Genomic DNA, 57,262 nt, shown 5'->3' with positions numbered 1-57,262 from the left:
TCCGTCCTGGGTGAGGCCGTCGGGTGCGACGGGGAGCGTGAGCCACACCTTGACCCCCGTCTCGTCCTGCAGGCGCGCGATGGCCGCGCCACGACGCTCGTTGGCGGCCGTGTCGGACAGCGCCTCGCCCTCGATGTCGAGATCGATGACCTGCAGGTCATATCGCCGGACCACCGCGTGGTAGGCGTCGTACAGGTCGCCCACCTCGGAGCACGACGTCGCCAGCTCAGCGTTGGCCTGTCCGCCGAAGGACACCATCGGGGTCCCACCGAGCTGGTGCAGTCGCGCGATCCGCCGGTCCAGGTCGAGCTGCTCGTCGGCCTCCGCCAGTGAGTAGTAGGTGCCCCACGAGGGGGTGCAGGCGTCGCTGGCTGCCGCGACGACGAAGGACAGCACCGCGTTGACGCCCGCACCGTCCTGCGGCTCCTCGAACGTCAGGGACGGCGTCGCGGTCACGTCGACGTAGCCGGCGAACCACGAGTCCTGGGTCACTTCCACGCGAGCATCCTGGAACCAGCCCCAACCCCGCAGGGAGCCGAACGCCAACGCGGCAGCAACCACCAGCACGATGGTCACACGGCTCCACGACAAACGTCGTCCCTCGACCAGCTGCAACTCTCTACTCCCCCGCGCGCGCTGTGGATCCGGCCTTTTCAGCGCGCCCTCGCTCGCCTGTGATTACCCTACGAGGCGCGCCGGGGGGCCGGCACGACAATCCACTTTCTTGTGCGGGGAGCGTTTTCGAGATGTCAGCCACCACCACCCCGGCGCGCGATGCCACCGACACCCACGACGTGCCTCGACGCCGGCGGCAGTGGGGCTCGGAGCGCCGCTCCGAGCCGCTGCCGATCGTCCACCCCCGGCCGAGCACTGCGAAGCTGACCTGGGGTCGGATCGCGATCACCGCGACGTGCCTGTTCTGGCTGGCGTACGTCGTCTCGTCGGTCGTGCGGCACTTCCTCAACGACGTCGGTGGATTCCGCTTCACCATGGAGGCGCTCTCCTACGTCACCGTGGTGACCGCCCTGACGTTCTCGGCCCTGATGTATCTCGTCGCTCGTCAAGGGGCGCTCACGAGGTTCCGGACCCATGAGCGCGTGCCGCGCGGTCTCCTGGACGGCCACTTCGACGACAGCCACGACTCCCTCACTGTCCTCATCCCGTCCTACGCCGAGGAACCGGACATCGTGCGACTCACCCTGTGGAGCGCGGCGCTGCAGGAGTATCCCGACCTCCGCGTGGTGCTCCTGATCGACGACCCGCCCTCTCCCAGTGACCCCGTCGACCGTGAGCGGCTGAACGCCACACGGGGGCTGATCGGCGACATCGAGGAGGCGATGGCCGTGCCCCACGCCCGGGCGGCTGCCGCGTACGGGGCGGCGCACCGGGAGCTGGGGGACGCGCCGTTCGCCAGCTCGAGCCAGCTGGCCGCGCTCGCGGCGGAGTACCGCGCCGCTGCCGAGTGGCTGGACCACATGGCCGACGAGGAAGTGGTGGCCGACCACGTCGCGGAGTTCTTCGTCGACCAGGTCCTCGTGGGACTGGCCAGCGAGCTCCGCCTGTCGCTGCTGGCCATCGAGGCGGCCATCGACCAGGGAGGGCAGATGTCGGCGACTCGGCTCCGTGAGCTGCACCGTCGGCTGACCTGGATCTTCGGAGCGAAGCTGGACAGCTTCGAGCGCAAGAGCTATGCGTCGCTGTCCCAAGAGGCCAACAAGGCGATGAACATCAATGCCTACCTCGGGCTGATGGGCCGTTCCTGGCGGCCCACCCCGTCGGCGGAGGGGACGATCCTCGTCGAGGTGTCCGCGAGCGATGCGCAGGCCGGCGACATCACCGTTCCGGGCAGTGAGTACGTGCTGACCCTCGACGCCGACTCCCAGCTCCTGCGCGACTACTGCCTGCGGCTGGTCTACTTCCTGGAGCAGCCCGAGAACCATGACGTCGCGATCGCCCAGACCCCCTACTCCTCCTACCGGGGAGCGCCCACCCGTATCGAACGCATCGCCGGAGCCACGACCGACATCCAGCACATCCTGCACCAGGGCATGACCCACCACAACGCCACCTTCTGGGTCGGCGCCAACGCCGTGATCCGCCGGCGCGCGCTCGACGACATCGTCCAGGTCGAGACGGTGGCCGGCTTCGAGATCCGCACCTACATCCAGGACCGCACCGTCATCGAGGACACCGAGTCGAGCATCGACCTCGCCGCCGCTGGCTGGCGCTTGATGAACTACCCCGAACGGCTGAGCTACAGCGCGACCCCGCCGGACTACGGCTCCCTCGTGGTGCAGCGTCGGCGCTGGGCCAACGGAGGCCTGCTGATCTTTCCCAAGTTCTGGGCGCAACGCAGGTCGCGCGCCGCCGCGGGCATTCCCATCGGTTGGGGCGAGTTCACCCTTCGGTTCAACTACATGGCCTCGATCGCATGGGCATCGTTCGCGCTCCTCCTGCTGCTGTTCTACCCCTACGACGGCCGACTGCTCTCACCCCTCGTGGTCGGCGCTGCCCTGCCCTACTTCCTCTGCATGGCCAGCGACCTGCACCTGAGCGGGCACCGTCGGCTCGACGTGCTGCGGATCTACGGCTTCAACCTCGTCCTCCTCCCGGTCAACCTGGCCGGTGTGCTCAAGTCCATGCAGCAGGCATTCACAGGCGAGAAGATCCCGTTTGCACGCACTCCCAAGGTCCGCAACAGGACCGCGGCCCCCGGGCTGCACGTCCTCGTGCCCTACCTGGTGGTGATCTACGCGTTGATCACGGCCTGGCGGGGCTACACCCACGAGAACTGGGGGAACGTGGCGTTCGCGCTGTTCAACGCGGTCCTGGCTGCCGGTGCGATCCGCGCCTACATCGGCGTGCGCAACTCCCTCGCGGACATGACGATGGGGGTCGTCAACTGGCTCTTCGTGCCCGTGGCGTCACCGAGTCCGGTGACCCACAAGCCAGACACGCCTGGCCCCGTCGACTGGGAAGGCATCCTCTACCACGGCGACCGAAGGCTGAACCGGGACCTGCGCCGCAAGAAGGACCGACGCAGACGAGCCGCCAGCACCACCATGACGCCGCCTGCGCGTCGTTCCTCCCACGCGCGTCGGGAGGGCGGCGTGGGACTCACCAGCGGCCGTGGACCCGCTCCCTGAGGCGCCGGTCGTAGAGGTCGCGCACGCCGTCGACGAAGCGGCGTCGCTTGCCCCAGAACACCGCCTGCCAGTCGAACAGCTCGTAGATCACGCCCGACAGCGGTCGTGCCCAGCAGCCTCGGGAAGTCGGGGAGCAGCGGCACGACCAGGGTCTGCATCAACGACACGGAGGTGCCGCACAGGGCGAGCACGAGCACGATGAGGCCCGAGCGGCTCGACCTCGGACCCCACCTGCGCGGTCGTCGCGGTCGCGGTCATCGGCATCCCCGCACGTCGACTCCCATGGGGCCGCCCCTAGCGTCGCCGAGCGGCCCCGGATCAGTCGGTGACCGGAAGGTGGAGCACCACCCGCCGCAGGAGCTCGGCGAGCTCGTTCTGCTCGTCCTCGTCGAGCGGGCGGAGGATGTCGCGCTCGCGGCGCTCCTCCCCCTCCAGCAGCGCATCGACCAGCGTGTGACCTGCGCTGGTCAGCTCGACGGTGACGCGGCGGCGGTCGTGCGTTTCGTGGGCGCGCCGGACAAGGCCCTTGTCCTCGAGGACCCCGAGGCGGGTGGAGGCGACGGCGCGAGAGACACCGAGCACCCGGGCGAGGGCCGATGGGCTCAGCTGGTAGGGCTCGCCCTGCTTGCGCAGCATCAGGAGCGTCTTGTACTCCCCGGGCGCCGCCCCGCCGGCGGCGACGCCGCGGGCACGGCCCTCGCTGACCTCGCGCACGATGCGGGCCATGCGCGCCAGGATCTCCTCCTTGATCGGGTCCAGCCCCGGGAGCTCGCGCGCCCACGTCTCGACGTGCTCGTCGACGACATCCCTCATGAGCCGAGAATGGCACAGCACGGACCCGTCGCGCAGCGATGGTTCACCCGGGTGAACCATTAGCTGGCGGTCACTTCCGGTGGCTCACTACCGTCCCCGAGATGACGACGCCCACCTCGTGTCCTGCCCTCGTGCGCGGCGTCCGCGCCCTCCTGCGGGCCGGGAGGCTCGACGACGCGCGTGCGCTCGCTGCCGTCTCCGACGAGACGGACCCGAGCCTGTGCCTCGTCCTCGTCGAGCTCGACATCGCCGAGGCCTACCTCACCGGCGAGTCGCCCGATCCCGGCTCCGTCGAGCGCCGGCGACCGGTCATCGAGGCCCACGGGACCCAGGCCGATCGCTGGGACCTCGAGCTGCTGTCCGCCCGTCTCGAGTTCATCGCCCAGATCTTCCTGCCCGGCACCTCCCTCGCCTCCATGGAGGGTCGGGACCGACGTCGGGTCGACGACCTGCGGGCCCGCGTCGAGTCACTCCAGCGCACCAGCCCCGACCGGCGCCGCGAGGGCTGGGCGGACTTCTACCTGGGCGTCGTCCTCGACAACCTCTACGGCGAACGGCATCGGGCGCCTGTCCACTACGACCGGTGCCTGGCCGCCGCCGAGGACACGGCCGACGACGTGCTCCGCTACGAGGCGCTGCGGCACCTGGGCGACCACCGCAACGAGGACGGCCACGCCTCGGCCGCCCGGGAGATGTGGGAGGACTCCGCGGCCAGCGCGGCCCGGGCGGGCGCCGTGTCCAGCACGTTGTCCCAGCTGATCCTGCTGGCCGAGCTGGCCCGGGACCGCGGCGAGGTCGACGGCGCCAGGCTGCTGGCGGCCGAGGTCGCGCGGTGGAGCGGCAGCATCGGCGCCACCCGCCTGCGCGACCAGGCACTGGCCCTGGCCGGCCCTGCGCACGGCTGAGGCCGGCGAGGGCCCTCCGACCGCGGCGGTTCACGCGCACGATCCGGTGTCGGAGTGTCGACCCCGACAACGCGGGGCGGGACTCACCAGCGGCCGTGGACCTGCTCCCTGAGGCGCCGGTCGTAGAGGTCGCGCACGCCGTCGACGAACGCGGCAGGAAGCTCCCCGACCTGCCCGGCGGCGGCGTTGGCCCGCGCCTGGTCCACGTTGCGCGCACCCGGGATGACCGACGAGACGCCCGGCTGCTGCCAGACCCACGCGATCGCGGCCTGGACCGGCGTGACGTCGAGCCCCGAGGAGGACACGAGAGCGGAGAACTCCTGCGCCGCCTCGACACCCGTGGCGTAGTCGACGCCGGAGAAGGTCTCGCCGACGTCGAACGCGCTGCCGTCGCGGTTGTAGGTGCGGTGGTCGTCCTCGGCGAACGTGGTGTCGAGGTCGTACTTCCCGGTCAGCAGCCCCGAGGCGAGCGGCACCCGGGCGACGATCCCGACGCCGGCGGCCCGGGCCGCGGGGAGCACCTCGTCGAGCGGCTTCATCCGGAAGGCGTTGAGGATGATCTGCACGCTGGCGACGCCGGGCCGGGCGATCGCGCTGAGCGCCTGCGCGCACGTCTCGACGCTGACCCCGTAGGCCGTGATGACGCCCTCGTCGACGAGGCGGTCCAGGACGTCGTACGTCGCGTCGTCGTCGATGACCTCGCTCGGCGGGCAGTGCAGCTGCACGAGGTCGATCGTGTCCACGCCGAGGTTGGTGCGGGACCGGTCGAGCCAGGAGCGGAGGTGGGGCTCGACGTAGTTGGCCGGCACCTGGTCCATCCGCCGGCCGATCTTGGTCGCGACCGTGAAGCCGGCGTCGGGGTGCGCGTGGACGAAGCGGCCGACCAGCTGCTCGCTGCGGCCGTCGCCGTAGACGTCGGCGGTGTCGTAGAACGTGACGCCGGCCTCGGCCGAGGCCTCCAGCACGGCCATCGCGTCTGGCTCGCTGACCTCACCCCAGTCGGCGCCGAGCTGCCAGGTGCCGAGGCCGACGACCGAGGCGGAGAAGGGCGTGCGCGGGAGGGGACGTGAGTCCATCGTTGCTCCAGTCATCAGGAAGGGCTCGAGAGGGTGCGGTCGGGATTGCCGTAGTAGGCGTCCGGACCGTGCTTGCGGGTGAAGTGTCGCGCGAAGAGGTGGTCGGGTGACGAGGCCGCCGGGTTGAGCGTCAAGGTGCGCATCGCCATCTCGGCCACGGCCTCGAGGATCACCGAGTGCTCCACCGCCTCGGCGGCCGTCGCACCCCAGGTGAACGGGCCGTGGCCAGCGACGAGCGCGCCCGGCACGCCGAGCGCATCCGCCCCCATCGCCTCGACCAGGACGCGGCCGGTGTTGAGCTCGTAGTCGCGCCCACACTCCTCGGCCGTGAGGGTCCGGGTGATCGGCACGGGCCCGTTGAAGGTGTCGGCGTGGGTGGTGCCGAGCATCGGGACCGGCAGGCCCGCCTGGGCGAAGGACACGGCGTACATCGAGTGCGTGTGCGCGACGCCGCCGAGACCGGCGTGCTCGAGGTAGAGCAGCCGGTGCGTCTCGCTGTCGGTCGACGGCTTGAGGTCGCCGGCGAGCACGCGCCCCGTCTCGACCTCGACGGGCACCAGGTGCTCCAGGGCGAGCTCGTCGTAGGGCACCCCCGACGGCTTGATGACGTAGACGCCGCGGTCGCGGTCGACGCCGCTGACGTTGCCCCAGGTCAGGGTGGCCAGGCCCTCTCGCGGGATCACCAGGTTGGCCGCCAGCACCTCGTGCAGGAGGTCGTCCGAGACCGGGCCCGACATCAGAGTCCCTCAGCGAGCCGGTGGTAGGCCGCGTTCCACCGCAGCTCGCGCTTGAAGCTGCGCGGGGTCGTCTCGTCGTCGATGACCACCAGCTCGACGCCGGTCATCTCGGCGAGGTCCTCGAACGCCTCGACCCCGACCGCCTTCGACAGCACCGTGTGGTGCGGGGCGCCCGCCATCAGCCACGCCTCGGCGGACGTCGACAGGGACGGCCGGGGCTCCCACACCGCGCACGCCACCGGGAGCAGCGGCAGGTCGGCGTCGGGCTCGACCACGTCGATGTCGTTGACCGTCAGGCGGAACCGGTCGCCCAGGTCGGACAGGCCGGCGACGACGCCGCGGCCCGGGTCGGCGGTGAAGCGCAGGCGGACCGGGTCCTCGCGGCCACCGATGGAGAGGGGGTGCACCTCGAGCGACGGCTTCCCGGTGGTGATGGTGGGACAGACCTCGAGCATGTGCGCGCCGAGGATCTTCTCCTGCCCCGGCACCAGGTGGTAGGTGTAGTCCTCCATGAACGACGTGCCGCCGGGCAGCCCCGCGGCCATGGTCTTGGTGGCGCGCAGCAGCACCGAGGTCTTCCAGTCGCCCTCGCCGCCGAAGCCGTAGCCGTCGGCCATCAGCCGCTGGACCGCGAGGCCCGGGAGCTGGCGCAGCCCGCCGAGGTCCTCGAAGTTGGTGGTGAACGCGCCGAAGCCTCCGGCGGTGAGGAACTGGCGCAGGCCGAGCTCGATCCGGGCGCCGTAGCGCAGCGAGTCGGCGCGCTCGGCGCCCGGCCGCAGCTCGGTCGCGACGGCGTAGGTGTCGACGTACTCGTCCACCAGCTTGTCGATGTCGGAGTCCGCGACCTCGTCGACGACGGCCACCAGGTCGTTGACGCCGTAGGTGTTGACCGAGACGCCGAAGCGCCGCTGCGCCTCGACCTTGTCGCCCTCGGTGACCGCGACGTCGCGCATGTTGTCGCCGAAGCGGGCCAGCTTGAGGTGCGACAGCTCGTGGCGACCCAGCGCCGCGCGCGCCCAGACCGCGACCCGCCGCGCGACGCCCGGCGAGTCGACGTGCCCGGCGACGGTCTTGCGGGCGACGCCGAGGCGGGACTGGATGTAGCCGAACTCCCGGTCGCCGTGGGCGGCCTGGTTGAGGTTCATGAAGTCCATGTCGATGGTGGGCCACGGGAGCTCCATGCCGGCCTGGGTGTGCAGGTGGAGCAACGGCTTGCGCAGGGCGTCGAGACCGGCGATCCACATCTTCGCCGGCGAGAACGTGTGCATCCACGCGATGACACCGACGCACCCGGGGTCGGAGCTGGCGTCGAGCATCTGCCGGTGGATCGACGCCGCGTCGAGCAGCACCGGCTTCCACACCACCGTGACCGGCAGGTCGTCGCTCGCGCCGAGGCGATCGGCGATGGCCCGCGACTGGGACGCCACCTGGTCCAGGGTCTCCGGGCCGTAGAGGCCCTGGCTCCCGGTCAGGAACCAGACCTCGGGGGTGGGAACGGACGTCATGCTCATGCGGGGTTTCCTCCGTGGGTGGTCGCAGCGGCGCGTCGGGCGACGGCGTCGCGCCGGATCGCCTTGAGCCGCCGCATCGTGGTGGTCGCGCGGCCGAAGTGGTCGTGCAGCGCGACGTACTGCTCGAACAGCGGGTCGTACGCCGCCGCGCGCGCCTCGTCGGGCACGTAGACGTGGCGCCGCACCTTGCCCATCTGCTTGGCGGCGCTCGGCACGTCGTCGTACGCCCCCGCAGCGACCGCGGCGTGGATCGCCGAGCCGAGCGCCGGGCCCTGCGCGGAGTCGATGATCGACAGCGGCAGCCGGGTGACGTCCGCGTAGACCTGCATGAGCAGGGCGTTCTGGGCGAGTCCGCCCGCGACGATGAACTCCTCGACCGGGACGCCGCTGTCGCGGAAGGTCTCGACGATCATGCGCGTGCCGAAGGCGGTCGCCTCGAGCAGCGCCCGGTAGACGTCCTCGGCCCGGGTGGCGAGCGTCTGCCCGACGACCAGCCCGGACAGCTCGTGGTCGACGAGCACCGACCGGTTGCCGGAGTGCCAGTCGAGCGCGACGAGCCCGTGCTCACCGATCTCCTGCCCGGCGGCGAGCCGGGTCAGGTGCTCGTGCACCGACTCACCGGCCGCCGCGGCGGCCGCGGTGTAGGAGGCGGGCACGCCGTGCTCGGCGAACCAGCCGAAGATGTCGCCCACCCCGCTCTGGCCGGCCTCGTAGCCCCAGAGCCCGTCGACGATGCCGCCGTCGACGACGCCGCACATGCCGGGCACCTCGCGCAGCACCTCGGCGTTCATCACGTGGCAGGTCGAGGTGCCCATGATCGCGACCATCTGGCCGGCGCCGACGGCCTGGGCGGCGGGCGCGGTGACGTGGGCGTCGACGTTGCCGACGGCCACGGCGATGCCCTCGGGCAGGCCGGTCCACGCCGCGGCCTCCGCGGTCAGCGCGCCGGCGCGCTCGCCCAGCGCGCCGATGCGGTGCTCGAGCTTGTCGGTGACGAAGTCGCCGAAGCCGGGCGCGAGCGCGGTGAGGAAGTCGGGCGAGGGGTAGGCGCCGTCGTGGCCCTCGAACGTCTGGAGCTGTCCCTTGTAGCCGGCGGTGCAGGCGTTGCGGACGTAGGCGCCGCACAGCTGCCACACGATCCAGTCCGCGGCCTCGACCCAGTGCTCCATCCGGTCGTAGAGGTCGGCGTCCTCCTCGAACAGCTGCAGCCCCTTGGCGAACTCCCACTCCGAGGAGATCAGCCCGCCGTAGCGCGGCAGCCAGCGCTCGTCCCGCTCGCGGGCGAGGTCGTTGATCCGGTCGGCCTGGCCCTGCGCGGCGTGGTGCTTCCACAGCTTGACGTAGGCGTGCGGCCGGTCGGCCAGGCCGTCGACCTCGTTGAGCGGGGTGCCGTCGGCGAGGGTCGGCACCATCGTGCAGGCGGTGAAGTCGGTGGCGATCCCGATCACCCGGGCGGGGTCGATGCCGGCGGCCCCGACGGCGGCCGGGACGGCGACGCGCAGCACCTCGCGGTAGTCCTCGGGCACCTGCAGGGCCCACTCCGGTGCCAGGGGGCGCTCCGTGCCGGCGAGGTGGGCGGGCAGCGACCGCTCGAGCACCGCGTGCGGGTAGGGGTGGACGCTGGTGCCGAGCTCCGCGCCGTCGGAGACGCGGACGACGACGGCGCGCCCCGAGAGGGTGCCGTAGTCGACGCCGACGACGTACTGCTCGGTGCGGTCGGTCATGGGGAGGGTGTCCTCTCGACGGGTGCGGCGCTGCTGGCTCGCACCACGAGCTCGGGCCTGATGAGTCGGTCGGGGGCGGGCTCGTCGGCGATGGCGGCGCGCAGGATCTCGATGGCCCGACGACCGACGGCCTCGAAGTCCTGTCGGACGGTCGTCAGCGGCGGGATGAGGTAGGGCGCCTCGGGGATGTCGTCGAAGCCGACGACGCTCACGCCGCGCTCCCCGTCGGGCACGGTGCGGCCTGCCTCGCTCAGCGCCCGCAGGAGACCCAGGGCCATCTGGTCGTTGGCGCAGAAGACGGCGGTGACCTCCTCGTCGGTCGCGATCTCGCGCCCCACCTCGAAGCCGCTGGCGGCCGACCAGTCGCCGGTGACGTGCTGGGACGGACGGAGCCCGGCGGCGTACATCGCGCTCTGCCACCCCTGGAGGCGGGCGCGGGCCTCGGTCCAGTCCTGCGGGCCGGCGAGGTGGACGATGTCGGTGTGCCCCAGCTCGACGAGGTGGCGCGTGCCGAGCTCGGCGCCGGCCACCTGGTCGACGCCGACGGTCCACCGGGCCTTCTGCGGGTCGCCCTCGACGACGACCACCGGCACGCCCCACTGCTCCTGCGCCCGGGCGACGCCGACCGCGTCGTCGGTGGCCGAGATCAGCACGATGCCCTCGACGCCCTGGTTGCGCAGGTGGTCGATCGCGTCGACGAGCTCCTCCCGGGTCAGGCTCTGGAGGTTGGCCGAGCTGACGAAGTAGCCCGCGGCGCGGCCGGCGGCCTGGATGGTGCGGTGCACGGTCGAGGGACCCCAGTAGCCGCTCTTGGAGCCGATGACGCCGATGGTCGCGGACCTGCGGGTGACCAACGCGCGAGCGGCCGTGTTGGGGCGGTAGCCGAGCTGGCGGATCGCGTCCTCGACCTTCTCCCGCGTCGCCGGGCGCAGGTTGCTCTGCCCGTTGATGACCCGCGAGACCGTCTGGTGGGAGACCCCGGCCAGCCTGGCCACGTCGGCCATGACCGGCGTACGTCGCTGGTGCGCCGGCACTGCGTCCGGCGTGGGTGAGGACTCGGTCATGCCCGACGCCTGGTGGCGAAGCGCTGCACGACCACGAACGCCAGGAGCAGCACGCCGGTGATGATGCGGATCCAGTAGGAGCTCAGGGTCCCGTCGAAGGCGATGAGGGTCTTGATGATGCCGAGCACCAGCACGCCGAGGAGCGAGCCGAGGACGTAGCCACGGCCGCCGGTCAGCAGCGTGCCGCCGATGACGACCGCGGCGATCGCGTCGAGCTCCATGCCGATGGCGTGCAGGCTGTTGCCCGACAGGATGTAGAGGGAGAAGAGCAGGCCGGCCAGCGCGGCGCAGAAGCCGCTGATCACGTAGACGCCGACCTTGGTGGCCGCGACCCGCAGGCCCATCAGCATCGCCGAGCTCTCGTTGCCGCCGATCGCGTAGACGGTGCGGCCGAAGCGGGTGCGCGCCAGGACGTAGGCAGCGACGGCGACCACGACGAGCGCGATGATGGCGGTCCACCGGATGTAGTAGTCGCCGATCCACACGGTCCTGAACGCCAGCTCGGTGAAGGTGGGGTCCTTGATGGAGATCGACTCGACGCTGATCAGGTAGGTGAGCCCGCGGGCCAGGAACAGCCCCGCGAGCGTGGCGATGAACGGCTGGATGTCGAAGTAGTGGATGAGCAGGCCCATCAGCAGCCCGAGGAGGGTGCCCGTCGCGAGCACGGTGACCATCGACAGGTAGGGCGACCAGCCCAGGTCCAGCGTCTTGGCGGCGATCATCGTCGACAGCGCCACGACGGAGCCGACCGAGAGGTCGATGCCGCCGGTGAGGATCACGAAGGTCATCCCGACGGCGAGGACGATCAGGAAGGCGTTGTCGATCAGCAGGCTGATGAGCACCTGGGGGTCGGTGAGTCCGTCGTAGCGCAGCCCACCGAGGCCGTAGAGGCCGAGGAACAGCGCCGCGGTGGCGATGATCGGCAGGTAGCGCTGGGGCGGGCGGTAGGTCCGGACCCGGTCCCAGACCGATGCGGGCGGAACGGTGACGGCGCTCATCGGGCGGAACCTGTCTTCGCGAGGACGGGGGTGGGCGCTCCCGGCCGACGCACGCGCAGGAGGGCGCGCGCCTTCGGCGACTGGAGGAGGCACACCGCGATGACGACGATCGCCTTGAAGAGGTAGTTGACCTCCGAGGGGATGCCGATGTTGGGGATCGTGCGGGTCAGGGTCGCGATGAAGAGCGCGCCGATGAGGGTGCCCGCCAGCGAGAAGCGCCCGCCCATCAGCGACGTACCGCCGATGACGACCGCGAGGATCGCGTCGAGCTCGATCCACAGGCCGAGGCTGTTGGCGTTGACGGAGTTGGTGTTGGCCGCGATCACGAGGCCGGCGAGGCCTGCGCACAGGCCGGAGAACGCGTAGACGGTCCAGATGATGGTGCGGGCGCGCACGCCGGCGAGCCGGCTGGCCTCCGGGTTGATGCCGACCGCCTCGATCAGCATGCCGAGCGCCGTGCGCCGGGTGAGGACCGCGGCGAGGAGCACCATGCCGACCGCGACCAGGAAGGCCAGCGGCAGCGTCAGCACGAAGCCCGAGGCCAGGTCGCTGAACCAGGGGTTGTTGACGGTGGTGATCTGGCCGTCGGTGATCGCCATCGAGATGCCGCGCCCGGCGACCATGAGGATCAGCGTCGCGATGATCGGCTGGATCCCGAGGACGGAGACGAGGAAGCCGTTCCAGGCGCCCAGCGCGATGCACACGACGATGGCGTAGGTCATCGCCGCGACGGCCGTGCCGAGCGCGGCCTCGTCGCCGGCGCCGATGATCCGCGTGCAGGCGACCGCTCCCGCGATGGCCGCGATGGCGCCGACCGACAGGTCGATCCCCCGGGTCGCGATGACCAGCGTCATGCCGAGGGCCACGAGCATCACCGGCGCGCTGTTGCGCGCGATGTCGACGAGGTTGCCGTAGAGGTGGCCGTCCTGCATCCGCACGTCGAGGAACGCCGGCTTGGCGATCACGTTGACCAGCAGCAGCACCAGCAGCGCGAGCACCGGCCACACGAGCGGGTGGCGCAGCACCCGTTGCGCGCGGGTCGGGGACTCAGGCACGGATCGGCCCCTCCTCGCGGGCCTCGCCCGCGATGATCTCGAGGACGTCGCGGACGCTGACGTCGTCGTTGGTCTGCTCGTGGATCTTGCGACGGTCGCGCATCACGACCAGCCGGTCGCTGAGGCGCAGCACCTCCTCGAGCTCGGCGGAGATGAAGACGACCGCGAGCCCCTGCGCGGCGAGCTCGGCGACCTTGGCCTGGATCTGTGCCTTGGCGCCGATGTCGATGCCGCGGGTCGGCTCGTCGAGGATGAGGATCTCCGGCTGGGTGATCAGCCACCGGGCCAGCAGCACCTTCTGCTGGTTGCCGCCCGACAGGTTGCGCATCAGGGCGGTGGGGTCGGCCGGTCGGATGTCGAGGGCCTCGATGTAGTCCCTGACCAGACGGGCCCGCGTGGCCTGCGGGATCGGGCGGAGCCAGCCGCGGGAGGCCTGCAGGGCGAGCAGCATGTTGTCGGCGACGGTCAGGTCGCCGACCACGCCCTCGGCCTTGCGGTCCTCGCTGGAGAACGCGATGTTGCGGTCGATGGCGTGGCGCGGGCTGCGGAGCCTGCGCCGGGTGGAGCGCACCGACAGCTCGCCGCTGTCGGCGGTGTCGGCGCCGAAGAGCAGCCGCGCCAGCTCGGTGCGGCCGGAGCCCAGGAGGCCGGCGATGCCGACGACCTCGCCCTCGAAGAGCTCGAGGTCGGTGGCCTCGAGCGTGTTCTTGCGTCCGATGCCCACCGCCTTCAGCAGGGAGGTGCCGGACTCGGCGTCCGTGTGCGGGGCGGCGCGGTCGAGCCGGTCGAGCACCTCGAGCTCGCGACCGATCATCAGGCGTACGAGCTCGAGCTGGCTGGTCTCGGCGAGCATCCGCTCCTCGACCAGCGTGCCGTTGCGCAGGATGGTCATCCGGTCGGCGATCTCGTAGACCTGGTCGAGGAAGTGGGAGACGAAGACGATGGCCACGCCCTCGTCGCGCAGCCGGCGCATCACGGTGAAGAGCTTCTCCACCTCGTCGGCGTCCAGGCTGGAGGTGGGCTCGTCGAGGATGAGCACCTTGGCCTCGACGTCCACGGCGCGGGCGATCGCCACGAGCTGCTGCACCGCGATCGGGTGCTCGTCGAGGGCCGTGCGCGGGTCGATGTCGATGCCGAGGTGGAGGAGCGTACGGCGGGCGCGGCGGTTCATCTCGCGCACGTGGACCGCGCCGAGGCGGCGCGGCTCCCGTCCGAGCAGCATGTTCTCCGCGACCGTCAGGTTGGGCACCAGGTTGACCTCCTGGTAGACGGTGCTGATCCCCGCGGCCTGCGAGGCGGCCGGCGAGGAGAACTCGTGCTCCTCCCCGTCGACGAGCACCGTGCCGGAGTCGATCGTGTAGACGCCGGTGAGCGCCTTGATGAGGGTCGACTTGCCCGCGCCGTTCTCGCCCATCAGCGCGTGCACCTCGCCGGGGAACAGCCGCACCGAGACCCCGTCGAGGGCGCGGACGGCGCCGAAGGTGATGGAGATGTCGCGCATCTCGATCACGGGCTGCCGGTCCGTCCCGGGCCGAGCGCCGCGCTCCGGCTGCGTCCTCATCTGGGTCATCTCGTTCCTCTCGGGCCTCCCGGGCCTCTCCGGCCTCTGGGGCTGATGCCGTGCTGCTCCCCGGGGGCGGGGGGCGGGGGGCGGCGCGGCCCGCGGGTGGCGCGGGCCGCGCTGCGGATCAGTACTGCCGGTCGGGCAGTGCCTCCTTGGCCTGCTCCTGGGTGAAGGTGGTCTCCTCGGTCACGACGCGCTCGGGGACCTCCTCGCCGTCGAGGACCTTGGCGGCCAGGTCCATCAGCTGGGGCCCGAGCAGCGGGTTGCACTCGACGATGAAGTTGATCTTGCCGTCGGCGAGGGCCTGCATGCCGTCCTTGACCGCGTCGATCGTGATGATCTGGATGTCCTTGCCGGGCTCGAGGCCGGCGGCCTCGATCGCCTCGATCGCCCCGAGGCCCATGTCGTCGTTGTGCGAGAAGACGACGTCGATCGAGTCGTCGGACTGCAGGAAAGACTCCATGACCTGCTTGCCGCCGTCACGGGTGAAGTCGCCGGTCTGCGAGGCGGTGACCTCGATCGTGTCGTCGGCGCCGATCTTGGACGCGAAGCCCTCGGCCCGGTCGATCGCCGGAGCGGCGCCGGTGGTGCCCTCGAGCTGGACGACGTTGATGGTGCCGTCACCGTCCACGTCGGCGTCCTTGGCGTTCTCGACCAGCCACTCGCCGGCCTTCTCGCCCTCCAGCACGAAGTCGGAGCCCAGGAAGGTCTCGTAGAGCGAGGTGTCCTCCACGTCGACCGCGCGGTCGGTCAGGATGACCGGGATGTTGGCGGCCTTCGCCTCCTGGAGGACGGCGTCGAAGCCGGTCTCCACCACCGGGCTGAAGGCGATGACGTCGACCTTCTGCTGGATGTAGGACCGGATCGCCTGGATCTGGTTTTCCTGCTTGCCCTGGGCGTCGGTGAACTTGAGGTCGACGCCCTCGGCCTCGGCCGACTCCTGGATGGACTTCGTGTTGGCCGTGCGCCAGCCACTCTCGGCGCCCACCTGGGCGAATCCCATCGTGATCTTGCCGTCGTCGCTGCCGCTGTCGGACCCCGAGGCCGCGTCGGTGTCGCTTCCGCAACTGCTCAGAGCGAAGGTGCTCAAAGAGATCGCCGCCGCGGCGACCAAGGTCTTCTTCACCACTGTCGTTCCTCCACATCAAAGGGGCTGCTCGCCCGTGTGACTGGTGTCACATGCTGCGAGTGTGAGCGCTAACATTCGGGAGGTCAAGGGGTCCGGATGCCGCGGTTACGCGGAATGTGAACGTTCACTCAAGGGGTGAGCCGGCGGGTCGCCCGGCGAGTGGGGCTGGCCGCGCGGTATCGAGTGCGCACGCGTGAACGCCTCGACCGGCGCTGCGTGGTGGCGCCCGACGCGTTGCCCGCGGCCTACCGCGCCGCGACGGGCGCTGCGCATGGGCGTGGGCGTGGATCGCCGCCGCGTCAAGCTGTGCGCGTTCGGCCGGAGTGCTGGCTCCGTCCCCACCCCAGACCGCGTCGGCTTAGAAGGACTCACTCTCACAGTCACGCTATAGCCGTCGCGGCGCCAGGCCGCGATCCTCAGGACGGGTCCGACGTACACATGCCCCTGGACTCAACTCTGGACATACGGCCCATTCGCGGCGGAGTGACGCCACTGTCGCGGCCGATCCAGGCGAGGTGGTCCACGCGTGTGAGGAGCGGAGCCGTTGCTCGCGCAATGCCGACCTAGTCTGAGTGAAGTTGTCCGTGCCAAGGAGGATTCCCATGAAGTGCCCCAACGATTCAACGACTCTGGTCATGAGCGAGCGCGCCAGCGTGGAGATCGACTACTGCCCGGAATGCCGGGGCGTATGGCTCGACCGTGGTGAGCTCGACAAGATCCTCGAACGTGCGGAGGCGGAGGCGTCGCGTTCCGCCGTACCCCCCGCCGCACCGGCCCGCGATGTGCAGAACCCCACGCGAGCCACCTCCGACGATCGTGACCGTCGCTCGGAGGGGTCCAGCGGGTACCGCGGCAAGAAGAAGGAGCACTGGCTGGGCGAGCTGTTTGGCTGAGCTCCCCAGCGAGTGGATTCGGTGCCGGGACCCTTCGACAGGTAGTGGTCCGCCCATCAGATCCGGATGTTCTCCCGGCGCCGACACGCGGCGGTAAGACGCACAGGCGTGACGCGGCACGATTGTTAGTACTAAACGACATCGCCGTCCTCGGACACTCGGTACCTGAAGCGGACTGCAGTCAGGTCGTCCGGAGCGGGAAGCCAGTCTGAGTGCCGCGTTGCGATCCCGCCCGAGGACAGTACCTGTGTCCGGTCGACCCGCCAGTTGATCTGCGCAACAACGAAGAGGTCCGTCGGCTGGTAGGTGACGGCGTGGTCCACCTCGCCAGATGTGAGTTCGACGGCTTCGCCTCGGCCTGACGAACCCTTCACCTCAACATGTCGGACTTCACCGGTGATCCTGTGCACGGCGTGGATGTCGTAGGACCTAAACGCGCCGACGAAGTCGACGGCATAGCCCTCGTCTTCGTAGTACTCGGCGCAGATTCGCTCAGCGTGCTTCTCGATTGCGGTCCGTACAGCTGCGTCGGCGATGTAGCCAGCTTCTCGGGCCTGCCTTCTATCCGTCGGGTCAGCGAGAGGTGGATTTGGCGCCAGACCCGACCAGAGGCGGAGGAGGGTCTGCGCGACGGTAGCGTCGAGTTGAACGCCACCCGCTTGCGGAGCCCAATCGAACTTCGGTATCTCACTGCGCAGGACGTTCTCAGGAAGGAGCTCGCTGTCGTCGACTGCTCGATCCCATGCCAGACCGACGTAGTTGGCCAATTTGTCCTTCTCGCCGTTCCAGTGCGCCGCGCGGCGGACGGTCGGGTCGATGATTGACCCGCTCGCCACGATCCCCCGCGGACCATCTCCTAGGCGCATCAAGTAGACGACATCGCCGACTGAGAAGCCGAACGTCCGACGGCCCACAGACCAATCTGCTGGGACAGCATGCCCCGCGTTTGTCTGTCGCAAGACTTCTGAGCGCTCGGGCCAGAGGAAGCCTCGGCTTGGGTTCCACATCAGCAGAAACGTGCGACCGTCCAGTTCTCTGTGCAAGATGTACTTTGCCGAGCCTCGGGGCTCGTTTGTGGCCCATCCGAGAGACTCAAGATGCTCTTTGGCGGCTGTGCGAACGCGGTTCCCGGTGTAGTGGTAGTTGTCTGTCGCCGGTACCTCGAACAGGTCGTGCAGAAGACGCTTCATCGCGCGCATGGGTTTGCCGCGCACCTGATCTCGGCTGCCGTTGAACACAACTTGGTCACCCTCGACTACCCGAAGGTCGTACATGGCCTCGTAAAGCCGTTCGAGATCGATCACGTACCCGTGTGCCTCGAAGGTCGTAGAGCTCATGATTTCACGATGACATGGATCCGACTGCCGTCAGGGTCATCGCTCGAATCTGACCAGGCAACAACAGGGATCACTTGACACGCCGCAGCCGCGGGAGCCGGTCCGCATGGAGCCGGCAGGCGGAGGAATGCCCTAGCCGTCACGGCCCTACGGTCGGGCTGCCCCAGCCTTTGCTTCGGCGGAGAAGCGCCCAGCCTCCAACTGGTCAACGATGTCATCTGCTGCCGCTTGGTCGACGGTGTGACCGTCGAGTCGCCGCAGCCAGGCGACGAAGTTCCTGCCGGCTATGAATTCGATTCCGTCGACGGTCACCCCCTCGGGAACGCCGTGTTGGGCGGGCCCCCACAAGACAACGACCGCCCTAACGCTCAACGGATTGACCTTCGCGCGCCTGGCTCCGCGCGAGTCGCCCTTGAGCAGGTCGCGTGTCAAGGCTTCCGCTCGGAGACGCACCTTCTGTGCTGCCCGCGCCATCTCGGCCGCGTCGTTGATGCGGCTGCGCCACTTCGAATCCACAGCGACCAAGCCGCCTCGGCGTGTCACCACCAGATGATCAATGTCGCCGACCGGCAGCTCGAGGCTGTCGACCCAGCCCCACACAACCTTCTTCCTCTTGGCCCGCCGCAGCTCGTCGCTCGTGTCGTCCTCTCCCCACGCGCCCCTCACGTGCCAGATCGCCTCGGCGTCGTGCGCGATGAAGGCGGTGTGAATGAGGTGCAGATACGCGGCCACCATTGCCGTTGGCACGGCCCCCAGTAGCCACCACGTCAAGCGGGAACCCGGCGCTGCGAGCAGCAGAAGGCCCACGAAGAGGGCGATCAATGCAATTAGGCCGGCCGTCACGGCGCCCACCAGCTTCACGTTGCGCAGGATCCACGCCTTGAGCCGCCGCCTGAACTCCAGGCGCGAGTAGGGCTGGTGCTTGGACATGAAGACTCCAGACGAGACGTGAGCCTCAATTCAAACGGAGTCACGTCCTCGTCGTTGCGCTTCGTAAGAATCAGTCCGACATCCGCTGGACGCGTCAATTGAATCGCGGTGGAGCCAGCGGAGCCCGCCACAGATCCCTAGTACGCGGCGGACTGTCGCCGGTCCGCCGTCTGAGTCGCTAATCCGTGACGCTTCGAGCTTGGACGAGCAAGATGGGTGCGTGGCCCATGACTTTGAACCGAGCGCCCGTCAGTACCCGCGTGAAACCAGAGGAACGCCAGCAACGCGGGCCGATGCGATCGCCTACAACCGCCGCTGGACGGACTACGACCGACAGGTCGTCAGCGCAGAGTTGGATCGACTCCGGGACCAAACTGCATACCTTTGGCGGACCGAGTCCAACTCCTACATCCGAGCCACCGACAAGTACGGCAAAGCGCTGATGTACATAGAGGCGGGATATCTCTGGTGGCACGAGGGGCGTGTTTCGACCCTCCCTGAAGGCGTCCTTCCAGACGACGGAGGTTGGATTCTCCCTCTGTCGACTCGCCAGGACTCCGGGTCGAGACAGGGACCTCGCGAGGAAGCAGAGGCAGCGATCTGCCAAAGATGCTTCTCGTACGCGCTATCGAGTACCGGCCTCTGTCCGAGTTGCGACGAGTGACCCCATGTGTGGGTCGGCGGCGCGCCCTCGTGACTCGTAAGGGCTAACCGCGATGCCCTGCGAAGGCGGCGGAATGGGGCGGTTGATGCGAAGGCCTTCCTCCGAGGGGCCGGGTGACTCGATGAGCCGTGACAATCCCTGGGCGACTGGATCCTAAAGGCGATCAATGGCGTTAATACCTGTCGTTGCGCCGCGGGTTCGTCGCACACGAGGGCGATCAAAGGGCTAGCGTCTGCAGCCCACCGACCGCGAGGAGAAGCCCATGAGCGAAGCAAACACGCCGCAGGCTGGCTGGTATCCCAGCGCGGGGGGCCATCGGTACTGGGACGGGACCAAGTGGACGGACCGATTCCGACCGGAGATGGACCAGACATCCACCACTCCCGATCGAGACCCGGACGCGATTTGGCAAGCCGTAGGGAAGCCCATCACCGGCATCGGTGCTGGGAAGTACAAGCTGACTGCCCACTATCTGTTTTTTGAGAAGGGCACGTTACGCACCGACTCCCAACAGGTTCCGGTATCGGCACTCCTCGACGTTGACGTCCGTCAATCTATGACTCAGAAGGCTCGCGGTGTTGGCACCGTTGTAGTCCACATCCAGCGACCCACGCGGGTGGAGCTTGTTGCGTTAGAGGACATCCCAAACTTTCGGGAGGGGCAGCGAGCGATCAACGAGACCGCACATACTGCCCGGCTCGCGATTCAGCGCAACCAGAACACGATGCGGCACGAGGGCGTCTCCCCGATGCAGCAGAGCACAAACAGCGCGACGCCCGAACAAGTGCCCGGGCAAGCCCCGTCCTATCCGGATCCGATCGACCAACTTCAGAGGCTCGGTCAACTCAGAGATGCTGGCATCTTGACTGAAGACGAGTTCCAGGCCAAGAAATCCGAGATTCTGAGTCGGATGTAGGCGACCCGCCTACGCGGCGCCTGGACGCGGACGGCCCTCAGAGGTCGAACTCGGAGGATACAAGTCCTCGACGTTCCAGCTCTCGGGTGAGTGTCTGAAGCGTATCCAGAGTGGCGTTGAGGTCGGCCTCAGTTACCAACGCTGGGGGGTGCGCAACGCTGTTCCTTACGGCCCGGACCGAGTCGATCTCGCGCCTGAACCGCTTGAACCACTCCATGAGGCGGTCCAAATCCGCCGGACTCAAGCGCTCGAGAACGGAACGGTACGGCGGGGGCATACGGCGGTAGATCTGTTCCGCTGGCAAGCGCTGCAGGTCTTGGGCGATGAACACAAACGGAGACAACCGCTCATACGCTTCCAGAACGCGGTACTTGAGGGCTGCCGAGTCCGGGGACTCCGACGGCGCAGCCCTTAGGTCGTCATGTAGCGATTCGTCCGCCCCTTCGGCATCTGCCTTCTTGTGGGCGGAACGACTTGCTTCTTGAGGATTCTGGTAGGCAGAGTCCGGCCAGTAGTTTTGGTTAACTACGGACTGGCTTTGCGATGCTGTGACTCTGACCTCTAGCAACTCTCGCTCGAGCCGCTCTTGCCGGACCTCCTGCTCCTCGACGCGGGTCTTCAGCGTGAGAAGGCCCGGGATGGACACCTCCGCGAGTTCACCAAGAAGTAGAACCCCCGCGAGCGCGATGAGCGGCAGCACGTCAACGACGTCGGGCCGCACTTCGTCGCACGACTTGCTTTGCTTCTCGCTAGTCGACTGGTCCTTCTCGACCGTGGCGTTCGTAGTTTGGCACTCTGTCGTGGCTGGCCCCCAGAGCACGATGACTGCCGCACCGCCAATGGCTGCCAGCGCCGCGATACGCAAGGTAACTCGCAACCAGGTCGGTCCGCCGGCCACTGTGGTCGACGCTGGCGGGGGCGGGTCAACCTTGTCGACTTGGCTGGGGCTAGTCGTCGAGTCAGGTGCTGTCACGGCATCCACGAACTGATCCTTTCCCCAAAGTGCCAGTCCCCGGCTGTGGCGCGCCGCAGGACGTTCGACTTGGCCCTTACATCGGAACTTGGACTGATCACCAGTCACGACGGCGAAGACGGGTCGCGATAGGCACCTCAGCGGCAAAGCGGGCTTTGCCGCTGAGGTGCTAGAAGCTGCGGGCCAAGGTGATCAATACGCCGGCGACCGAGTGGAGTCGTAGGGTGCGGGTGCGGTACCACGAGTCAACGAGCGATGCGCATGGGGGAAGTGCCGATGCCCGGTTACACATATACGCCTACGGATGTCCTCGTATACGAGGCGGTCTTCTTGCACTTCAGGAACGCGGTGGTCGGGCACGTCAGATCCTGTCTAGTTGTCGAGTACGCAGACCAAGCGGTGGACAAACTGCGTAAGTCGCTTGGCCAGGGGACGTGGGATGCGCTTCACGACAAGGCAAGCGCATCTGAGGCGCGCGGGGCTGTAGTCAGGCAGCGCGAGGACGACTTCGACTTCCTGGACGTTGGTGTGTTCAGGCAGCTAATCGAGCACCACTACGACGTTTTGGTTCCGGACCGATGGCGAGGTCTACACGCCAACGCGAGCAAGTCCCAGCTTGTGCAGTGGGCCCAGGAGGTCAAGAACGCACGCGACCCCGCAGCGCACCCGGGCACCAGGGAGATCGAGCCGGCTGACGCTATCCGAGCGGTCGACGCAGCCCTGCGCGTGCTGAAACGACTTGAGACGGCCGAAGGTGTGCCTGAGCTTGAGGGCGTCCTAGCGGAACTCTATGAACGGGCCGCTCGCCCACTCGAGTTGGGCTCCGTCGCTCCTCTGGACGACACGCTCCCGTCAGCGGAAACGGTCGTTCAGGAATTTGTGGGTCGAGGCAACGAGATGGCGCAACTGAGGGCTTGGCTGAGTCATCCGCGTAGAAACCGGTGGATGTTGGTGGGCGATGGTGGCAAGGGTAAGTCCGCAATCGCCTACGCGTTCGCATCTGAGGTATTAGAGAATGCTCCGGCGTCACTTTGCGGTGCGTTCTGGCTTAGTGCCAAGCGTCGCCGCTATGCCACGGACAAGGTCGTGGACATCCCCACACCTGATTTCTCAACCCTCGAAGAGTGCCTAGACAGAATTCTGCTGGACTATGGCGACCTTGCGTCCCAAGACCTTCCTCTGCCGGAGAAGCAGGAACAGGTCCTCGCCATGCTTAACGAGTTGCCCGTACTTCTCGTGATCGACGACTTGGATTCTGTCGATGAAGAGCGCGAGGACGTGGTCGAGTTCGTCACCCTGGAGGCCCCAGCCACAGCTAGCAAGGTCCTGCTTACCAGTCGTCGTAAGTTCGCCGGCATGGGGGCTACAGCAACCCAGATCCTGGGTCTGGCCGTGCCCGATGCAATCGAGTTTATCGACAAGAGGTGGCGTGCTACCGGTCTTGATCCCGCCGAACTGTCGCCGGAGGATCGACTTGGGATCGTGGAAGCTTGCGAAGGGTCGCCGCTCTACATGGGAGACCTCATTCGACTGATCGCGGCCGCCGTAAGGAAGGGGCAGTCCGAGGTCAGCAAGGTGATTGCCGACTGGAAGGCCCACGATGGCAACGAGGTGCGGAGGTATGCGCTGCAGCGGGAGATGGACATGCTGTCGGCGGGCGCCAGGCGAGCCTTGGAGGCCCTCGCGCTCACAGGCAGGCCGATGACTACGGTCGAGCTCGCAAGGGTCTTGGCGATGGGCGAACTCGCTGTGGCCGGGGCGACGGATGAGCTTCAGCAGCTGTACTTGGTAGTGGCGCCCAGCTTGGATGATGAAACCCCTCGCTTCGCGATCGACGGGAATCTTGCTGTGTTAGTGCGGTCAGAACTCAGGGGCTCGCCACGTGAGGCTCAACTACAGAACGCCGTGGATGCCATCGAGGGCAAGGGGCCCTCCGCTTCGCAGGCTGCAGTCACCCGAGACACGGCTAGGCAGGCGCGTCTACTGCTGAACGCTGGCCGTACCGTCGAAGCCGAACAACTACTCAGTCGGGCGCTCGTCCGAACCCCCGACGATGCGCATCTCCTTGCCATGTTGGGGATGGCTTACGTCGCTTGGAGACCACGCCGAACTGTCGACGCGCGAGCACAGTTCTCCCGGGCGGCGGACCTTGGATACAAGGACCGAGGCATGTTTCTAGCTTGGGCGAGGATTGAAGGAGAGAAGGGAGACTGGAGCCGAGCTGTGCACGCCGCTTCTCGAGGCCTAGCCGTTCGCGAAGCGGATCCCATGCTCTTGTTCGCGTCGGCGCGAGCACATCGATCACTTGCGAAGCAGCACCTTCGAGCGCTGAGCACGGGCAAGGCAGCGGCCAGCTTCGAGGAGGCGGACGCACAACTCGAGCGAGCGGTGAGCGAGGCGCGGAAGCTCCGCCTGCGCGCCAATGACATCTCGCCTATGTATGAGGATTGGGTCTTGAGCGCCAGAGATCAGGCGCGCCCGAAGGCGGTGTGCTATCGACTCAAGCAGTGGCAGAACTGGAGGCCGCGCGACACGCGTTCCAAGCCGCTCCTGCTGGAACACTCGAAGGAGTGCCCCACCGGCGAACACCGCTAGTTCTGTGCTGATCGGTTCTACCCCGGGGGCTGAGGCCCGGTCGGTGCCGCTCGTCGATGAATCTGTGACAACCTCGATCGGCCGTTTTCCTGGTCGCGTCATTCTGGGCGGAACGGGCGCCCTTCGGTGGACGCGTGGTTCTGCCGGTCGGGAGCCATGCCCCCGCGCATGCCCTCGGAAGCCACCCGCCGCGAGTCTGTGCGGCGCAGAGGCTCCGCCGGAAATAGAAGACTCCCCCAGGGTCTCGGGTCCCCGGGGGAGTCAGAGCCGCCTGTCGGAATCGAACCGACGACCTAGTCATTACGAGTGACTCGCTCTACCGACTGAGCTAAGGCGGCGCGGCCCGCCGAGCGTGCTCGGTGGACCGCGGGCGAGTATACGGAAGCGGCCGGTCCGCACCGAATCACGGGTGGGGCGCACCGGCTAGGTTCGAGGGACTGTCCCATCCCCCACTTCTCGGAGGCACGATGCCCACTCGCACCGCACGCACAGCATGGAACGGCGGACTCCAGGACGGCTCCGGCCAGGTCGAGCTCACCAGCTCCGGCGTCGGCACCTACGACGTCAGCTTCCCCAAGCGCGCCGCGGAGGACGCAGGCGGGACGACGAGCCCCGAGGAGCTCATCGCGGCCGCGCACTCCTCCTGCTACGCCATGCAGCTCTCCGCGCTGATCGCCGAGGCCGGCGGCACCCCGCAGTCCCTCGAGGTCACCGCCGACGTCTCGCTCGGCGAGGACAAGGAGGACGGTGGGTTCAAGCTCACCGGCATCAAGCTCACCGTCCGCGGCGAGGTCGACGGGCTCGACGAGGCCGGGTTCGTCGACGCGGCCGAGAAGGCCAAGGCCGGCTGCCCGGTCAGCAAGGCGCTCGCCGCCGTCGACATCACCCTCGACGCCGCCCTCGAGGGCTGAGGCCCGGCGGCCGGCCCGACCGGCCGCCTCAGCGGGCTGCGGCGCGTGCCTCGCGCCGCAGCTCGGCCAGCCGCACGCGCAGCGCCGGGTCGCGCATCACCTCGGCGACGGTCGGGCAGTCCTGCGGCCCGGTGGTCCCGGGGACGCACAGCGAGCAGGTGTCGCCCGGGCGCAGGGGGCAGCGGGCCTCGACGGTCGCCATCCCCCGACGCTAGGCAGGGCCGGGTCCCGGACGTAGGGCCGAAGGTCCTCGGGCGAGGGGCCTCAGCAGGTCGTGCCGTCGGCGGGCACGACACCGTCGATGAGGTAGTCCTCGACGATCGTGTCGATGCACTCGTTGCCGGCGTTGTAGGCGGTGTGGCCGTCGCCGTCGCGCTCGACGAGCACGGCGGAGTCGAGCTGGGCGGAGAGGGCCTCGGCCCACTCGAACGGGGTGGCGGGGTCGCGGGTCGTGCCGAGCACCAGGATCGGGGCGGCGCCCTCCCCGCGGATGTCCAGCGGCTCCTCGCTGGACGCCACCTCGACGCCGCTGCAGGTCGCCATCCCCCACGCGAAGACCCGGCCGAAGGTCGGCGAGGCCTCCTCGAACTCCTCGTACAGCGAGGGCACCTGCGCGAACGGCACGGACGTCGGGTCGTCGAGGCAGTTGATGGAGTAGTTGGCCTCCACCGAGTTGTCGGCGAAGCTGCCGTCGGGGTTGCGCGAGGCGTAGGCGTCGGCGAGCGTCATCAGCGCCGAGCCCTTGCCGTCCAGCGCCGAGGCGAGCGCCGTGCTCAGCAGGAACCAGTAGTCGCGGTTGTAGAGCGGCGTGATGATGCCGTAGAAGGCGTTGCCCACCGTCAGCTCGCGCTCGCCCGCCGGCAGCGGCTCCTCCTCGATGCGGTCGAGGAGGTCGCGGATCGTCGCGAGGCCCTCCTCGACGGTGTCGCCGAGGAAGCAGTTGTCGGTGGTGTCGAGGCAGTTCTGCACGTAGGCCCGCAGCGCGGTCTCGAAGCCGGCGGCCTGCTCGAGCGCCAGCGACTTGGCGTCGAGGGAGACGTCGACCGCGCCGTCGAGGACGAAGCGGCCCACCCGCTCGGGGAAGAGCTCGGCGTAGGTCGCGCCGAGCTTGGTGCCGTAGGAGGCGCCGAAGTAGTCGAGCTGCTCCTCCCCCAGCGCCGAGCGCAGCACGTCCATGTCGCGGGCGGCCTCGGTCGTGGTCACGTGGGCGACCACCGGGCCGGAGCTCGCCACGCACTGCTCGCCGAACGCCAGCACCGAGGCGCGGTAGTCGGCGCGCTCGGCGGCGGTGTCGGGCGTCGGGTCGGCACCGAGGTAGGCGTCGAGGTCGGCGTCGCTGAGGCAGTCGACCGGCGCCGACTCGCCCACCCCGCGCGGGTCGAAGCCGACGATGTCGAACGCGTCGAGCAGCGCCTCGCGGAAGACCTGCCCGCCGGCCGCGGCGTAGGTCGTGCCGCGGGCCCCGGGCCCGCCGGGGTTGACGACCAGCGAGCCCACCCGCGCGCCGCGGGCCGGGACGCGCAGCAGCGCGAGGTCGATCGTCTCGGCCTGCGGGTCGGCGTAGTCGACCGGGACGGTCAGCTGGCCGCACTCGTGGTCGTCGTTGCTCGCGCAGGGCTGCCAGTCGATGCGCTGGGAGTAGAAGTCGGCGAGGTCGGGCGCGGGCGGCTCGGTCACGCTCGCCGGCGGCGGGGTCGTCGGCGACGGCGTGGGCCGGGCGGCGGGCGCGTCGGACGAGTCGGGGGTGCCCTGGACCGCCAGGCCGACCGCGACGAACGCGGTCAGCGCCAGCGCCATGACGGCGACGATGGCGAGCGCCTTGCGCATCAGCGCCCCCCGGGCAGGCGCAGGGCGACGGTCATGGACTCGAGCGCCAGCTGAGGGGGCACGTTGAACTCCAGCATCTGTTCGCGGGCGGTGAAGATGGCGTCGATCATGCGCAGCAGCTCCTCGGGCGACGCGGCCCGGGCGAGGACGGCGACGTCGTCGCGCAGCTCCTCGTTGACCAGCAGGCCGGGCGCCCCGACGGAGAGTGCGATCGCGTCGCGGTAGACCGACACGAGGTCCATCAGGGCCCGGTCGATCACGTCCAGCACGCGGCGCTTGGCCTTCTGCTTCTGCAGCTTCTCCAGGCCCCCGAGCGCGGCCCGGTAGGAGCGGCTGGTCGTGTCCTTGCGCTCGCTGCCGAAGATCGCCTGCAGCTCCTCGAGCTCGCGGCGCTCGGCGTCGGCGGTGATCGCCTCGGTCTCGGCCTTGGCGAGCTCGGCGAGGCTGGTCGCCGCGGTCATGCACGAGCCCAGCGACGTCAGCCGGGCCGGGATGCTGGTCACCTCGCGCCGCCGGGCGCGGGTCTGCTCGTCGAGGGCCAGGGCGCGCGCCCGGCCGATGTGGCCCTGGCTGGCGCGCGCGGCGAAGCCGGCCATGGTCTCGGAGATGCCCTCGTCGCGGGTCAGGAACGCCGCGACGTCGCGGGTGCCGGGCGTCGCGAGGGTCAGCGTGCGGCAGCGCGAGCGGATCGTGGGCAGCACGTCGCGCACCGTCGGCGCGCAGAGCAGCCAGACCGTCTTGGGCGTCGGCTCCTCGATGGCCTTGAGGAGCGCGTTGCCGGTGCGCGGATTCTCCGGGGTGCCGAGCCGGTCGGCGTCCTCGATCACGACGATCTGCCAGCGGCCGATGGCGGGGAACTTGGCGGCCGACTGCACCAGGTCGCGCATGTCGTCGACGTAGAGCACGGAGGTCTCCGACTTGACCCAGGTGATGTCGGGGTGGGAGCCCCGCAGGCCGAGGCGGCAGGCCTCGCACTCGCCGCAGCCGGTGCGCTGCTCGCACTGCAGCGCCGCCGCGAACGCCCGCGCGACGTTGGAGCGACCCGATCCGGGCGGGCCGGTGAACAGCCAGGCGTGGGTCATGCCGTGCCCGGCGGCCGCGCGCTGGAGCACCTCGATCGTCGGCCGCTGGCCGACGAGGTCGGACCACACGGTGCCCGTCGCGGTGCTCACGGGCGTCCCAAGAGGGGCGTGACCCGCTGCTGGACGCGCGCGGCGATCTCGTCGACCGGCGCGCGGGCGTCGAGCACGACGTAGTGGTCGGGGTCGGCGGCCGCGAGGTCGAGGAAGCCCTGGCGCACCCGCTGGTGGAACTCCAGCGACTGGGCCTCGATCCGGTCGCGCTCGGTGAACCGGTCGAAGCCGGCCTCCGGCTCGAGGTCGAGGACGACGGTGAGGTGGGGGCGCAGGTCGCCCGTGGCCCACCGGGCGACGGCCTCGACCTCGGCGACCTCGAGCGTGCGACCGGCGCCCTGGTAGGCCAGCGTGGAGTCGACGTAGCGGTCGGTGATGACGACCTCGCCGCGCGCCAGCGCGGGAAGCACGACCTGGTCGACGTGCTCGGCCTTGTCTGCGGCGTAGAGCAGGGCCTCGGTGCGGTCGGACAGCTCGCCGGTGGCCGGGTCGAGCACGATGCGCCGCAGCTCCTTGCCGACGGGGGTGTCGCCGGGCTCGTACGTCAGCAGGACCGTCTCGCCGCGGGCCACCAGCCAGTCGCGCAGCAGCCGCGACTGGGTCGACTTGCCCGCCCCCTCGCCGCCCTCGAAGCACACGAAGAGCCCGGTCTCCGGATAGACGCCTGCGCTCACGCAGCACACCCTACGGGCGGGGTGGGACAGCTCCGGGGTCAGCCTCGGCGCACCTTGATCGTGCGCGAGGCCTGCACCTTCCTCGATCCGGGCGCGGTCAGCTCGACGCGCACCTTGACGACGAGCCCGGCTCGCAGCGAGCGCATCCCCTTGCGGGACAGCCTCACCGTCACGGTCTTCGTGCGCCCCGCCTCGATCCGGTACGCCTTCCTCGGGGCGATCGCCGTGCCGCCCTTGGCCAGCTCGAGACCGACCCTGCCGGCGCACCCGCCCGCTGCCCGCGTCGGGCAGGCCACGCGCACCGCGACCTTGCCGCGCCTGACCTTGGTGACGCCCTTGGCCTTGGGCAGCCTGCCCACCGGGCGGGCCGAGGTGGGCGAGGTCGGCGGGATCATCGTGACCCCGTCACCGAGGTCGACGTCGGTGGTCTGCAGCTCGTCGGTGGTGACCCGCACGATCGCGTTGGTGGTCTCGTCGGTGAACCAGATCGCGCCGTCGGGCCCGAAGGTCAGCGAGGTCGGCTGGTAGCTGCCGACCGAGCTGATCGCACCGACACCGGTGGCCGAGATGTGGCCGATGCCGGGTGCCGCGCCGCGATTGGTGAACCACATCTGGTCGTCGGGACCGCGGACGATGTCGTGCGGTGCGGACCGCGACCCCGTCCGCCAGATCTGCGTGGCGCCGCTGGCCTGGTCGATGTATCCGACCGATCCGTCGGCGGGGTTGGCGAGCCCGGGCGTGGTGCTGCGGGTGAACCAGATCGAGCCGACGGGCCCGCCCGCGAGACCCATCGGGTAGGTCGTGTCCGAGGGAAGCGGGTAGGTCACCCCGCTGTTGGCGTCGGGCCCGACCTTGACCAACGTGTTGAGCCCGGCTCCCTGACACCACATGGCGCCGTCCGTGGCCTCGCCCAGCAGGTCCTTGCACTCAGGCGCGTTGGCCGCCCAGGTGACCGGCTGGCCGGGAACGGCGCGGACGATCCCGGACTCGTCGTAGTTCATGGTGATCCAGGCCGCGTTGTCGGGCCCCACGCGCACGGCGCCGCCGTACGGCTCGCCGCCCAGGTCGTAGACGTCGAGGCCCCCGGTCGCGGGGTCGAGCCGAGTGGCCTTCCACCCCTGGTCGTGGACCACCCAGACGCTGCCGTCGGGCGAGACGTCGAGGTCCATGACACGCGCGCCGGCGACCGTCGTCGGCCCGAGGGGGAACTCGGTGATCGCTCCGCCCGGGGTGATGCGTCCCACCTTGTTGGCGTCGCGCATCACGAACCACATGGTGCCGTCCGGCGCCGTGGTGATCCGGCCCAGGCCGGCGTTGCTGGTCGGCACCGGGAACACGCTGACGGCCGCACTGGCCGGCGCGGACGCCTGGACCACGAGGAGGGGGCCCAGGAGCAGGGTGAGCGCGGCGAGCAGGGAGGTGCGGGAGGTGCGGGAGGTGCGAGATGTGGTGGTCATGGCGTCACTTCCGTCCACGGTGGCGCGATCCCCCCATGGTCACGCGTCCCACCGTGGCCCCACCCAACCAGCAGCGCCGGGCCGCGCACCAGAGACCGAGGAATGACGTGCGCGCTGTCAGCGGTGGCGGCCGGGCTTGATCGCCGCGGTCACGGCGCCGGCGTACGCCTCATAGCCGGCGAGCGTCGGGTGGAAGGCGCCCGGGTCGGCCGGCCCCAGGATCCACGGGTCGGGCGCGTTGACCCCGTGGCCGACGAAGCGCGACCTCACGTCCACGACGTCGAAGCCGTGACAGCGCGCGGCGGCGGCGATGACCGAGTGGAGCAGGTCGGCGCCCTCGTTGAGCGCCTCCTGCTCGGCAGGGCTCGCGCCGAGGTAGGCACCGTGCTCCGGGGAGAACAGCCGGGGGTAGCCGGTCACGATCACCCGGGCACCGGGCGCGGCGGCCTCGATCCGGTCGTAGAGGCTGTCGAGGAGGGCGGGCAGCTGGGTGACCACGCGCCCACGGACCACCGCGAGCGCACCCGCGCACGCCGCGTCCGAGCCGCCCAAGCAGGCCACGACCGCCGACGACCACCCGATGTCGTTGCCACCGATGCTCAGCAGCACGAGGTCGGTGTCGGCGTCGAGGGCGTCGAGCTGCCCGCCCGCGACCAGCGAGGTGGCGGTCGCGCCGGCGCACGCGACGAAGTCGTCGAGGTCGAGCCGCGCGCGACCGTCGACCAGCACGCCGTAGGCCGACTGCGAGCGGCCGCACGCACCGTAGGGCGGCACCCCGTAGCCGGACCCGTAGGAGTCGCCGAGCACGTCGTACGTCGTGCGCGACCGCGGGGCCGACCCCGCAGGCGCCGTCGCCGTCGCGAGGGGGACCACGAGCGCGACCAGCAGGGCGAGCAGGGTCGTGAGGGCCGTGGCGAGGCCGCGCTGGCGGGAGGCCATCTCGAGACGGTACGTCCGTGAGCGCGCGCGGTCACCCCCCGTGCGGGGGCCTCAGGACGTCTCGGCGGCCTTGTTCGTCGTCTTCTTGGCGGTCGTCTTCTTGGCCGCCGTCTTCTTGGCGGTGGTCTTCTTGGCGGTGGTCTTCTTGGCGGGTGCCTTCTTGGCGCCCTTCTTGGCCGCCTTCTTGGCCGGACCGCGCTCGCGACGCTCGGCGAGCAGCTCGGCCGCCCGCTCGAGGGTGATCGACTCGACGGTGTCGTCCTTGCGGAGCGTGGCGTTGTACTCACCGTCGGTGACGTACTCGCCGAAGCGGCCCGCCTTCACCACGACGGGCTGGCCGGAGACGGGGTCGTTGCCGAGCTCCTTGAGCGGCGGGGTGGCCGCACCGCGGCCGCGCTGCTTGGGCTGGGCGTAGATCGCCTTGGCCTGGTCGAGGGTGATGTCGAAGATCTGGTCCTCGCTGGTGAGCGAGCGCGAGTCGGTGCCCTTCTTGAGGTAGGGACCGTAGCGACCGTTCTGCGCGGTGATCTCGGTGCCGTCGTCGTCGACGCCGACGATGCGGGGCAGGTCGAGCAGCTTGACCGCCTGCTCGAGGGTGACCGTGTCGAGCGTCATCGACGTGAAGAGCGAGCCGGTGCGCGGCTTGGCCGACTTGGGCGCGTCGTCGGGCAGCACCTCGGTGACGTAGGGACCGAAGCGGCCGTTCTTCGCCACGATCTGGAGGCCGGTGTCGGGGTGGTTGCCGACCACCTGCTCCTCGCCGGCCGGGTTGGCCAGCAGCTCCTTGGCCTTGGCCACGGTCAGCTCGTCGGGCGGCAGGTCGTCGGGGACGTTGGCCCGCACCGGCGCGCCGTCGCCGTCCTCGGGCGCCGGGCCCTCGACGTAGGGCCCGTAGCGGCCGACGCGGAGGTCGATCCCGTCGCCGATGGGGAAGGTCGCCATCTCCTTGGCGTCGATGTCGCCGAGCTCGGTGACCAGCGTCTTGAGGCCCGTCACGTCGCCGGAGCCGTAGTAGAACTCCGCGAGCTCGCTGGCCCGGTCGCGCCGGCCGCTGGCGATGTCGTCGAGGACGTCCTCCATGTCGGCGGTGAACTCATACGACACCTGGCGCGGGAAGTGCTCCTCCAGCAGCCGGACCACCGAGAACGCCAGCCAGGCCGGCACCAGCGCGGTGCCCTTCTTGTAGACGTAGCCGCGGTTGAGGATCGTGCCGATGATCGAGGCGTAGGTCGACGGGCGGCCGATCTCGCGGTCCTCGAGCTCCTTGATGAGCGTCGCCTCGGTGTAGCGCGACGGCGGCTTGGTCTCGTGGCCCTCGGGGGTCAGCGTGGCCGCCGAGACCCCGGCGCCCTCGGTGAGGTTGGGCAGTCGCGTCTCTGCGTCGTCGCGGCGCTTGGAGGCGTCGTCGATGTCCTCGACGTAGGCCTTGAGGAACCCGTGGAAGGTGATCGTGCGACCGCTCGAGCTGAAGACGACGTCACGGCCGTCGGCGGCGGCGCCGCCGATGCGGATGGTGACGGAGTTGCCGACGGCGTCCTTCATCTGCGAGGCGACGGTGCGCATCCAGATCAGCTCGTAGAGGCGGAACTGCTCGCCGGAGAGACCGGTCTGCGCGGGCGTGCGGAACGTGTCGCCGGCCGGCCGGATCGCCTCGTGCGCCTCCTGGGCGTTCTTGACCTTGGAGGCGTAGGTGCGCGGCGAGTCGGGGAGGTACTCGGCACCGTAGAGCTCGCGCACCTGGTCGCGCGCGGCGCCCACCGCGGCGCCCGAGAGCGTGGTCGAGTCGGTGCGCATGTAGGTGATGAAGCCGTTCTCGTAGAGCCGCTGCGCGACCGACATCGTCACGCTGGCGCTCATCCCGAGCTTGCGGCTGGCCTCCTGCTGCAGCGTGGTCGTGCGGAAGGGGGCGTACGGCGAGCGGCGGTAGGGCTTGGACTCGACCGAGCGCACGGCGTACGACGCCTCGCCCAGGCCGGCCGCCAGCGCCTCGGCGTCGGCGCGGCTGAGGTGGACGCGCTCCGACGTGCCCTTCAGCTCACCGGTGTTGTCGAAGTCGGCGCCGCGGGCCACGCGCACGCCGTCGACGCTGTGGAGCTTGGCGGGGAACATCCGGGGGTCGTGACCGGTGCCGGCGTCGAACGTGGCGTCGAGGTCCCAGTAGGACGCGACGCGGAACTTCATCCGCTCCCGCTCGCGGTCGACGACCAGGCGGGTCGCCACCGACTGCACGCGGCCCGCGGACAGGCCCGACATGACCTTCTTCCACAGCACCGGGGAGACCTCGTAGCCGTAGAGGCGGTCGAGGATGCGGCGCGCCTCCTGGGCCTCGACGAGGTCGTCGTTGATCTCGCGGGGGTTCTCGACCGCGGCGAGGATCGCGGGCTTGGTGATCTCGTGGAAGACCATCCGGTGGACCGGCAGGCCCTTCGGCGGCTTGAGCTCGTCGAGCAGGTGCCACGCGATGGCCTCGCCCTCGCGGTCCTCATCGGTGGCGAGGTAGAGGGCGTCGGCGTCCTTGACCAGCTTCTTCAGCTTGGCGATGTGGCTCTTCTTGTCGCGGGGCACGACGTAGTAGGGCTCGAAGCCGTTGTCGACGTCGACGGCCAGCCGGCCCCAGGGCTTGTCCTTGATCTTGGCCGGGGTGTCGGCGGCGTTGTTGGGCAGGTCACGGATGTGACCGATCGAGGACTCGACGACGTAGTCCGGGCCGAGGTACCCGCCGATGGTGCGGGCCTTCGCCGGGGACTCGACGATGACGAGCTTTGCCACGTGTGTTCGCTCCCTCAAGATGTGCGCTGCTGCAATGTTGCTCAGCGCCGCAACGGTAGCGCCACATTCCGAGATCGCCACTCCCCGGCGCTCGCGGGGCGGCCCCGTGGGGCCCGGGGGGCGGCTCGGGCACGGCACGGGCCCCACGTCGGCGGGACGTGGGGCCCGAGCGCGTCAGGATGGCTGTCGGGTCAGAACTGCAGGCCCTCCAGGTAGCGGAACCCCGTGTTGGCGGTCGCCGCCGGGTGGAAGTCCGGGGTGTCGTTCTCGACGATGTACTCCTCGGCCTGGTGCTTCTTGAAGATGGCCGGGAAGTCGATGACGCCGAGGCCGAGGTCGGCCATGTCGCCGGGCTCCTCCTCGTAGAGCGCGGCGGCGTCGGCGCCGTGGCGGTCCTTGACGTGGTACTGGCGGACCTCCTGCGGCGCCGAGCGGATGACGTCGATGGCGAACCGCAGCGGGTCGGCCGCCCCGGTGTTCACGCCACCGGTGTAGGCCCAGTAGAGGTCGACCTCGAGGTGGACCAGCCTACGGTCGAGCTCGCTGGTGAGGATGTCCCACGGCGTCAGGCCGCCGCCGAGGTCGATCGTGAACTCGTGGGCGTGGTTGTGGTAGCCGTAGCGCAGCCCGCGCCGCCTGGCCGCAGCGGCCTCGGTGTTCATCTGCTCGGCCCACCGCTGCCAGTCGGCCTTGCTGGTGGAGTTGAGGTAGGGCACGACGATGTACTTCTGGCGGAACGTGTTGGCGTCGTCGAGCTTCTTGTTGAGCTTGGCCGGGTCGAGCCGGGTGGCGTCGCCGTCGACCGTGCTGATCCCGTCGTGGCTCGAGGAGGCCCAGATGCCGCGGGCGTCGAACTCCGCCTTGAGCTTGGCCGCCGTGTCGAGGCCGGTCTCCTTCGGGTAGAGACCCGCCCGCTCGACGCGCTCGTAGCCGAACTTCGCCAGCTGGTCGAGCTGACGCAGGATGGCCGCCCGATCCGTCATCGCGGCGCGCAGCGTGTAGAGCTGGATGCTGATCAGGTCGGTCGGCACCTCCCTCTGCCGCCCGTGGTCGTGGCCGCGGCCCTTGCCCGGGTGACGCCCGGGCTTCCCGGCGAACGCCGGGCTCCCGGCGAGCACCGTGGCGCCGGCTGCGCCCGCCGCGGCGCCGCGGATCAGGCCGCGCCGACTGGCGCCCTTCCTCTCGAGCGACTCGCGCAGGGCGGCGTCGCCGTCATATCCGAAACACATCTGAGCCTTCTTCCTGGTTTGTCGGGGGGACTCTCGGGGCTCTGCGTCAGCCGGCCGGGTCGAGCACGACCTCGGCGTAGCCGCTGAGGCCGGGCTGCGAGCCGGTGTCGGTGTATTCGGCGACGAACACCGCGGCGAGGTCGTCGGTGGCCGGGTCGTGGCCGCCGGGCACCGTGGTGACCAGCGATCCGGAGCAGCCCGTGGCCGTGGACTGCGGGTGGCCGTGGGTGTCGTGGCCGAGCACGTAGGTCACGGTGACCCGGCTGCAGTCGACGGGCTCGTCGTCGGTGACCTTGAGCTCGTAGGACACCGTGTCGCCGAAGCGGAACGCCTGGTCCTCGACCGGGGTGACGAACTCGACCTCCGGCGCCTGGTTGCCCACGGTGACGTCGACGTCGGCCGAGGCCCAGCGGCCGCCCTTGTCGGTGACCCTCAGCGAGGCGCGGTAGCTGCCGTCCTGGGTGTAGGTGAAGGTGCCGTTGCGCTTGCGGCTGTCGACCGTGCCGTCGCTGTCGAAGTCCCACGCGTAGCGCAGCAACTTGTCCCCATCGGGGTCCTTGGTGCCCCTGCTGCTGAACGCCACCGTCAGCGGCGCACGGCCGGCCGTGGGCTCCGCCGTGATCTTCGGGATCGGGCTGCGGTTGCCGCCCTTGCCGACGAAGTCGATGCGGGCGAGCTGCGCGTCGGGGTTCTCGGCGAAGTAGCCGTCGCCGTACTCGAGCACGTAGAGCGCGCCGTCGGGGCCGAACTCCATGTCCATCGGGTTGTCCACGACGAAGCCGCGGAGCACGTCCTCGATGCCGACCTTGGTGCCGTCGACGTGGATGCCCTTGATGTAGTCGCGGGTCCACTCGTAGAACAGCGGGGTGCCGTCGTAGCGCTCGGGCCACGCGACGGGGTTCTTGCCGCGGGTGAGCTTGCGGTCGAACTGGTAGGCGGGGCCGGCCATCGGGGCGATGCCGCCCTTGCCGAGCTGGGGGAACTGCTTGGACTTGCCGTAGGAGTACCAGACCTCCGGCTGCTCCACCGGCGGCAGCCGGCGCTTGCCGGTGTTGTGCACCGAGGTGTTGACCGGGGCCGCGCAGTCGAACTTCTTGCCGCTCTTCTTCTTCGCGAAGTCGTAGTCGTTGTAGGGCATCCTGGCGGTGGCGCAGTAGGGCCATCCGTAGTTGCCGGGCCCGTCGACGACCGCCCACTTGCCGTGGCCGGCGGGACCGCGGCCGGCCTTCGACTTCTTCGCGTCGGGCGAGTAGTCGGCCACCCACAGGTTGTCGGTCTCGGGGTCGATCTCGATGCGGAACGGGTTGCGCCAGCCCATCGAGTAGATCTCCGGGCGCGTCTTCGGGGTGCCGGGGCGGAACAGGTTGCCCTTGGGAATGGTGTAGCCGCCCTTGGCCTTGGGGGTGATCCGCAGGATCTTGCCGCGCAGGTCGTTGGTGTTGGCCGCGGTGCGCTGGGCGTCGAAGGCGGGGTTGCGGTCGGCGCGCTCGTCGAGCGGCACGTAGCCGTCGGACTGGAACGGGTTGGAGTCGTCGCCGGTCGACAGGATCAGGTTGCCCGCCGAGTCGAAGACGATGTCGCCGCCGACGTGGCAGCACATCCCGCGGTCGACGGGGACGTCGAGCACCTTGCGCTCGGTGCCGAGCTGGACCTGGCCGTCGACGAAGCGGAACTTCGAGACCCGCAGGAATCCGTCGTAGCGCTCGAAGTCGGCCTTGGTGCCCGTCTCCGGCGCGTCGCCCTCGTTGATGGAGGCGGTGCTCTCGTCGTCGGCGGGGGTGTCGAGCGGCGGGGAGTAGTACATGTAGACCCAGGTGTTCTTCTTCCCGTCGTAGCCCGGGTCGAGGGCGATGCTCTGCAGCCCCTCCTCGTCGTGGAGGTAGACCGGGATGCGGCCGGCGACGCGGTTGGTGCCGGTCTGGGCGTCGTGGTGCCAGATCACGCCGGCGCGGGTGGTGTGCAGCACGTCGCCGTCGGGCAGCACGGCGAGGTCGAGCGGCTCCCCCGGCCGGTCGTTGAGGGTGACCTTCTGGAACTGCTTGGACGGCGGTGGCGCGGCCGAGTCGCTGTGGCCCTCGTGCGCCGTGGCGACGGTGGTCACGGTCAGCAGGGGCAGGCAGAGGGCGGCGCCGGCGGCGACCGTGAGCCCTGCGCGGAGGTGGTGCTTCATCAGATGGTTCTCCTGTATCCCGAGGTGGCGAGGAGCCGATCTGCAACGTAGGCATGTGAGCGGGGTCACGTCAACGAGCGATCGTCTTTTGGTCACCTCCCGGCACAAGGGCACCGACCACCCCACCCGGTCGGGTGGCCCCGACCTGGAGAGACGGGCTCAGCCGAGCGCCAGGAAGCCCTCGCCCACCAGCTCGCGCACCACCGGGAGGTAGCCGGCCCGGAGGTCGGCCTCGTCCCGCCCGACCAGGGTCGCCAGGGCGCCGAGCAGCTGGCCGAGCGTGAGGTCGCCGTCACTCGCGCCGACGAGCGCGGCCTCGACCGTGTCGGCGGTCCGGGCGCGCCGGAAGCCGCGCTGCTGGCGCAGCACGATCGCCTCCGGGTCCTCGGCACCGGGGCGCCCGACCGTCTCCTGCTGCACGTCCTGGCGGGCCCGCAGCCGGGTCGCGAGCAGCGCCTCATCGGAGAGGCCGCGCAGGTCGGCGACCGACTCGCCCCACGCGTGGATCGCCGGGCCGATGGGCTGCTCCACGTCGTAGGGCCACTCCAGGAGGTCGTGGCGCGAGCCCACCTGACCGGTGCCGCCGAGGCGCACGTTGATCCAGCCGAACCCGACCCCCTCGATGCCGACCTCCTCCAGCCACGACAGCCACGTGTCGTAGCGCTCGGCGTAGCCCGGGCGACCGTGGTGGCCGCTGTCCTTGAGCCACAGCTCGACGTAGGCGGCGGGGTCGAGGGTCTCGCGCTGCACGACGAGCGCGTCGCAGTCGTCGCGCAGCCAGGTGCCGAGCCGCTCGTCCCACGGCCGGCCCGCCACGATCGCCCAGTTGGCCAGCACCTGCAGCCAGCCGCCCTCGGTGAGGTGGTCGGGCCCGGTGCGGACGATGTGCTCGACGACGCGGTCGCCGGGCAGGCCGGAGTCGCGGTAGACCAGCCGCTCCCCCGTCGCCGGGGAGATCACGAACGGCGGGTTGGTGCTGATCAGGTCGAAGCGCTCGCCGGCCACCGGCTCGAAGAACGAGCCGCCGCGGACGTCGACCTCCACCTCGTTGAGCGCCGCGTTGAGGCGCGTCATCCAGAGCGCGCGCTGGTTGACGTCGGTGGCCACGACGGTGCCGGCGTGGGCCGCGAGGTGCAGCGCCTGCACCCCGCACCCGGTGCCCAGGTCGAGCGCGCTGCCGACCGGCTCGCGCATGGTCAGCTGCGCCAGGCTCGTCGACGCGCTCGAGATGCCCAGCACGTGGTCGGGCCCGACGGCGACCGGCGCACCGTCGAGACCGGGCGTCAGGTCGGAGACCACCCACAGGTCGCGCTCGTCGGTGGCGTAGGGCCGGCAGTCGGTGCGGGCGGCCACCTCGGCCACGCTCTGCTCGAGCAGGCCGGCGTTGCAGAGCCGGTCGACCAGGCCCGGCAACGCCCGCTCGGCCGCGTCGCGCGCGACCGGCGCCTGCAGCAGGAACAGGCGCACGAGGGTGTCGAGCGCCGAGCCCGACGTCGTACGCCGCAGCGCGGGCAGGGTCTCGTTGCGCCCGAGCGCGCGGTGGGCCTCCTCCCCGATGGCCTCGGCGACCCGGTCGTAGGTGAAGTCGGCGGCGAGCAGGGCCTCGCGCAGCGGGGCGGCGAGGTCGAGGTCGGACGGCATGGCCCCAGCCTTCCAGACGACCGTGCCACGATGCCGGGGTGCTCGAACGCCCCCCGGACGTGACCGATGACGATGTGCGGGCGCTCGTCCGTCGGCACTGGGAGCCGCGCGCCGATGCCGTCGAGCACCTGCCGGTCGGGTGGGGGGCGCACCACTGGCGGGTGGACGTGGCCGGGGAGCCGATCCTGTTCCTGACCCTCGACCCCGACCTCCCCCGCCACACGCGGGCGACCCTCGAGGCGGCGTACGCCGCAGCGGCCGCCCTCGACCTACCCTTCGTGTGGCCGTCCGTCCCGAGCGCCGACGACGCCCTCACCGTGCCGCTCGGCGCGCGCACGGCGAGCGTGACCGGTTGGCTGCAGGGGCGACGCCCGGAGGCGTCCGTCCCCGAGCTGCCCGGCATGCTCGCCGACCTGCACGCCGCGCCGGCACCGGCCACGGCACGCGCCTGGGGGACCGAGATTCCGTCCGACCTGTCGATCCTGCTGCGCGACCTGCTCCAGCGCGACTGGGTCGGGCCGCTCGGCCCGGCCGCCCGCGGGCTCCTGCTGGAGCACCTCGCCGCTGTGGGCGGGTGGGCACGCGAGCACGGGCGCCTGGTCCAGCTCGCCGACCCCGCGACGTACGTCGTCACCCACGGTGAGCCACACGTGCGCAACCAGTGGCTGGCCCGGGGCCGCACCTGGCTCGTCGACTGGGAGTCGTTGCTCCTGGCGCCGCGCGAGCGCGACCTCGCCACGCTGGTGCACGAGGGCCGCGACGTCGACCACGACCCGCAGATGGTGCGGCTGTTCGACCTCGAGTGGCGCCTCTCCGAGGTCTGGTCGTTCGCCCAGTGGCTGCAGGGGCCGCACACCGGCGACACCGACGACCACACCGCGCTCGGCGGGCTGGCCGAGGAGCTGACCCGACCGCACTTCGGCGAGCGCTGACGGCGTCCGGGCCATCAGCCGACGTCCGCCCCAGGCGGCCGCGGCGTGACTAGAGTCACCGCGTGCTGGAGCGGATGGGCCGGTGGGTGCACCGCCGGCGGACGGTGGTCCTGGCCCTGTGGGCGGTGCTGGTCGTGGCAGGTGCCGTGCTGGGCGGATCGGTCTTCGACCACGCCGAGGACGTCGGTCCGCGCGCCGGGGCCGAGTCGAGCGTCGTCGACGAGCGGCTCGACGCCCTCGACACCGAGGGCGAACGGGTGGTGGCGCTGCTCTCGGGCGCCGACCCGGTCGCCCCCGCCACGAGCGAGGCGGCCGGGGAGGTGCTGTTCGCGATCCGCGAGCTGCCCGGCGTGGTCGACGTGCGGGACCCGTGGACGACCGGTGCCTACGAGCTCGTGGCCGAGGACCGCAGCAGCGCGGTGGTGGAGGTCGAGCTCGACGATGCGCTCGGCGACGACGAGGCCCTGGCCCTGGCCGACCGCATCGCCGACGCGCTGCGCGAGACCCCCTTCCCCGACGTCGCCGTCGGCGGCGACCTGCTGGCCGAGCGGACCTTCACCGACCAGGCCGTCCAGGACGCCGCCCGCGGCGAGGGCGCGGCCCTCGTGGTGCTCCTCGTGCTGCTCGCCGTGGCCCTGGGCGGACTCGTCGCCGGCGTGCTGCCGGTCGCCACGGCGCTCGCCGCGGTCTCCGTCTCGCTGCTGGCGCTCGCGGGCCTGGCGGGCGTCGCCTCCGTCAGCGACTTCGCGGTCAACGTCGTCACGGTGCTGGGCCTGGGCCTCTGCGTCGACTACAGCCTGCTCGTGCTGGCCCGCTTCCGTGAGGAGCGCGCGGCCGCGGGTCGTCGTGCGGACCTCGAGGCGGTGCTCGGCAGGACGCTGGCCACCGCCGGGCGCACGGTGCTGGTCTCCGGCGTCACGGTCGGCTCGGCCGTGGCGGCCCTGCTGCTGCTCGGCGACCCGCTGCTCACCGGCATGGCGGTCGGCGGGCTGGTCGCGGTCGCCGTCGTCACCGCCGCCGGCCTCACCCTGACCCCCGCGCTGCTGGCCGTGGCGCATCGGCGGGTGCCCGCCGCCGACCGCGGCGCGTGGGGACGGCCCGCGCGAGCGCCCGAGCGCTCGGTGCTCGCCCGGCTCGCGCGCCTGGCGCAGGCGCGTCCGTGGCCCGTCCTGCTAGTCACGACCGGGCTCCTCCTCGTGCTGGCCGCTCCCCTGCTCGGCCTCGAGCTGGGCGCCTCCGACGCGCGGTCACTGCCCCCCGGCAGCGAGGCCCGCACCGTCGTCGAGGTGATCGAGCGCGACTACCCCGACGTCGCGACCGCACCGATCGACGTGCTGGTCGACGCGCAGCCCGACGATCCGCGGCTCACCGCGCTGGCCGAGGGGATGGCTGCGCTCGACGACGTGGAGGACGTCTTCCTGCGCGACGGCCTGCCCGACGGCTGGAGCCGCTACACCGTGATGCCCCAGGGCACCACCAGCGGACCGGCGGCGCAGCGGGCGGTCGCCGACGTCCGCGCGCTCGGCGACGACGTACGCGTGCAGGTCGGCGGGCCCGCCGCGGAGCTGGTCGACGCGCGCGCCGCGCTGGCCGAGCGTGCGCCGCTGGCCGTCGCGGCGGTCGTGCTCGTGGCCGGCCTGCTCCTGCTGCGGCTCACCGGGGCGCCGGTCATCGCCGTGAAGACCCTGCTGCTCAACCTGCTCTCGCTGGCGGCCATGCTCGGGGTCGTCACGCTGGTCTTCCAGCACGGCTGGGGCGGCCCGCTGCTCGGCGGGACCGCGACCGGCAGCCTCGACCTGACCACGCCGCTGCTGCTGTTCATGTTCGCCTTCGGGCTCTCGATGGACTACCACGTGTTCCTCGTCGCCCGCATCGAGGAGGAGTGGGACTTCCCCCCTCCGGCGCGTCGCAACCGGCCGGTCCCCGCACCCGGCACCCGGGCAGCCAACGACCGCGCGGTGCTCGCGGGCATCACCGCGTCCGGACCGGTCGTCACGCTGGCCGCGCTGGCCATCTCGGTGGTGTTCATCGGGTTCGCCGCCGGCGAGCTGGTCGCGGTCAAGGAGGTCGGGGTCGGCATGACCGTGGCGATCCTCCTCGACGTCACGGTGGTCCGCGGACTGCTGCTGCCGGCCGCGATGACGCTGCTCGGCGAGCGCAACTGGTGGCGTCCGGGAGGCTGACGCCTCGGTCGCGCCCTGCGTACGACCGCCGGCTCGCGAGTCCCGCCCCGTCCTACCCCGGAACGCCGACGGCGGCCGGTCGCGGGAGCGACCGGCCGCCGGGGCGGGTGGAGCGACCCGGCCCCCTCGCGGGGCCCGGGGTGGAGCGGGTCAGGCGTGGTGCGGTGCCAGCGAGCTGGACCCGGAGTTGTCGCCGTCGTCGGCGATCGCGACCTCGCGCCGCTTGGAGATGACGACGGCCACCGTGATGATCGCGACCGCGGCCAGCGCGATGACGATGCGCAGGACGTCGTTCTGGTCGTCGCCGACGCTCAGGGAGACGACCGCGCTCGCGATGAGCAGGGAGACCAGGTTCATCACCTTGATGAGCGGGTTGATGGCCGGTCCGGCGGTGTCCTTGAACGGGTCGCCGACGGTGTCCCCGATGATCGTGGCCTCGTGGGCGGCCGAGCCCTTGCCGCCGTGGTGGCCGTCCTCGACCAGCTTCTTGGCGTTGTCCCACGCCCCACCCGCGTTGGCCAGGAAGACGGCCATCAGCGTGCCGGTGCCGATCGCTCCGGCGAGGAAGCCGGCCAGGGCGGTCGCGCCGAGGCCGAAGCCCACCGCGATCGGGGCCAGCACCGCGAGGATGCCGGGCGTCACGAGCTCGCGCAGCGAGTCCTTGGTGACGATGTCGACGACCTTGCCGTACTCCGGTCGACCGGTGCCCTCCATGATCCCGGGGATCTCGCGGAACTGGCGGCGGACCTCCATCACGACCGCACCGGCAGCGCGGGCGACCGCGTTGATGGCGAGGCCGGAGAAGAGGAACACCACGGCCGCACCGAGCAGCACGCCGACGATGACCGCCGGGTTGAAGACGCTGAAGTCCAGTAGGTAGGCCTCGTCGATGCCGACGTTGGCCTCGGCGAGCGACTCGAACACCGACGTGGCGTACGAGCCGAACAGCGCCGTCGCGGCCAGCACCGCGGTGGCGATCGCGATCCCCTTGGTGATCGCCTTGGTCGTGTTGCCGACCGCGTCGAGCTCGGTGAGGATCTGCGCGCCCTCCTCGCTCACGTCGCCGGACATCTCAGCGATGCCCTGCGCGTTGTCGGAGACGGGACCGAAGGTGTCCATCGCGACGATGACTCCGACGGTCGTCAGCAGGCCGCAACCCGCCAGGGCGACGGCGAAGAGGGACACCGTGAGGGCCGCGCCGCCGAGGAGGTAGGCGCCGAAGACCGCGGCGCCGATGACGAGCGTGGTGTAGACGGCCGACTCGAAGCCGACGGAGAGGCCGGACAGGATGACCGTGGCCGGGCCGGTCAGGGAGGTCTTGCCGACGTCCTTGACAGGGCGGTACTCCGTGCCGGTGTAGTAGCCGGTGAGGGCCAGGATGCCTGCGGACATCACGATGCCGATGACCACTGCGGAGGCGGCGATGAAGCGGGGGTCACCCTCGGCGCCGGCGAGGTCGACGGCGATGTTGGTGAACTCCGCGAAGCTGCTCGGCAGGTAGAGGTAGGACAGCACGACGCTCGCCACGGCGGCGATGCCCGACGAGATGTAGAACGACTTGTTGATCGTCGTCAGGCCGTTCTCGTCCGCCTTGGGCTTGGTCAGGTAGACGCCCGCGACCGCGGTGAGAGCACCGATGGCCGGGATCAGCAGGGGGAAGACGAGGCCCTTGTCACCGAAGGCCTGCGAACCGAGGATCAGCGCGGCGACCAGCGTGACGGCATAGGACTCGAAGAGGTCGGCGGCCATGCCGGCGCAGTCGCCGACGTTGTCGCCGACGTTGTCCGCGATCGTGGCGGCGTTGCGCGGGTCGTCCTCAGGGATGCCCTGCTCGACCTTGCCGACCAGGTCGGCGCCGACGTCGGCAGCCTTGGTGAAGATGCCGCCGCCGACCCGCATGAACATGGCGAGCAGCGCGGCACCGAAGCCGAAGCCCTCGAGCACGTCGGGCGCCTCGTCCTGGAAGAACAGGACGACGAGGCTGGCACCGAGCAGGCCGAGGCCGACGGTCAGCATTCCGACCATGGCGCCGGTGCGAAGGCCGATGGTCATGGCGGGCTCGCGGCCGGTGGTCTCTGCGGCGGCAGCGACGCGCAGGTTGGCGCGCACGGCGAGGTTCATGCCGAGATAGCCCACCGCCGCCGAGAAGCCTGCGCCGATGATGAAGAACACCGAGCGGAAGATGCGCACGGTGGTGTCGTCGGCCGGCAGCACGAGCAGCGCGAAGAACGCGATCGCGGCGAAGATGGCCAGGGTCCGGAACTGCCGCTGCAGGTAGGCGTTGGCGCCCTCCTGCACGGCCTGGGCGATCGTCTTCATGTTGTCGGTGCCCTCGCCCGCGGCGAGCACCTGCGACCTGAACATCGCGGCCAACCCGAGCGCGGCGAGCGCGATCAGGGCGACGACGACCACCAGGACGAGGTTGCCGCCTTCGAGCTCGGGCTTGGCAACGACCGCGGGCAAGATCCCCGTCATGCGTGTCCTCCTCGGACTTGAGCTGCTGCTGGAAAAGATCCGTGAACGCGCCGGAGTCTACGCAGACGTGACCCAGATCACGGGGCGGCGTGACCCAGACCACACCGCGGCGTCGGGTCCGGGAACGACGAAACCCCTCCGGACACGTCCGGAGGGGTGGTGGCGCGCGGCGCAGGGCCGGGCTGTGGGACAGCCGGTGGGTCAGGCGCCGGGGGCCATGCTGATCGAGTCGTGGATCACGAAGACCTTGGCCAGGCCGGTGATCCGGAAGATCTTGAGCAGCCGCTCCTGGGTGCAGACCAGGTCGAGGGAGCCGTCGTGGGCGCGGACCTTCTTCAGGCCGCCGACGAGCACGCCGAGACCGGTGGAGTCGAGGAACTCGACCGCCTCGAGGTCGATGACGATGTCGTAGGTGCCGGCTCCGACGAGCTCGGTGATGCAGTCGCGCAGCTTGGGCGCGGTGTAGACGTCGATCTCGCCGCCCACCGCGACGACGGCACGGCCATCCACCTCGCGTGTCGCAAGGGTGAGATCCACGACTGCTCCCCGGTCCCCGAATTCGTTCGGACAGTGCGCCTTCAGGCACGCACGTGCCCCTGGTTCTTTCGGGTCGTATCAAACCACGAGTCCCACGTGTTGCGCAGGAGTCCTCTCCACATGGTGTCGCGTTGGTGGCGGACGCCACCTCCGGCGGGCGTCACCGCCCTTTGCCAGACTGCGTGGGTGAACCCCTCCCGCCCCGGCGTCCTGCCACCCGTCGACGCGCTGGTCCGCCGGCTCGCCGGCGTGCCCGGGCGCGAGGACCGGCTGCGGCACCTCGAGGTGCTCCCGGCCCGCGAGGCGGTGCACGAGGACTGGCCCGACTGGGTGCCCGACGACGTGCGCGGCGCCTACGCCGCCCAGGGCCTGGCGCGGCCCTGGCGGCACCAGGTCGTGGCCGCCGACGCCGCCCACGCGGGCGACCACGTGATCCTCGCGACCGGCACCGCGTCGGGGAAGTCGCTGGCCTACCAGCTCCCGGCGCTCTCGGCGATCCGGGCGGCCCGGGGTCCGCGCGGCGAGCGGGGCGCCTCGGTGCTCTACCTCGCGCCCACCAAGGCGCTGGCCCACGACCAGCTCGCCGGGCTGTCGTCGCTGGGCCTCGACGTACGACTGGCCGCCCACGACGGCGACAGCTCGCGCGAGGAGCGCGACTGGACCCGCGACTTCGGCGAGTACGTCCTGACCAACCCCGACATGCTCCACCGCTCACTGCTGCCCGCGCACCACCGGTGGTCGCGACTGCTCGGGTCGGTGCAGTACGTCGTGGTCGACGAGTGCCACCACTACCGCGGCGTCTTCGGCGCGCACGTGTCGCACGTGCTGCGCCGGCTCCGGCGGGTGTGCGCGATCTACGGCGCGCACCCGACGTTCGTGCTCGCCTCGGCGACGGTCGCCGAGCCGGAGGTCACCGCGTCACGGCTGACCGGGCTCGACGTGATCGCGCTGACCCGCGACGACTCGCCGCGCGGCCGGGTCTCGCTCCTGCTGTGGGAGCCGCCGTTCACCTCGCACGCCGGCGAGAACGGCGCCCCGGTGCGCCGGGCCGCGGCGTCGGAGGTCGCCGACCTGCTGGCCGACCTCGTCGCCGAGGACGTCCGCACCCTGGCGTTCATCCGGTCGCGGCGCGGCGCCGAGCAGGTCGCACTGTCGGCCTCCGAGCTGCTGGCCGAGGTCGACCCGTCGCTGCCCGGGCGGGTCGCGGCCTACCGCGGCGGCTACCTCCCCGAGGAGCGGCGCGCGCTCGAGGCCGCGCTGCGTCGCGGCGACCTGGTCGGGCTGGCGGCGACCAACGCGCTCGAGCTCGGCATCGACATCAGCGGCCTGGACGCCGTGCTCATCGCCGGCTTCCCGGGCACCCGGGCGGCGTTCTGGCAGCAGGTCGGGCGGGCCGGGCGCGGCGCACAGGACGCGCTCGGGGTGCTGGTCGCTAAGGACGACCCGCTCGACACCTACCTGGTGACCCACCCCGACAAGCTGATCGGCGCCCCGGTCGAGGCGTCGGTCTTCGACCCGGCCAACCCCCACGTCATGGGTCCGCACCTCTGCGCGGCCGCCCAGGAGCAGCCGCTGACCGAGACCGACCTGCCCCTGTTCGGCCCCAGCGCCCGGGAGGTCGTCGACGACCTGACGACCCTGGGGCTGCTGCGCCGCCGTCCCCGGGGATGGTTCTGGACCGACCGCAGCCGGGCCGCCGACCTGGCCGACAACCGGTCGGCGGGCGGGTCGCCGGTGCAGCTGGTCGAGGCCGGCACCGGCCGGGTGGTGGGCACGGTCGACGCCGGCGGCGCGCACAACCAGGCGCACGCCGGCGCGGTCTACGTCCACCAGGGCGAGACCTGGCTGGTCGAGGACCTCGACCTCGAGCACCACGTGGCGACCATGCGCCGCGACGACCCGACCTACTCGACCACCGCTCGCGAGGTGACCGACATCAGCATCGTCGCCACCCGTGAGCGCCGCTCGTGGGGCGGCTGCGAGCTCGCGCTCGGCGACGTGGACGTCTCCCACCAGGTGGTCTCGTTCCTCAAGCGCCGCCAGCCCGGCGGCGAGGTGGTCTCGGAGGAGCCGCTCGACCTGCCCGAGCGCACCCTGCGCACCACGGCGGTGTGGTGGACGGTCCCCGACGACGTCGTGGCCGAGGCCGGCCTCGCCGCCATCGACGTGCCGGGCGCGGCCCACGCGGCCGAGCACTGCTCGATCGGGCTGCTCCCGCTGTTCGCGACCTGCGACCGCTGGGACATCGGGGGCGTCTCCACGGCGCGCCACGCCGACACCGGCCTGCTGACGGTGTTCGTCTACGACGGCCACCCGGGTGGGGCCGGCTTCGCCGAGCGCGGCTTCCGCACCGCGGTCGCGTGGCTCGACGCCACCCGGGAGGCGATCGCGAGCTGCGAGTGCGCGACCGGCTGCCCGTCGTGCATCCAGTCGCCCAAGTGCGGCAACCAGAACAACCCCCTCGACAAGGACGGCGCGATCCTCCTGCTCGATGCCCTCCTCTCGGGGGCACCGCGGACCGCCGGACAGGACTAGATTCGCCCCATGGTGATCCTCGGCCTCGGCCTCCTCATCCTCGGCGGCATCGCCGTGCTCTCCGCGATCTTCGTCAGCGAGCCGGGCAGCGGGGGCGAGCTCCTCGGCTTCGACGTCACGACGCTCGAGTCGTTCCTCGTCGGGGTGGCCGCCGGGGCCGCGATCCTGTGGGGCTTCACGATCCTCAAGTGGGGCACCCGACGCAGCATCGCCCACCGCCGCGAGCGCAAGGAGCTCAACAAGCTCAACGAGAAGCTCGAGCGGGTCGAGTCCGAGCGCCGCGTCGACGATCCCGAGCGCCGCGACACTCCCTGACCCCTGCCCCGGCCGGCCGGCCGGTCTGTCCACCGCTGACTGGTCACGGTCTGAGTGCCGCGCCGGCCCCGGTCGGGCGCGCAGCGAACCACCACCCGCCCTGCTCACCCCCGTGCTCACCCCGGCCCCGCCCGCGCGTCGGCGGTGACCCGCACCTCCTGCCAGGGGACGTCGGGTCCGGCGACCGCCACCGTGACGGTGACCGTCGGGCCGGCGAGCCCGCAGCGCTCCAGGGCGGCCCCGTGGGCGCCGGCGACCCGAGCGGCGGCGGCGCACGGATCGGCCGCGCTGCTGCCGGCGAGCGCCGCCGCGGCGCCGAGCGCGGCCAGGTCGGCGACGCCCTGCGCGCGCCGCTGCGCGGTGACGAGCCCGCCGGCGGCGGCCAGCCCGGCCGTCACGAACAGCAGCACGCCGGCCATCGCGACCACCAGCACGGTCGCACCGCCCGCATCCTCGGCTCGCGCGGGCCGGGGCGTCACGACGCCTCGGCCAGCGCAAGGGCGTCGGCCGAGACCGTCACCCCGGGCAGCGACCCCAGCAGGCCGCCCGGCCCCCTGACACGCGCCGTGGTGGTGACCACGACCTCGTCCTCGCCGACCTGGACCCGCACCCGGGCGCCCTCGGGCGCGATGCGCTGCGCCAGGGACGTCGCCGCGGCGACGTCGTCACCGCGGGCGACCGCGCGCGCCGCCTCCCGCGAGGCGTCGACGACCCGCACCTGCGCCGCACCGAGCGCCAGCATCCAGACCAGTCCGGCGGTCAGGGCGACGAGCAGCGGGACGCCGATCGCGAGCTCGGCGGTGGCCGAGCCCGTGTCGTCCCTGGCGAGCGGACGCATCAGCCGATGCCGAGCAGGCTCATGACGTGCTTGAAGAGCCGCTCGAGCAGCTGGTCGCCGAACGCGCCGGTCAGGAGGGTGTAGAGCAGGCCGGCGAACCCCGCCCCGGCCGCGGTGCCCACGGCGTACTCAGCGGTGGTGATGCCGGACTCGTCGTGACGCTGGACCAACATGTGCTCCCCTGTCTTCGGGGGCTCCCGATGAGCCCCGCCGACACCACGGTCGGGGGTGGAGCGGCGCCGCGCACCCGCCCGACCGGCTGCCTGTGGAGGCCGCCCGGGACGGCCGGGCTGTGGACGGAAACCGGCCCGGTCGCCTCACGGGGCCACCGAGCCGAACAGCGACGCGACCGTCGGGACGACGCCCAGGAGCATGAAGGCGGGCAGCAGGCAGGCCCCGAGCGGGACCGCGGCCGACACCCCGACCCGGCGGGCCGCGTCCTCCGCGCGGGCCAGCGACTCGCGCTGCAGCTCGTCGGCCAGCCGCTCCACGCTCTGCACCACCGACGCCCCGGTGGCGTGCGAGCGGACCATCGCCCGGGCGAGCGGCGCGAGCTCGCGATCGTCGGCCACGGCCGACCAGGCGTCGGCAGCGCTCGCCCCCCATCGCGAGCGCTCCACCACCGGGACCAGCCGGTCGGCGGCGGGTCCGGGCAGCGCTGCGCACACCTGCGCGAGCCCGGGCACCGGCGCCGACCCGGCGCGCAGCGTGGCGGCGAAGAGGTCGACCAGGTGTGGCAGCGAGCGCTCCACCTCCTCGCGCTCGCGCCGCGCGGACGGCGCCTCCGCGGCGGCCAGCACCTGGCGCGCCGCCACGCCCGCCGCGACCGCGGCCAGCGCCCCGACGAGCCCGCCGACGAGCAGCCAGGCGCCGAGCGCGACACCCACGACCGCGAGCGGCCGCAGCCGGGGCGTCGCCGGGCCGCTCACCCGGCCCACCCGCGGCGGCGACGGCACGAGCACGGCCACCGCCAGCGCGGCGCACACCACGCCCACCCACGTCACGGTGCGGCCGCCCGGTCGGCGAGCCGCTCGATCCACCACAGGCCGAGCGCGACGAGGGCGAGCCCGAGGATGCCGCACACCAGGCCGACCGGCGTCGTGAGGAGGAACGCCCACGGGTCGGAGCCGGCACCCGAGCCCATCAGCAGCACGGCGACGGGAAGGCAGGCGACGAGCCGGGCGGTCGCGCGCGCCGAGGCGAGCTCGGAGTCGACGAGGCGGCGGGTGCGACGCCGCGCCCGCAGGCCCGCCGCCGTGCGCTCGAGCGCCGCGGCGAGGCCGTGGCCGGAGTGCTGCGCGACCTGCCAGGCGCCCGCCACCCAGCGGAGGTCGCCGGCGCCCCGCCGCTGCGCCGCCAGCCGGCGCATCGCGTCGGGGACGTCGGCGCCCAGCCGCATGGCCTCGACCACGGGGCCGAGCGGCGGCCAGCGCTCAGCCCCCGCGGCGAGCGCGGCCTCGGGCGGTCGCCCGGCGGCGAGGTCGGCGGCCAGCAGGTCGCACACCTCCAGCACCGCGGCCTGGTCGGCCGCGACCGCGCGCCGGCCGGACGGCATCCGTGCGGCCACGACCCGGGCCGGGCCCCGCCGGCCGCTCCGGCCCGGTCGACGGGGCGGCGCGGGACCCGCCGGCGGCACCGCGAGGGCCACGGCTGCGGCCAGGAGGAGCGCCACCAGCCACGCGCTCACCACGCCACCGATCGCAGCCGCGCCGCCAGGGCGCCCGCGGCTGGTCCGCGCACGACGCGGTCGGCCTCGAAGGTGGCCGCCGTGCGGAGGGCGACGAGCCCCGAGGCGTCGCGCTCGGGCACCCCGAGCTCGAGGACCCGTCGGCGCCCGTCGCGGCCGCGGCCCAGGTGGATGACGACGTCGAGCGCCGAGGCGAGCTGGCTGTGCGCGGCCGAGCGGGGCAGGCCCGCGGCGAGCGACAGCGCCTCCACGCGGGCCGGGACGTCGGCGGCGGAGTTGGCGTGGAGGGTGCCACAACCGCCGCCGTGGCCGGTGTTGAGCGCGGCCAGCAGGTCGACGACCTCGGCGCCACGCACCTCCCCCACGACGAGCCGGTCGGGTCGCATCCGCAGCGCCTGGCGCACCAGCACCTGCAGCGAGATCTCCCCGGCGCCCTCGATGTTGGCCGGGCGCCCCTCGAGCCCGACCACGTGCGGGTGGTCGGGGCGCAGCTCGCTGGCGTCCTCGACCAGGACGATGCGCTCGCCGGGATCGACGAGCGACAGCAGCGCGGAGAGCACCGACGTCTTGCCGGTGCCGGTGCCGCCGGTGACGAGGAAGGCGCACCGCGAGTCGACGATCTCCTCCAAGAGGAACGCGCCGTCGGGCGGCACCGCTCCGGCCGTGACCAGCTCGGGCAGGGTCCACACCCGACCCCGGGGGACGCGCAGGGACAGCACCGTGCCCGAGCGCGCGACCGGCGACAGCACCGCGTGGAAGCGGGTGCCGTCGGCGAGGCGTACGTCGGCGTGCGGGGTCGCGTCGTCGAGGCGGCGCCCGGCCGAGGCCGCCAACCGCTGCGCCAGGCGGCGCACCGCGGCGTCGTCGGGGAACGACACCGACGCACGCTCGAGCCCGCCGCCGCGGTCGATCCAGACCTCGTCGGGGCCGTTGACCAGCACGTCGGTCACGTCGGGGAGGCGGAGCAGGTCCTCCAGCGGACCCGCCCCGAGCACGTCGCGGCGCAGCAGGTCGTGCACGGCGAGGACCGTCGCGTCGCCCACCGGCGCCCCGGACGCGCGCAGCGCCTCCGCGACCCGGTGCGGGGTGAGCTCGCCGGCCGAGCCCGCCAGCCGGCGCCGCACGTCGTCGAGGACCACCGCCGGCACCGTCGGCACCGCGGTCGGCCCGGCGGCCTGCCCGGTCGTGGTCCCGGTCGTGGTGCCGGTCGTCGTCAACGGAGCCACCCTCGGATGGCTCATGCCGCGGCCGCCAGCAGGCCGCGGGCGGCACGCGCCAGCGGGCCGCGCCCGGTCAGCGGCCCCAGGCCGCGGTCGAGCGATGCGGCCAGCCCCCGCTGGTCGGGGACGACGGCGGCGATGGGGAGCCCGGTCACCCGCTCGGCGTCGGCGTCACCGAGCCCGCCCGGACGCAGGACGAGCGCCGCCCGCCCGGCGCCGCCGAGGTCGGCGACGAGACGGGCGGCGGCCGCCACGCCGGGAACGGTGGCCGGCGTCACCACCAGCAGGTCGTCGCAGCGATCGACCAGCTCGGCGCGCGCCGCGCCGCCGTGACGGGGCAGGTCGAGGACGACGAGGTCGTGGCCGCGCACCGCGGCCGGCAGGACCCGGCGGGCGGTGGTCGCGTCGAGTGCACGGCGCAGCCCCGACCAGGTGAGGACGCCGAGGTGCTCGCGACGCGGCACCCCCTCGCGCAGGGCACGCGCGCCGAGACGCCCCGCGGTCTCGGTGAGGGCCTCCCACCGGACGCCGGCGAGGTCTTCCATGCCGAGCAGCCGGTCGAGCCCGGGGCCGAGGGGGTCGCCGTCGACGAGCAGCGTGGGCGCGCGCCGCGCGTGCCACTGGGCGAGCGCGCAGGCGAGCGTCGTGGCACCGGCGCCGCCGGCTCCACCGACGACCCCGACGAGACGACCGGGTGAGGCCCGCTCGCCCACGTCGCCGAGCTCCTCCGACAGCCACGAGGCCCCCTCCGACAGGTCGACGGCGGAGGTCGCGCCGAGCTCCACCGCGGAGCGGAACGCGGTGTCGGAGAGGCCGACCCCGACGACGTGGACGCCCGCCCGTCGCGGCGGGGCGAGCCCGGCCAGCGCGGCGGCGAGGTCGTCGCCGACCAGCACGAGGTCGGCCTCGCGCCAGGCGGCCAGTGACAGGGCCGGCTCGGCGCACACCTCGACCCCGGCCCCCGCCGCCGCACAGAGGGGGACGACCGAGTCGTGGACGATCGGGGACCGGGTGATCAGGAGGACGGACATGCGGCCAGCGTCGCCGCCGGGCGCGACGCCGGAAAGCCCGCACCCGCGCGGCCTGTGGACGATGGCCGTACGCCGGCACCTGTGGACGTCGGCTGGCCCGACCGAGAACGGCGCAAGCCCTCGGCGTCGCGGGTCGGCGCCTACGATGGCCACATGACCCGCCCCCAAGCGGCCTTCTTCGACCTCGACAAGACGATCATCGCCAAGTCGAGCACGTTGGCCTTCAGCCGCGAGTTCCAGGCGGGCGGGCTGATCTCGCGGCGCGCGATGCTGCGCTCGGCGTACGCCCAGTTCGTCTTCTTCACCGGCGGGGCCGACCACGACCAGATGGACAAGATGCGCGAGTTCATGTCGCAGCTGTGCGCCGGCTGGGACGTCGCCACGGTGCGCGACATCGTCCACGAGACGCTCAACACGATCGTGGAGCCGCTGGTCTACGACGAGGCGGTGACCCTCATGGAGGAGCACCGGGCCGCTGGGCGCGACATCGTCATCGTCTCCGCCTCCGGCGTCGAGGTCGTCGAGCCGATCGGCGAGATGCTCGGCGCCGACCGGGTGATCGCCACCCGGATGGAGATCGTCGACGGCCACTACACCGGCAACATCGACTACTACGCCTACGCTGAGGAGAAGGCGCGGGCCATCGAGCACCTCGCCGAGACCGTCGGCTACGACCTCGACGAGTGCTACGCCTACAGCGACTCGGTCACCGACGTGCACATGCTGGAGGTCGTCGGACACCCGTTCGCCGTCAACCCCGACCGCGAGCTGCGCCGCATCGCCGCCGCCCGGGACTGGCCCGTGCTGTTCTTCGTCCGCCCGGTGGCCCTGCGCCGCCGGCTCCCCGTGCCCCCGGCCCGACCCACGCTGGCGGCCCTCGCCGTCGGCGGCGCGGTGGCGGCGGGCGGCTTGATCTGGGCCAGCCACCGACGGCGCGCGGCCGGCTGAGCCGACCCACCGGCACCGGGCAAAGTCAACCCTTGAAGGTCGCCGCGGACCGGGCTAGAACTGAAGCAGAACTCCACAGCAGCACGTGATCCGGGTACCCACGCGGCGATCCACCCATCCGATGGGGTGCTGGCCAGTTCGGGGTCCGCCCGAGGCAGCGATTGAGAAGTGCACGCTTGGTAGCCACGGTGTCACGTGTCGGCGGCGGCACCCGATCTACGCGAGCGGGTGCCGCTCGCACGTCCGGACGCAGCTACCTAGCCCCGCAACGGTGACGCCTCGGCGCCGGCGGCGAACGCCTCGGCACCGTAGAGCGCCCACGCGTGCACCCCGCTCGGCCCGCCCTCGCTGTAGGCGCGCAGGTTGGACTCGTACGCCGCGCGGAGGGCGAGGTGCCCGGCCTCGGGGACGACGAGTGACTTCGAGTCCACGCCGCGCGAGACCAGCACGAGCCGCTCGAGCGCGCGGGCCACGATGCCGTTGTGGGAGGCGAACGGCGCGGCGGTCGCCACGTCGGCGTGCGCGACGGCGGCCACCAGCAGGGCCGGCGCCGCGCTGTCGGCGAGCAGCAGCTCCGCGACCCCGCGCAGCCGGTCGGCGGACGCGGCATCGCGCGGGCGACCGAGCTGGTCGGGCGGCAGCGCCGACGAGGCGACCACGGTGTGCAGCCGCGCGATCGCCTGCAGCGGCGCGGTCTTGAGCAGCGGGGCGAGCGCGAGCATCGACGCCGAGAGCCGGACGGCGTCGGCCGCGATCTCGTCGGCCTCGCCCGCGCGCACCTCCTCGAGCGTCGAGGACGACCCCTCCAGCACCGCGCTCGCGTGGGCGCCGCGCAGCAGCGACTCGGCGGTCAGCTCCGGCGACGTGCGCCGCAGGCCGCGGTCGCGCAGCATCGCGTCGATCCCGTCCCGGGTGCCGGCGTAGGCCGAGGGCACTCCCTCGAGGTCGACGAGCCAGGCGAGCGGGTCGGTCATGGCGACGACGGTAGTCGCGACCACTTCCGGTCCCGGCGCCGGCTCATCCCGCCCGGCCCCCGAACGATCGGCGCTCGCCCGGGGCAGGTCGCTGGCGCACCGGGCCGGGCACCGCTTGTAGCCTGAGGCGGATGAGCGACGACCACCGCGAGACCTCCGCCACCGTCGACCTCGCACGGTCCTTCGGGCCGGTGGCCGAGGCGTACGACCGTGGCCGGCCGAGCTATCCCGCCGAGGCCGTCGCCTGGCTCGCCGGCGGCGATGCGAAGGTCGTCCTCGAGCTCGCGGCCGGCACGGGCAAGCTCACCCGTCAGCTGGTCGACCAGGGCCACGCCGTCTTCGCGACCGAGCCCGACGAGGCGATGCTCGAGGTGTTGCGCGAGCGGGTGCCGGAGGTGAGCGCGAAGGTCGCGGCTGCGGAGTCGCTCCCGGCCAACGACCGCTCGGTCGACGTGGTCGTCGTGGGCCAGGCGTTCCACTGGTTCGACCACGAGGCCGCCCTCTCCGAGGCGGCCCGCGTGCTCAAGCCGGGCGGCCACCTCGCGCTCGTGTGGAACAGCCGCGACGAGCGCATCCCGTGGGTCCGCCGGCTCGGCGACCTCCTCGGTCGCCAGGACCTCGACACCAGCTCCGCCGGCCACCTCGTGCAGAGCGAGCTCTTCGGCTTCGTGGAGGAGGCGACCTTCAAGCAGTGGCAGGAGGTCAACCGCGAGACGATCCTCGACCTGGCGCGCTCGCGCTCCAGCTTCGCGGCGATGGAGCCCGACGAGCGCGAGCACAACCTCGCCCGGGTGCGCGCCTTCTACGACGACTACGGCCGCGGGATGGACGGGATGCAGATCCCCTACGTCACCCGCTGCTACCGCGCGGTCGTGGTCGACCCGGACGACACCGGGCCCGCCCCGGACGACGAGGACCCCGACGGTCCCGTCGTGAGCGACGGCACCGACACCGACATGCTGCTCATCGACTTCCGCTAGGCCCACAACCTTCTGCGGATACGGTGCGTCCCACCGGCCACCGGCTGACACCAGATCTCGGGGGACCCCATGCGTGGTACGACGTCACTGACCGCTTGCGCCCTGCTCGGCCTCGCCCTGCTCGGGCCGATCGCGACGGCGAGTGGTGCCGAGGATGCCGACCCGCCCACCTGCCTCGGCCTGACCGCCACCATCGTGGGGACGCCCCGGGAGGAGCTGGCCGGCACGCCCGGTGACGACGTGATCGTCACCAACAGCGCCCAGCCCGTGGTCGCCGGCGACGGTGACGACGTGGTGTGCGTGACGACGGCCGAGAACGACACCTACCCCAGCGGCGTCGACCTCGACGCCGGACCCGGAGACGACGTGGTCGTGGCCACGGCCACGGGGTCCAACACGCAGACCGACCTGGGACCGGGGCGGGACGTGTTCCATGGAGGCGACAAGGAGGACTGGATCGAGGCCAGCCTCGACGACACCGTCGTCGCTGACCGCGGCGGCGACCTCGTGACCTACACGATCGACCGCGGCGCACCGGTCCCCGACATCGTGGGCACACTGACGGCCCGGCGGACGGATGGCTGGATCAAGGTGGTGGCCCCCGGCCGCCGGCTCGTGATCGACGGCCCGGAGGGCGTGGTCCGCCTCGACGGCCGCGTCGTGACCACCATCGGTGTCCCGCCCCGGATGCTGTACGGCGTCGCGCAGCGGGTCACGCTCCTGGGGACGCCCGGCGTCGACCGCCTGGCCGGCGCCGCGTGCGGTCAGAGCGTGCTACGGGGACTGGGTGGCGACGACGAGCTGGTCACCTTCCTCGACCGCGCGACCCCGCGCCCGGAGTGCCCGCACCGCCGGGTGTCCGCGTTCGGCGGGGCCGGCGACGACGAGATCATCGGGACGGCGTACGACGACGTCCTGCGCGGCGGACCCGGCCGCGACGACATCCGGGGCCAGGGCGGCGACGACGTGCTGCTCGGCGGCCCGGGCCGCGACCGGGCCGACGGCGGCAAGGGCCGCGACCGCTGTGACGCCGAGCGCGAGCGGCGCTGCGAGCGCTGACCCCGAGCGGGTCGCGTGCCGAGCCCGCCGTCGTACGCGCGTGGCCCGGCACTCGACCTGCGGCCGCTAGGGTCTCGCCATGGCCTGGAGATGGCGGCGCACGTCGCTGGGCGGCGAGGCGGACCGCGCCGCGTTCCGCGCCCTCCACAACGCCTCCCTCGCCAGCCCGGCCCTGCGCGAGGGCCTGACTACCGCGAGCGCGCAGCGCTCGGTGCACCACCTGCGCGCGCTGCTCGGCACCCCGGCCGCCGGCCTCGGTGACACCAGCGGGCTGCTCGCGTGGGACGGCCTGGGCAGCCACCACCGCCCCCAGCTCCCCGGCACGATCGGGCAGGTCGCCGAGACCGGGCGCACGATGATCGTCGACGCGCGCACCCTGGTCTGCGACGACGGCGGCTGCCAGGTCCGGCAGGCCATCGTCAGCCCGCTCGTCGTGGACGACACCCTCGTGGGAGCGCTCGTGGTCGGCGCCCCGCACACCACCGGCGGCCTGGTGCGGGCGGCCGACGAGGTGGCGTCGTGGGTCAGCGGCCAGCTCGAGCTCGCCGAGCTCGACCTCTCGCGCACCCGGCTGATGGAGGCCGAGGTGCGCGCCCTGCGCGCTCAGATCAGCCCGCACTTCATCTACAACTCGCTCGGGGCCATCGCCAGCTTCGTGCGCACCGATCCCGACCGCGCGCGCGAGCTGCTGCTCGAGTTCGCCGACTTCACCCGCTACTCCTTCCGCCGCCACGGCGAGTACACGACACTCGCCGAGGAGCTGCGCTC

49 protein-coding genes and 1 tRNA gene (2 of these 50 running past the window's edge) are annotated in these 57,262 nt (G+C 71.5%); 15 read left to right on the top strand and 35 right to left on the bottom strand.

Annotated elements, in window-relative coordinates; all coding sequences use genetic code 11:
• A protein-coding gene (locus AC54T2_RS06265) for a carbohydrate-binding protein (protein ID WP_206054481.1) crosses the window boundary here: on the bottom strand, nt 1-498 show its beginning. It extends 921 nt beyond the left edge of the window; the window shows 498 of its 1,419 coding nt (coding positions 1-498); it begins with the start codon at nt 496-498; the stop codon falls past the left edge of the window.
• 248 nt (nt 499-746) lie between these two features.
• Here AC54T2_RS06265 and AC54T2_RS06260 point away from each other — a divergent pair, with 248 nt between their 5' ends.
• Complete coding sequence (locus tag AC54T2_RS06260; RefSeq protein WP_496665784.1) at nt 747-3,146, top strand: glycosyltransferase family 2 protein; 2,400 nt, start codon at nt 747-749, stop codon at nt 3,144-3,146.
• Between the two features lie 318 nt (nt 3,147-3,464).
• Here AC54T2_RS06260 and AC54T2_RS06255 read toward each other — a convergent pair whose 3' ends face one another.
• Nucleotides 3,465-3,959 carry a MarR family winged helix-turn-helix transcriptional regulator gene (locus AC54T2_RS06255; protein WP_496665783.1) on the bottom strand — a complete coding sequence of 165 codons (495 nt, stop codon included), beginning with the start codon at nt 3,957-3,959 and terminating at the stop codon, nt 3,465-3,467.
• A 101-nt stretch (nt 3,960-4,060) separates the two neighbouring features.
• Here AC54T2_RS06255 and AC54T2_RS06250 point away from each other — a divergent pair, with 101 nt between their 5' ends.
• Nucleotides 4,061-4,864 carry a hypothetical protein gene (locus tag AC54T2_RS06250; protein WP_496665782.1) on the top strand — a complete coding sequence of 268 codons (804 nt, stop codon included), beginning with the start codon at nt 4,061-4,063 and terminating at the stop codon, nt 4,862-4,864.
• 83 nt (nt 4,865-4,947) lie between these two features.
• Here AC54T2_RS06250 and AC54T2_RS06245 read toward each other — a convergent pair whose 3' ends face one another.
• The 9 genes from AC54T2_RS06245 to AC54T2_RS06205 form a co-directional block, all read right to left on the bottom strand.
• Nucleotides 4,948-5,940 (bottom strand): aldo/keto reductase, encoded by a 993-nt coding sequence (locus AC54T2_RS06245; RefSeq protein ID WP_496665781.1) that lies wholly within the window; start codon nt 5,938-5,940, stop codon nt 4,948-4,950.
• 14 nt (nt 5,941-5,954) lie between these two features.
• A complete protein-coding gene (gene araD, locus AC54T2_RS06240) occupies nt 5,955-6,677 on the bottom strand; it encodes an L-ribulose-5-phosphate 4-epimerase AraD (protein WP_186340006.1) in 723 nt (240 codons plus the stop codon).
• Nucleotides 6,677-8,188 carry an L-arabinose isomerase gene (gene araA / locus AC54T2_RS06235; protein ID WP_496665780.1) on the bottom strand — a complete coding sequence of 504 codons (1,512 nt, stop codon included), beginning with the start codon at nt 8,186-8,188 and terminating at the stop codon, nt 6,677-6,679. The genes araD and araA overlap by 1 nt, the downstream gene beginning before the upstream one ends.
• Complete coding sequence (locus AC54T2_RS06230; protein ID WP_186340005.1) at nt 8,185-9,912, bottom strand: ribulokinase; 1,728 nt, start codon at nt 9,910-9,912, stop codon at nt 8,185-8,187. The genes araA and AC54T2_RS06230 overlap by 4 nt, the downstream gene beginning before the upstream one ends.
• Entirely contained in the window at nt 9,909-10,976 is a 1,068-nt protein-coding gene (locus AC54T2_RS06225) for a LacI family DNA-binding transcriptional regulator (protein ID WP_496665779.1), read from the bottom strand. Before AC54T2_RS06225 ends, AC54T2_RS06230 begins: the two co-directional genes overlap by 4 nt.
• Nucleotides 10,973-11,974, bottom strand: coding sequence for a galactofuranose ABC transporter, permease protein YjfF (yjfF, locus tag AC54T2_RS06220; RefSeq protein WP_489975591.1), 1,002 nt, complete (start codon nt 11,972-11,974; stop codon nt 10,973-10,975). The genes AC54T2_RS06225 and yjfF overlap by 4 nt, the downstream gene beginning before the upstream one ends.
• Nucleotides 11,971-13,029 carry an ABC transporter permease gene (locus AC54T2_RS06215; protein WP_206054479.1) on the bottom strand — a complete coding sequence of 353 codons (1,059 nt, stop codon included), beginning with the start codon at nt 13,027-13,029 and terminating at the stop codon, nt 11,971-11,973. Before AC54T2_RS06215 ends, yjfF begins: the two co-directional genes overlap by 4 nt.
• Nucleotides 13,022-14,599 (bottom strand): sugar ABC transporter ATP-binding protein, encoded by a 1,578-nt coding sequence (locus AC54T2_RS06210; protein WP_496665778.1) that lies wholly within the window; start codon nt 14,597-14,599, stop codon nt 13,022-13,024. The genes AC54T2_RS06215 and AC54T2_RS06210 overlap by 8 nt, the downstream gene beginning before the upstream one ends.
• 118 nt (nt 14,600-14,717) lie before the next feature.
• Complete coding sequence (locus tag AC54T2_RS06205) at nt 14,718-15,596, bottom strand: ABC transporter substrate-binding protein (protein ID WP_496665777.1); 879 nt, start codon at nt 15,594-15,596, stop codon at nt 14,718-14,720.
• Nucleotide 15,597: 1 nt separating this feature from the next.
• Between AC54T2_RS06205 and AC54T2_RS06200 the strand changes: the two genes are divergently transcribed.
• A complete protein-coding gene (locus AC54T2_RS06200) occupies nt 15,598-15,762 on the top strand; it encodes a hypothetical protein (protein WP_260988511.1) in 165 nt (54 codons plus the stop codon).
• Between the two features lie 562 nt (nt 15,763-16,324).
• The gene (locus AC54T2_RS06195) at nt 16,325-16,615 is read left to right on the top strand and encodes a TFIIB-type zinc ribbon-containing protein (RefSeq protein WP_186341900.1); all 291 of its coding nucleotides are present in this window, start codon (nt 16,325-16,327) and stop codon (nt 16,613-16,615) included.
• Between the two features lie 131 nt (nt 16,616-16,746).
• Here the strand turns inward: AC54T2_RS06195 and AC54T2_RS06190 are convergent, their stop codons facing one another.
• Both AC54T2_RS06190 and AC54T2_RS06185 read right to left on the bottom strand, forming a co-directional pair.
• Nucleotides 16,747-17,952: a protein NO VEIN domain-containing protein gene (locus tag AC54T2_RS06190; protein ID WP_496665776.1), complete on the bottom strand. Its 1,206-nt coding sequence runs from the start codon at nt 17,950-17,952 to the stop codon at nt 16,747-16,749.
• 147 nt (nt 17,953-18,099) lie between these two features.
• Complete coding sequence (locus AC54T2_RS06185) at nt 18,100-18,882, bottom strand: nuclease-related domain-containing protein (protein ID WP_496665775.1); 783 nt, start codon at nt 18,880-18,882, stop codon at nt 18,100-18,102.
• A 926-nt stretch (nt 18,883-19,808) separates the two neighbouring features.
• On the opposite strand from AC54T2_RS06185, the gene AC54T2_RS06180 reads away from it, so the two are divergent.
• Nucleotides 19,809-20,462 carry an SHOCT domain-containing protein gene (locus AC54T2_RS06180; protein WP_496665774.1) on the top strand — a complete coding sequence of 218 codons (654 nt, stop codon included), beginning with the start codon at nt 19,809-19,811 and terminating at the stop codon, nt 20,460-20,462.
• 37 nt (nt 20,463-20,499) lie between these two features.
• Here AC54T2_RS06180 and AC54T2_RS06175 read toward each other — a convergent pair whose 3' ends face one another.
• A complete protein-coding gene (locus AC54T2_RS06175; protein WP_496665773.1) occupies nt 20,500-21,444 on the bottom strand; it encodes a hypothetical protein in 945 nt (314 codons plus the stop codon).
• Between the two features lie 252 nt (nt 21,445-21,696).
• On the opposite strand from AC54T2_RS06175, the gene AC54T2_RS06170 reads away from it, so the two are divergent.
• Complete coding sequence (locus tag AC54T2_RS06170; protein ID WP_496665772.1) at nt 21,697-24,030, top strand: AAA family ATPase; 2,334 nt, start codon at nt 21,697-21,699, stop codon at nt 24,028-24,030.
• A gap of 265 nt (nt 24,031-24,295) precedes the next feature.
• Here AC54T2_RS06170 and AC54T2_RS06165 read toward each other — a convergent pair.
• Nucleotides 24,296-24,368, bottom strand: a tRNA-Thr gene (locus AC54T2_RS06165).
• A gap of 129 nt (nt 24,369-24,497) precedes the next feature.
• Here AC54T2_RS06165 and AC54T2_RS06160 point away from each other — a divergent pair.
• Nucleotides 24,498-24,941 carry an OsmC family peroxiredoxin gene (locus tag AC54T2_RS06160; protein ID WP_489975575.1) on the top strand — a complete coding sequence of 148 codons (444 nt, stop codon included), beginning with the start codon at nt 24,498-24,500 and terminating at the stop codon, nt 24,939-24,941.
• Nucleotides 24,942-24,969: 28 nt separating this feature from the next.
• Here AC54T2_RS06160 and AC54T2_RS06155 read toward each other — a convergent pair whose 3' ends face one another.
• From AC54T2_RS06155 to AC54T2_RS06110, 10 genes are all read right to left on the bottom strand, one after another.
• Nucleotides 24,970-25,143, bottom strand: a complete 174-nt coding sequence (locus tag AC54T2_RS06155) for a DUF6767 domain-containing protein (protein WP_186339994.1) — start codon at nt 25,141-25,143, stop codon at nt 24,970-24,972.
• A 62-nt stretch (nt 25,144-25,205) separates the two neighbouring features.
• Nucleotides 25,206-26,768, bottom strand: a complete 1,563-nt coding sequence (locus AC54T2_RS06150) for an alpha/beta hydrolase (protein ID WP_496665771.1) — start codon at nt 26,766-26,768, stop codon at nt 25,206-25,208.
• Nucleotides 26,768-27,940, bottom strand: coding sequence for a DNA polymerase III subunit delta' (locus tag AC54T2_RS06145; RefSeq protein ID WP_186339992.1), 1,173 nt, complete (start codon nt 27,938-27,940; stop codon nt 26,768-26,770). The genes AC54T2_RS06150 and AC54T2_RS06145 overlap by 1 nt, the downstream gene beginning before the upstream one ends.
• On the bottom strand, nt 27,937-28,575 hold the full coding sequence (gene tmk / locus AC54T2_RS06140) for a dTMP kinase (protein ID WP_496665770.1): 639 nt from the start codon (nt 28,573-28,575) through the stop codon (nt 27,937-27,939). The genes AC54T2_RS06145 and tmk overlap by 4 nt, the downstream gene beginning before the upstream one ends.
• A 38-nt stretch (nt 28,576-28,613) precedes the next feature.
• Nucleotides 28,614-30,032 (bottom strand): Vgb family protein, encoded by a 1,419-nt coding sequence (locus AC54T2_RS06135; RefSeq protein WP_496665769.1) that lies wholly within the window; start codon nt 30,030-30,032, stop codon nt 28,614-28,616.
• Between the two features lie 117 nt (nt 30,033-30,149).
• The gene (locus AC54T2_RS06130; RefSeq protein WP_496665768.1) at nt 30,150-30,971 is read right to left on the bottom strand and encodes an SGNH/GDSL hydrolase family protein; all 822 of its coding nucleotides are present in this window, start codon (nt 30,969-30,971) and stop codon (nt 30,150-30,152) included.
• Between the two features lie 51 nt (nt 30,972-31,022).
• Nucleotides 31,023-33,740, bottom strand: coding sequence for a type I DNA topoisomerase (gene topA, locus AC54T2_RS06125; protein WP_496665767.1), 2,718 nt, complete (start codon nt 33,738-33,740; stop codon nt 31,023-31,025).
• Nucleotides 33,741-33,931: 191 nt separating this feature from the next.
• A complete protein-coding gene (locus AC54T2_RS06120) occupies nt 33,932-34,969 on the bottom strand; it encodes a sugar phosphate isomerase/epimerase family protein (protein ID WP_496665766.1) in 1,038 nt (345 codons plus the stop codon).
• Between the two features lie 46 nt (nt 34,970-35,015).
• Entirely contained in the window at nt 35,016-37,139 is a 2,124-nt protein-coding gene (locus AC54T2_RS06115) for a PQQ-dependent sugar dehydrogenase (protein WP_496665765.1), read from the bottom strand.
• A 159-nt stretch (nt 37,140-37,298) separates the two neighbouring features.
• Entirely contained in the window at nt 37,299-38,780 is a 1,482-nt protein-coding gene (locus AC54T2_RS06110) for a DUF7059 domain-containing protein (RefSeq protein WP_496665764.1), read from the bottom strand.
• A gap of 38 nt (nt 38,781-38,818) precedes the next feature.
• Here AC54T2_RS06110 and AC54T2_RS06105 point away from each other — a divergent pair, with 38 nt between their 5' ends.
• Nucleotides 38,819-39,712 carry a hypothetical protein gene (locus AC54T2_RS06105; protein ID WP_496665763.1) on the top strand — a complete coding sequence of 298 codons (894 nt, stop codon included), beginning with the start codon at nt 38,819-38,821 and terminating at the stop codon, nt 39,710-39,712.
• A gap of 62 nt (nt 39,713-39,774) precedes the next feature.
• On the top strand, nt 39,775-41,895 hold the full coding sequence (locus tag AC54T2_RS06100; RefSeq protein WP_496665762.1) for an MMPL family transporter: 2,121 nt from the start codon (nt 39,775-39,777) through the stop codon (nt 41,893-41,895).
• A gap of 150 nt (nt 41,896-42,045) precedes the next feature.
• Here AC54T2_RS06100 and AC54T2_RS06095 read toward each other — a convergent pair whose 3' ends face one another.
• Nucleotides 42,046-44,370 (bottom strand): sodium-translocating pyrophosphatase, encoded by a 2,325-nt coding sequence (locus AC54T2_RS06095; protein WP_186339982.1) that lies wholly within the window; start codon nt 44,368-44,370, stop codon nt 42,046-42,048.
• 201 nt (nt 44,371-44,571) lie between these two features.
• Nucleotides 44,572-44,907, bottom strand: a complete 336-nt coding sequence (locus tag AC54T2_RS06090) for an anti-sigma factor antagonist (RefSeq protein ID WP_186339981.1) — start codon at nt 44,905-44,907, stop codon at nt 44,572-44,574.
• Nucleotides 44,908-45,093: 186 nt separating this feature from the next.
• Here AC54T2_RS06090 and AC54T2_RS06085 point away from each other — a divergent pair, with 186 nt between their 5' ends.
• Together AC54T2_RS06085 and AC54T2_RS06080 are read left to right on the top strand one after the other, a co-directional pair.
• On the top strand, nt 45,094-47,442 hold the full coding sequence (locus tag AC54T2_RS06085) for a DEAD/DEAH box helicase (RefSeq protein ID WP_496665761.1): 2,349 nt from the start codon (nt 45,094-45,096) through the stop codon (nt 47,440-47,442).
• A 9-nt stretch (nt 47,443-47,451) separates the two neighbouring features.
• Nucleotides 47,452-47,757, top strand: a complete 306-nt coding sequence (locus AC54T2_RS06080; protein WP_186339979.1) for a hypothetical protein — start codon at nt 47,452-47,454, stop codon at nt 47,755-47,757.
• 116 nt (nt 47,758-47,873) lie between these two features.
• Here AC54T2_RS06080 and AC54T2_RS06075 read toward each other — a convergent pair whose 3' ends face one another.
• The 7 genes from AC54T2_RS06075 to ssd form a co-directional block, all read right to left on the bottom strand.
• Nucleotides 47,874-48,236, bottom strand: coding sequence for an Rv3654c family TadE-like protein (locus tag AC54T2_RS06075; protein ID WP_489975560.1), 363 nt, complete (start codon nt 48,234-48,236; stop codon nt 47,874-47,876).
• Nucleotides 48,233-48,595 carry a TadE family type IV pilus minor pilin gene (locus AC54T2_RS06070; RefSeq protein ID WP_496665760.1) on the bottom strand — a complete coding sequence of 121 codons (363 nt, stop codon included), beginning with the start codon at nt 48,593-48,595 and terminating at the stop codon, nt 48,233-48,235. Before AC54T2_RS06070 ends, AC54T2_RS06075 begins: the two co-directional genes overlap by 4 nt.
• Complete coding sequence (locus tag AC54T2_RS06065; protein WP_186339976.1) at nt 48,595-48,768, bottom strand: DUF4244 domain-containing protein; 174 nt, start codon at nt 48,766-48,768, stop codon at nt 48,595-48,597. The genes AC54T2_RS06070 and AC54T2_RS06065 overlap by 1 nt, the downstream gene beginning before the upstream one ends.
• A 144-nt stretch (nt 48,769-48,912) precedes the next feature.
• On the bottom strand, nt 48,913-49,590 hold the full coding sequence (locus AC54T2_RS06060; protein WP_241005292.1) for a type II secretion system F family protein: 678 nt from the start codon (nt 49,588-49,590) through the stop codon (nt 48,913-48,915).
• A gap of 5 nt (nt 49,591-49,595) precedes the next feature.
• Nucleotides 49,596-50,282 (bottom strand): type II secretion system F family protein, encoded by a 687-nt coding sequence (locus AC54T2_RS06055; RefSeq protein WP_186339974.1) that lies wholly within the window; start codon nt 50,280-50,282, stop codon nt 49,596-49,598.
• Nucleotides 50,279-51,439 carry a TadA family conjugal transfer-associated ATPase gene (locus tag AC54T2_RS06050; protein ID WP_241005409.1) on the bottom strand — a complete coding sequence of 387 codons (1,161 nt, stop codon included), beginning with the start codon at nt 51,437-51,439 and terminating at the stop codon, nt 50,279-50,281. The genes AC54T2_RS06055 and AC54T2_RS06050 overlap by 4 nt, the downstream gene beginning before the upstream one ends.
• A gap of 80 nt (nt 51,440-51,519) precedes the next feature.
• The gene (gene ssd, locus AC54T2_RS06045) at nt 51,520-52,533 is read right to left on the bottom strand and encodes a septum site-determining protein Ssd (protein ID WP_496665759.1); all 1,014 of its coding nucleotides are present in this window, start codon (nt 52,531-52,533) and stop codon (nt 51,520-51,522) included.
• A gap of 153 nt (nt 52,534-52,686) precedes the next feature.
• Here ssd and AC54T2_RS06040 point away from each other — a divergent pair, with 153 nt between their 5' ends.
• Nucleotides 52,687-53,481, top strand: a complete 795-nt coding sequence (locus tag AC54T2_RS06040; RefSeq protein ID WP_186339971.1) for an HAD family hydrolase — start codon at nt 52,687-52,689, stop codon at nt 53,479-53,481.
• Nucleotides 53,482-53,738: 257 nt separating this feature from the next.
• Here AC54T2_RS06040 and AC54T2_RS06035 read toward each other — a convergent pair whose 3' ends face one another.
• Complete coding sequence (locus AC54T2_RS06035) at nt 53,739-54,455, bottom strand: Fic family protein (RefSeq protein ID WP_186339970.1); 717 nt, start codon at nt 54,453-54,455, stop codon at nt 53,739-53,741.
• Nucleotides 54,456-54,586: 131 nt separating this feature from the next.
• Here AC54T2_RS06035 and AC54T2_RS06030 point away from each other — a divergent pair, with 131 nt between their 5' ends.
• The 3 genes from AC54T2_RS06030 to AC54T2_RS06020 form a co-directional block, all read left to right on the top strand.
• Nucleotides 54,587-55,435 (top strand): class I SAM-dependent methyltransferase, encoded by an 849-nt coding sequence (locus tag AC54T2_RS06030; protein ID WP_496665758.1) that lies wholly within the window; start codon nt 54,587-54,589, stop codon nt 55,433-55,435.
• A 69-nt stretch (nt 55,436-55,504) separates the two neighbouring features.
• Entirely contained in the window at nt 55,505-56,494 is a 990-nt protein-coding gene (locus AC54T2_RS06025; protein WP_496665757.1) for a calcium-binding protein, read from the top strand.
• Nucleotides 56,495-56,573: 79 nt separating this feature from the next.
• Nucleotides 56,574-57,262, top strand: partial view of a sensor histidine kinase gene (locus AC54T2_RS06020; protein ID WP_186339967.1) — the 5' portion only. 439 nt of this gene lie beyond the right edge of the window; the window shows 689 of its 1,128 coding nt (coding positions 1-689); it begins with the start codon at nt 56,574-56,576; its stop codon lies off the right edge, out of view.

The organism is Nocardioides sp. Z35_8 (genome assembly GCF_059621125.1).
This window is presented reverse-complemented; position numbering and strand designations above follow the sequence as displayed.

Bases quoted from the DNA above. Each gene is read 5' to 3' on its own strand.
- AC54T2_RS06260 (WP_496665784.1), top strand. From the start codon at position 747: ATGTCAGCCACCACCACCCCGGCGCGCGATGCCACCGACACCCACGAC.
- AC54T2_RS06255 (WP_496665783.1), bottom strand. From the start codon at position 3,959: ATGAGGGATGTCGTCGACGAGCACGTCGAGACGTGGGCGCGCGAGCTC.
- AC54T2_RS06250 (WP_496665782.1), top strand. From the start codon at position 4,061: ATGACGACGCCCACCTCGTGTCCTGCCCTCGTGCGCGGCGTCCGCGCC.
- AC54T2_RS06245 (WP_496665781.1), bottom strand. From the start codon at position 5,940: ATGGACTCACGTCCCCTCCCGCGCACGCCCTTCTCCGCCTCGGTCGTC.
- araD (WP_186340006.1), bottom strand. From the start codon at position 6,677: ATGTCGGGCCCGGTCTCGGACGACCTCCTGCACGAGGTGCTGGCGGCC.
- araA (WP_496665780.1), bottom strand. From the start codon at position 8,188: ATGAGCATGACGTCCGTTCCCACCCCCGAGGTCTGGTTCCTGACCGGG.
- AC54T2_RS06230 (WP_186340005.1), bottom strand. From the start codon at position 9,912: ATGACCGACCGCACCGAGCAGTACGTCGTCGGCGTCGACTACGGCACC.
- AC54T2_RS06225 (WP_496665779.1), bottom strand. From the start codon at position 10,976: ATGACCGAGTCCTCACCCACGCCGGACGCAGTGCCGGCGCACCAGCGA.
- yjfF (WP_489975591.1), bottom strand. From the start codon at position 11,974: ATGAGCGCCGTCACCGTTCCGCCCGCATCGGTCTGGGACCGGGTCCGG.
- AC54T2_RS06210 (WP_496665778.1), bottom strand. From the start codon at position 14,599: ATGACCCAGATGAGGACGCAGCCGGAGCGCGGCGCTCGGCCCGGGACG.
- AC54T2_RS06205 (WP_496665777.1), bottom strand. From the start codon at position 15,596: ATGGGATTCGCCCAGGTGGGCGCCGAGAGTGGCTGGCGCACGGCCAAC.
- AC54T2_RS06195 (WP_186341900.1), top strand. From the start codon at position 16,325: ATGAAGTGCCCCAACGATTCAACGACTCTGGTCATGAGCGAGCGCGCC.
- AC54T2_RS06190 (WP_496665776.1), bottom strand. From the start codon at position 17,952: ATGAGCTCTACGACCTTCGAGGCACACGGGTACGTGATCGATCTCGAA.
- AC54T2_RS06185 (WP_496665775.1), bottom strand. From the start codon at position 18,882: ATGTCCAAGCACCAGCCCTACTCGCGCCTGGAGTTCAGGCGGCGGCTC.
- AC54T2_RS06180 (WP_496665774.1), top strand. From the start codon at position 19,809: ATGAGCGAAGCAAACACGCCGCAGGCTGGCTGGTATCCCAGCGCGGGG.
- AC54T2_RS06170 (WP_496665772.1), top strand. From the start codon at position 21,697: ATGGGGGAAGTGCCGATGCCCGGTTACACATATACGCCTACGGATGTC.
- AC54T2_RS06160 (WP_489975575.1), top strand. From the start codon at position 24,498: ATGCCCACTCGCACCGCACGCACAGCATGGAACGGCGGACTCCAGGAC.
- AC54T2_RS06155 (WP_186339994.1), bottom strand. From the start codon at position 25,143: ATGGCGACCGTCGAGGCCCGCTGCCCCCTGCGCCCGGGCGACACCTGC.
- AC54T2_RS06150 (WP_496665771.1), bottom strand. From the start codon at position 26,768: ATGCGCAAGGCGCTCGCCATCGTCGCCGTCATGGCGCTGGCGCTGACC.
- AC54T2_RS06135 (WP_496665769.1), bottom strand. From the start codon at position 30,032: ATGACCACCACATCTCGCACCTCCCGCACCTCCCGCACCTCCCTGCTC.
- AC54T2_RS06130 (WP_496665768.1), bottom strand. From the start codon at position 30,971: ATGGCCTCCCGCCAGCGCGGCCTCGCCACGGCCCTCACGACCCTGCTC.
- AC54T2_RS06120 (WP_496665766.1), bottom strand. From the start codon at position 34,969: ATGTGTTTCGGATATGACGGCGACGCCGCCCTGCGCGAGTCGCTCGAG.
- AC54T2_RS06115 (WP_496665765.1), bottom strand. From the start codon at position 37,139: ATGAAGCACCACCTCCGCGCAGGGCTCACGGTCGCCGCCGGCGCCGCC.
- AC54T2_RS06110 (WP_496665764.1), bottom strand. From the start codon at position 38,780: ATGCCGTCCGACCTCGACCTCGCCGCCCCGCTGCGCGAGGCCCTGCTC.
- AC54T2_RS06095 (WP_186339982.1), bottom strand. From the start codon at position 44,370: ATGACGGGGATCTTGCCCGCGGTCGTTGCCAAGCCCGAGCTCGAAGGC.
- AC54T2_RS06080 (WP_186339979.1), top strand. From the start codon at position 47,452: ATGGTGATCCTCGGCCTCGGCCTCCTCATCCTCGGCGGCATCGCCGTG.
- AC54T2_RS06070 (WP_496665760.1), bottom strand. From the start codon at position 48,595: ATGCGTCCGCTCGCCAGGGACGACACGGGCTCGGCCACCGCCGAGCTC.
- AC54T2_RS06065 (WP_186339976.1), bottom strand. From the start codon at position 48,768: ATGTTGGTCCAGCGTCACGACGAGTCCGGCATCACCACCGCTGAGTAC.
- ssd (WP_496665759.1), bottom strand. From the start codon at position 52,533: ATGTCCGTCCTCCTGATCACCCGGTCCCCGATCGTCCACGACTCGGTC.
- AC54T2_RS06040 (WP_186339971.1), top strand. From the start codon at position 52,687: ATGACCCGCCCCCAAGCGGCCTTCTTCGACCTCGACAAGACGATCATC.
- AC54T2_RS06035 (WP_186339970.1), bottom strand. From the start codon at position 54,455: ATGACCGACCCGCTCGCCTGGCTCGTCGACCTCGAGGGAGTGCCCTCG.
- AC54T2_RS06030 (WP_496665758.1), top strand. From the start codon at position 54,587: ATGAGCGACGACCACCGCGAGACCTCCGCCACCGTCGACCTCGCACGG.
- AC54T2_RS06025 (WP_496665757.1), top strand. From the start codon at position 55,505: ATGCGTGGTACGACGTCACTGACCGCTTGCGCCCTGCTCGGCCTCGCC.